This is a genomic window from Janthinobacterium sp., assembly GCF_031995485.1.
Taxonomy (GTDB): Bacteria; Pseudomonadota; Gammaproteobacteria; order Burkholderiales; family Burkholderiaceae_D; genus Janthinobacterium.
On record NZ_DAMAGB010000015.1, the window covers coordinates 26400 to 83827 of the forward strand.

A 57428-nucleotide genomic window follows, 5' to 3' on the forward strand; every position below is an offset into this window, starting at 1 on the left:
CCTGTTCACTGTGGCCGCAAGAGTCCGAGGCGCAGGCGGCAGCATTTGCGGTGCGCAATAACGCGACCCGTTTGACAGCACCTGGCCAGCTGTTGCCGACCGGCAGCGCGGAGCAGGACCATGACGGCTTGTTCTATGCGCTATTTCAAAAAAATGCGGCTTGAACGAGACGCCACACCTTTTCAGACGGATACCACCGGCCACCACGTGACATTCTTCCGACTCCTGACCCTGCTGATGCTGCTGGCATGCCTGACGCCACGCGCGTACGCCGCCGATGTGGTCGAGATCACGCGCGCCTATATCGAATCGAACGAAGAAGGCTACAAGCTGGCCGCCAGCTATTCGTTTGATCTCAATCACGATCTCGATGATGCCGTGCAGCATGGCGTGCCGCTGTATTTCACGACGGAGATCGAACTGACCCGGCCGCGCTGGTACTGGTTCGATGAAAAAGCCATCGTCGCGCGCCAGACCAGCCGTCTGTATTACAACGTGCTCACGCGCCAGTACCATGTGTCGGTGGGCGGCAGCGTGCAGCAAAGTTTTCCCACGCTCGACGACGCGCTGTTCCTGATCCGCCGGCCCAGCCGCTGGCTGGTGGCGGCGCGCGGCGCGCTGAAAGTGGGGCAGACCTATAACGTCACCTTGCGCATGGGGATGGACCGCGATTACCTGCCCAAGCCGATCCAGGTCAACGCCTTCAACAACAGCGACTGGCGCCTGTCCTCGAACAAGAAAACCTTTTTGTATACGGCGGAGTAGTGACCCAGGCATTGCGCTATCTGCTGGTCGTCGGTGGCGGCATCGTCAGCATCCTGCTGTTTCTGCTGGCGTCCGCTTCCGACAATTCCGGCTTCTTTGACCGTTATTACACCTGGCTGCTGGGCCTGAATGCGGCCGTGGCCGTGTCGCTGCTGGCGCTGGTCGGCATCTCGCTGGGCCGCCTGTATGCGCGCTACAAGAGCGGCAAGTTCGGCTCCAGGCTGATGATGCGCCTGGTGATGCTGTTTGCCGCCGTCGGCATCCTGCCCGGCCTGGTGATCTTCCTGGTCTCGGTGCAGTTCGTCTCCCATTCGATCGAGTCGTGGTTCAACGTCAAGATCGAAGCGGCGCTGGAATCGGGCCTGGAACTGGGCCGCGCCGGCCTGGACGCGGCCTTGGTCGAGCTCGATCACCGCGGCAAGAAAGCGGTCGAGGAACTGGGCAGCGACCCGGTGGCCGGTCCGGCCGTGCTGACCAGCCTGTTGCGCGAAGAGGGCATGCAGAATGTGATGATCGTCAGTGGCGACGGCGTGCTGCTGGCCAGTGCCGGCCCGCACAGCGGCGCCGACCTGCCGACGGCGGCCATGCTGGCGCAGGCCGCCTTGCCGGCCGGTTATGCCTCGGCCGAAGGCGGCGCCGAGCTGCATGAGGATGGCACGGAATCGGGCGGCGGCGGCATGCGTGGCCCGCCGGCCCCGGTGGATGCCGCCGCCAGCCTGCGCCTGCGGGTGCTGGTGGCCGTGCCGGGTCCATCCGTGTCGCCCCGCTATCTGCAGCTGCTGCAATCGGTGCCGCCCAAGCTGGCCACCAATGGCGAAGTGCTGCGCGGCGCCTACAGCGAATACAAGGAACGCTTTGTGGCGCGCGTGGGCCTGCGCAAGATGTACATGGAAATCCTCACGCTCACCTTGCTGCTGGCCATTTTCGGCGCCATCGGCAGCGCCTTCCTGATCGCCAGCAACCTGGCGCAGCCGCTGCTGGTGCTGGCCGAAGGCACGCGCGCGGTGGCCGAGGGCGATCTGTCGCCGCGGCCCATCGTTGCCTCGCGCGATGAGCTGGGTACCTTGACGCAGTCGTTCAATATCATGACGCGCCAGCTGCTCGACGCGCGCACGGCCGTGGAAAGCAACCGCGCCGCGCTGCAGAACGCCAAGGCCCACCTGGAATCGGTGCTGGCCAATATGTCGGCCGGCGTGATGGTGCTCGACGGCGACTTCAAGCTGGTGACCTGCAATGACTCGGTCGAGCGCATCCTGCAGCACGCGGGCGTGACGATGGTGGGCCAGCCCTTGATCAATATTTCTGGCATGGAAGAATTTGGCTCCGCCATCGTCAGCGCCTTTTCGGCGCAGAGCGCGCAATCGGCATCGGGACGCAACGCCCAGCGCCTGCACTGGCAGCGCCAGATCGAGATTCCGCGCCGCCTGGGCAGCAGTGCCGACGAACACGACATCACGCTGCTGGCGCGCGGTTCGCGCCTGCCGCTCGAATCGGGCAGCGGCTATATCGTCGTCTTCGACGATATCTCCGACGTGATCTCGGCCCAGCGCTCGATCGCCTGGGGCGAGGTGGCGCGCCGCCTGGCGCATGAAATCAAGAATCCGCTCACGCCGATCCAGCTGTCGGCCGAACGCCTGCAGATGAAGCTGGAAGGCAAGCTGGAGCAGGCCGACGCCGACCTGCTGGGCCGCGCCACCACCACCATCGTCAAGCAGGTCGACGCGATGAAGCGCATGGTCGACGACTTCCGCGATTACGCGCGCACGCCGCCGGCGGTGCTGGTGCCGCTGCGCCTCAATGAGCTGATCGACGAGATCCTGAACCTGTACCTGGGCGGCGACGATGGCGACATCATCCACCCGCAACTGGCGCCGAACCTGCCGATGGTGATGGGCGATCCGACCCAGCTGCGCCAGGTCATCCACAACCTGCTGCAGAATGCGCAGGACGCGATGGCGGACTTGCCGCACGGCATGCCGCATCCCCGCATTGACGTACGCACCGAAGCAATTCATTATCGCAGTGCGGACGGTGGCGTCAACGTCGCCGTGCGCATGGCCATTACGGACAACGGTCCGGGTTTCGCGCCCAAAATCCTGGCGCGCGCATTCGAACCGTACGTTACCTCCAAGGCGCGCGGAACCGGCCTGGGCCTGGCGATGGTGAAGAAAATCATCGATGAGCATGGCGGGCGCATCGATATCGAGAACCGCGAGGACAGCAGTGGCGCTTCGGTTGTCATTTTGCTGTTAAAGTTAGCTCCCGACGCCGTGGCTTAGCATTTGCTGGCGAACGCGTCTGGTTTAGTACGTAAAACACTAATAAAATCATAGTTGTCCGCGGCGTGCCGACCGGCACGCAGGGCGGCGAAATGAGGAAGGCAAGACACGAATGGCAAACATACTCGTAGTGGATGATGAAATGGGTATCCGTGAGTTGCTCTCGGAGATACTGGGCGACGAAGGACATGCTATCCAGCTGGCCGAAAATGCGCAGCAGGCGCGTGAAGCGCGTGCCGCTGGTGCGCCCGACCTGGTATTGCTGGACATCTGGATGCCCGATACCGACGGCGTGACCCTGCTCAAGGAGTGGCAGCGTGACGGCCTGCTGACCATGCCGGTCATTATGATGTCGGGTCATGCCACGATAGATACGGCGGTCGAAGCGACGCGCATCGGTGCGCTGAACTTCCTGGAAAAACCGATTGCCCTGCAAAAATTGTTGAAAGCGGTACAGCAAGGCCTGACCCGTGCCCAGGAAACCGTGCGCGCACCGGCAGCGGCGCCGCGTCCCGTGGTGGCCGCTCCGGTCGAAGAGAGCAGCAGCCATCCGGCGCCGAGCTTTGGCGGCAGCGCGCCGCAACAGATGATGGTGCGTCCCGGCATCGCCGCACCGGCCCAGGCCGAAGGCCATGGCTACAATCTGTCGTTCGACCTGCCGCTGCGCGAGGCGCGCGATGCGTTCGAGCGCATGTATTTCGAACATCATCTGGGCCGTGAAGGCGGCAGCATGACGCGCGTGGCGGAAAAAACCGGCCTGGAACGTACTCACCTGTACCGCAAACTCAAGCAATTGGGCGTGGAGCCGGGCAAGCTGGCCAAGAAGAACCTGTGACCCCAGCGGCGCGGCCCCTGACGCCGCTGACCCTGGTCAGCGGCGGGAGCGCCAGCCTGCGCGAGGCGGCCATCGCGCAGGCGTTGCCGCCGCAACAAGCCAATGCCGTGATCCTCGAAGGATTGGCGAACAGCAACTCCATCCTGGCCGACCTGGCCGAACAGAATTTATCTCCTTCCTCCTTGCAATTGCTGCGCATCGCACCCGGTTGCCTGTGCTGCAGCGGCAATCTCGTATTGCGTGTAACATTGAATCGTCTCCTGCGCCATCCCCCCGCGCAGCTGTTCCTCAGCCTGGCGGACGCCACGCATATCGAACAGTTGCGCAGCTGGCTGTCAGCCAGTCCCTACGATGCCTGGCTGGCGCTGGAGCCGGACCTGATTGTTACCTGACCGTGGTTGCCGTAGCCGTCCCGATCGCAGTTTTCACGCAGCTTGCATTTCGTTACAACTACTTTCCCTGCAGGGCGGGGCAGCGCTTGAAATGGCGCGGCGGGCCCCCACCTCTGTTCTGAAACCGCAGGAGTTCCTCCTGCCTGAGCGAAGGACGCACAATGAACCTGATCTATAACAGCGAGCAATATAGCGTGGTCGAATTCGGCGCCGACCGCAACCTGGAAGCGCTGCGCTTTGGCGGCTATGAAATCGTCGACAAGGGCGGCAAGCGCGAAACCTTTATCGCCGGCGAGCTGGCACAAAACTTCCGCCGCGATGTCAGCGAGCTGATCGCCAGCGAGCCCACCATGGAAGAAATCGATGAATTTCTCGGCAGCTATGATTCCCTGATGAGCCAGCCGGTGCTGCTGCACTAGTTTACGCTCCGGCAGGGCGGTGGGTTGGTGGCGATCGCCACCATACCCAAGCACGTGGCGCCGTGGTATGGTGGCCAGGTTATCTTGCTGCAAACAGACCATGTGCCAACTTCTCGCAATGAATTGCAATGTCCCCACCGACATTGTCTTCAGTTTTACCGGCTTCGCCATGCGCGGCGGCCATACCGATACCCACCATGACGGCTGGGGCATCGCCTTTTTCGAAGGCGCCGGCGTGCGCCATTTCGTCGATCACCAGGCGGCCATCGCTTCGCCGGTGGCCGAGCTGATCAAACGCTATCCGATCAAGTCGCGCAATGTCATCGCGCATATCCGCAAGGCTACTCAAGGGCAGGTGGCGCTGGAAAACTGCCACCCGTTCGTGCGCGAACTGTGGGGCCGCTACTGGGTGTTTGCCCACAATGGCGACCTGAAGGAATTCAATCCTGTCCTGAACGGCAGCTATCGTCCGGTCGGCAGCACCGACAGCGAACGGGCCTTCTGCTATCTGCTGCAGGAACTGCACGCGCGCTTCGGCGATGCGCCGCCCGCCTTGCCGCAACTGCAGGCGGCGCTGGCCGGGCTGGTGCCCGCCATTGCCGCGCACGGCACCTTCAACATGATGCTGTCGAGCGGCGAGGCGCTGTTTGCCCACTGTTCCACCAGTTTGCACTATCTGGTGCGACAGCATCCCTTTCCTACTGCTAAACTGTCCGATGAAGACTTGAGCGTGGACTTTTCGCAGGTCACCACGCCGCAGGACCGGGTGGCCGTGATCGTCACACAACCTTTGACCACCAATGAACAATGGACGGCGTTCGCGCCCGGCGAATTGAAATTGTTTGTAGACGGCGCGGTACAAGAAGCGCCCGCGATTTGAATTTGTTGACGACAATACCGAGCAATGCTGCCAAAATAGCCAGTAGCGCGGGCAAAATTGAACTACTTGAAGTATTGTCAATAGTGAACCTTGATGCAGGCGTGGCGCCGCCGGCATCACTCGACGTGATTGATGAAGATTTAATGATCGATATTTCCAGCAACGACATCACCCCGAAACCCTTGCGCGTGCGCGAGTTCTATCTGGGGCGACAGCCCATTCTCGACCGCAACCAGGCCTTGTTCGGCTACGAGTTGCTATTTCGCAACGCCCCGGTCGGGCCCGCCAATATTACCAGCGACCTGTCGGCTACCGCCAGCGTGATTGCCCATGCTTCGCAGCTGGGCATGGAAAAAGTGGTCGGCGACGCGCTCGGCTTCGTCAATGTCGACGCCGACGTGATCATGAGCGATATTTTCAGCTTCCTGCCACGCGAAAAAGTGGTGCTGGAGATAGTCGAATCGATGACGGTCACGCCGGAACTGCGTGCGCGCATCAGCGAGCTGGCCGGTCACGGCTTCACGTTTGCGCTGGAAAACGTGGTGGCCGATACCCTGCAGGTGCAGGAACTGTTGCCGCTGGTGCAGTACGTCAAGATGGATGTGCGCTCGCTCAAGCCTACCGCCCTGGCCAGCCTGGCGCTGCGTTTCAAGCGCGAACAGAAAAAACTGGTGGCGGAAAAAGTCGAAACGCGCGAAGAATTCAAGTCCACGCTGGACCTGGGCTTTGACTACTTCCAGGGTTACTACTTTGCCAAGCCGGCCATCATGACGGGCAAGAAGCTGTCGCCGTCGCAACTGGCCGTGATGGAACTGATGACCCTGGTCACGTCCGACGCCGACAATATGGACATCGAGCGCGCCATCAAGCGCGACGTCTCGCTGGCCCTGAACCTGCTGCGCCTGGTCAATACGCCGGCCGTCGGTGCCCGCCAGCGCATCGACTCGCTGAGCCAGGCCGTCAGCGTGCTGGGCCGCCGCCAGCTGCAGCGCTGGCTGCAGATCATGCTGTACGCGGAACCAAGCAAGCGTGGCCACAGCATGACGCCGCTGCTGATGCTGGCCACCACGCGCGGCCGCCTGCTCGAACTGCTGGCTCATAAACTGCGCCCGACCCATGCGCACTCGGCCGATATCGCCTTTACGGTCGGCATCATGTCGCTGATGGATACCCTGTTCGGCGTGCCGATGGCCGATATCCTGAAACAGATCGAAGTGATCGACGAAGTGGCCGAAGCCTTGCTGTCGCGCGGCGGTTTCTACGGCGACCTGCTGCGCCTGGCCGAGTGTATCGAACGGATCGAAGACATGGAAGGCGAAATCGTGCCCACCCTGCGCGACCTAGCGATGTCGCCGGACGATCTGGTCGAGCTGGAAATGGCGGCGTTCGAGTGGAGCGACAACGTGGTGCGTTACGCCCTGTAGGGTATCGCAGGTCGGATTAGGCCCGCAGGGCCGTAATCCGACAACATTGTTGGCACGGCTGGTGGTGGTGTCGGATTACGGCCTGCGGCCTAATCCGACCTACCCGACCAACACGGCCCATCCACTCACGCCGCCGCCCCCGGCCAATGCTTGTGCAGCTCGGGATCGGTGCGCAGTTCCCACAAAGCCAGCACGGCCACCGCGATGCCGACGATGACGGAGTTCCACATCAAGGTACTCTGTTCGGCCAGCCGCAGCACCCACGGCGAGACCGCCACCCACACCCCCACCAGCAAATTGACGACCACGGCCCAGAAATAGGTCTTGTACAGGTCGAAGGCGGCCAGCACGGCGATCACCAGCCCGGACACGACGGCGTTGATCATCTGCTGCGAGCCTTGCGGATAGGAATAGACCCAGGGCGAGACGATCAGCCACAGGCCCAACAGCAGGATCAGCTGATCCTGCCAGCGTTTCAGTTTGAATTGCGTTGCCATGATGCCTCCCGTGAAGATACCGGCGCCACCAGGCGCCCGCATACAGCCTTAGTGGCTGTCTGCGGGCCGAAAGTTCCGTGCGGTGCCTGGCTTACGACAGGTTGGGCGCCAGCCAGCGCTCGATGTCTTCCTTCGGCACGCCGCGGCGCTTGACCATGTCGTCCACCTGGTCCTCGCCGATCTTGCCGACCACGAAGTACTTCGATTCCGGGTGGGCAAAGTAGAAGCCGGAGACGGCCGCGCCGGGGAACATGGCGTAAGACTCCGTCAGCTGCATGCCGATTTCTTCGGCCTGCAGCACGTCGAACATCGCGCGCTTGACGGTGTGCTCGGGACAGGCCGGGTAGCCGGGCGCCGGGCGGATGCCGACATACTTTTCGGCGATCATGTCGTCGTTGCTCAGCTGTTCGCCGGCGGCATAGCCCCACAGGTCGGTACGCACGCGTTCATGCAGGTATTCGGCAAACGCTTCGGCCAGGCGGTCGGCCAGCGATTTCAACATGATGGACGAGTAGTCGTCATGCGCGTCTTCGAAGCGCTTCTCGTATTTCTCGATGCCCAGGCCCGACGTCACGGCAAACATGCCGAGGTAATCCTTGACGCCCGATTCCTTCGGCGCGATAAAGTCGGCCAGGCACTGGTTCGGCCGCTGCACGCCGTCGACCAGCGGTTTCACGCCCTGCTGGCGCATGCCATAGTAAGTGAAGGCAACGGTGCTGCGCGAGTCGTCCGTGTAGACCTCGATATCGTCATCGTTGACGCTGTTGGCCGGCAGCAGCGCCACCACGCCATTGGCCGTCAGCCAGCGGCCGTCGATCAGCTTTTTCAGCAGCGCCTGGCCTTCCGCATACACCCTGGTGGCCGCGTCGCCCACCACTTCATCGCTCAGGATGGCGGGGAAGGGGCCGGCCAGGTCCCAGGTCTGGAAGAACGGGCCCCAGTCGACATAGTTGGCCAGCGTGGCCAGGTCGACATTTTTGAACACGCGGCGGCCGATGAATTTCGGTTTCACGGGCGTGCAGGCGCCGTCGAACGGCAACGCCATCTTGTTGGCGCGCGCCTTGGCCAGCGACAGGATCGGCAATGCCTTCTTGTTGGCGTGCTGTTCGCGGATGCGCGCGTAGTCGAGCTCGATATCTTCCACGTATTTGTCGCGCTGCTCGGGCGTCAGCAGCGACTGCGCCACCGACACGGAGCGCGACGCGTCCGGCACATAGATGACGGGGCCTTCGTAGTTGTGGGCGATTTTCACGGCCGTATGGGCGCGGCTGGTGGTGGCGCCGCCGATCAGGAGCGGAATTTTCAGCATGCGGAAGTGTTCATCGCGCTGCATTTCCTTGGCGACATAGGCCATTTCTTCGAGCGACGGCGTAATCAGGCCGGACAGTCCGATAATATCGGCATTTTCCACTTTGGCGCGCGCCAGGATTTCCGAGCACGGCACCATCACGCCCATATTCACCACTTCAAAGTTATTACATTGCAGCACCACGGTGACGATATTCTTGCCGATATCATGCACGTCGCCTTTTACGGTCGCCATGATGATCTTGCCTTTCGGCTTGGCGACAATCCCGGTGCGCTTTTCTTCCAGCAGTTTTTCTTCTTCGATAAACGGAATCAGGTGGGCCACCGCCTGTTTCATCACGCGCGCCGATTTCACCACCTGCGGCAAAAACATCTTGCCTTGGCCGAACAGGTCGCCGACCACGTCCATGCCGGCCATCAGCGGGCCTTCGATCACGTGGATCGGGCGCCCGCCGTTGTGCAGCAGTTCCTGGCGCGCTTCTTCCGTGTCCTCGACGATGAACTGCGTGATGCCGTGCACCAGCGCGTGCGACAGGCGCGCCTGCACCGTGCCTTCGCGCCAGGCCAGGTTCTGCACGTCGGCCTTGCCGCCGCCCGCTTTCAGGGTGCCGGCAAATTCGATCATGCGCTCGGTCGAGTCTTCGCGGCGGTTCAGCACCACGTCTTCCACCCGTTCGCGCAGTTCCGGGTCGAGGTTGTCGTACACGCCGACCATGCCGGCGTTGACGATGCCCATGGTCATGCCGGCCTTGATGGCGTGGTACAGGAACACGGTGTGGATCGCTTCGCGCGCCGGATCGTTGCCGCGGAAGCTGAACGACACGTTCGATACGCCGCCGGAAATTTTCGCGTGCGGCAGGTTGTCCTTGATCCAGCGCGTGGCGTTGATGAAGTCGACCGCGTAGTTGTTGTGCTCTTCGATGCCGGTGGCCACGGCAAAGATGTTCGGGTCGAAAATGATGTCTTCCGGCGGGAAGTCGAGCGCGTCGACCAGCAAATGATAGGCGCGCGCGCAGATCTCGATCTTGCGCTCGAACGTATCGGCCTGGCCCTTTTCATCGAAGGCCATTACGATCACGGCCGCGCCATAGCGGCGGCACAGGGTGGCCTGGCGCAGGAATTCCGCTTCGCCTTCCTTCATCGAAATCGAGTTGACGATGGCCTTGCCCTGCACGCATTTCAGGCCCGCTTCGATCACCGACCATTTCGACGAATCGACCATGATGGGCACGCGTGAAATATCGGGTTCGGAGGCGATCAGGTTCAGGAAACGCGTCATGGCGGCCAGCGAATCGAGCATCGCCTCGTCCATGTTGATGTCGATCACCTGGGCGCCGTTTTCCACCTGCTGGCGCGCCACCGACAAGGCTTCGTCGTATTGCTCGTTGAGAATCATGCGCGCAAATGCCTTCGAACCGGTGACGTTGGTGCGCTCGCCCACGTTGACGAACAGCGACTCGTCATTGATGACAAACGGCTCCAGGCCGGCCAGGCGCAGGTCGTGGCTTTTCGCCGGGATGGTGCGCGGTGTATTGTGCGCCAGCAGCTCGCCGATCGCCTTGATGTGCTCCGGCGTGGTGCCGCAGCAGCCGCCGGCCATGTTCAGGAAACCCGCGTCGGCAAATTCGCGCAGCAGGGCGGAGGTGTCTTCCGGCAGTTCGTCAAAGCCCGTGTCGCTCATCGGGTTGGGCAGGCCGGCATTCGGGTAAATGCAGACAAAGGTGTCGGCGATCTTCGACAGTTCCTCCGCGTACGGGCGCATCAGGGCGGCGCCCAGCGCACAGTTCAGGCCGATCGTCAGCGGTTTCGCGTGGCGGATCGAATTCCAGAAAGCGGGCACGGTCTGGCCTGACAGGATGCGGCCCGACGCATCGGTGACGGTGCCGGAAATCATCAGCGGCAGGCGCACCACGTCCGGATTCTGCTCGTAGAACAGGTCGATCGCGAACAGCGCGGCCTTGCAGTTGAGGGTGTCGAAAATGGTTTCCACCAGCAACACGTCGGCGCCGCCTTCGACCAGGCCTTTTGTCTGCTGCAGGTAGGAAGCGACCAGCTGGTCGAAGGTGATATTGCGCGCGGCCGGATCGTTGACGTCGGGCGAGATCGAGGCGGTCTTTGGCGTCGGTCCCAGGGCGCCGGCCACGAAACGCGGCTTGTCCGGCGTGGAATACTTGTCGCAGGCGGCGCGCGCCAGCCTGGCCGCTTCCACGTTCATCTCGTAGGCCAGGTGCGCCATGTGATAGTCGTCCTGGGCGATCGTGGTGGCGCCAAAGGTATTCGTTTCGATCAGGTCGGCGCCGGCCGCCAGGTAGCGCTCGTGGATTTCCTGGATGATATGCGGCTGCGTCAGTGTCAATAATTCATTATTGCCTTTGACGAACAGTTCGCGCGCGCCGGAATCGGCCGGTGCCGCGAAGTCGATAAAGCGGCCCTGCGGCCCGCCGCGATACGCCACTTCGTCGAGCTTGTACTGCTGGATGATCGTGCCCATCGCGCCGTCGAGGATCATGATCCGGCGCGCCAGGATGGCGCGCAACGAGGCTTCGGTCGGGGACGGGGCAGGGATCACGGTATCGGTCATTTCATGCTTTCAATAGGCAACGGGCGGCGGCGCGGTGGAAAGGCGATGCGGATCAGCAGGGTCAGCCGACGGAGTGCGCCGGCCGGATAGGCTGGCAGAAGGTGGCAATCGCCTGATTACACCGGGTCTAAAATTATACGGCATCAGGCTGTTTTGGTTTTGGGCAAAAGCCACGATCAGCCGCCGATAGCCCATCCACGCAACACATCCCGCCGCCAGAAATCGCGCCAGCGCTGTCTTCGGACTTTCTCTCACATTCTATCCCGCACTACATTTGTGAAAATCTTGCCGGAAATGTTAATTAATCAAAAGATATCAAGATGATAGTCACTTCTTTATGTGGAAAATTCCCCACATTTTTGTAAATCGCTGAAATTATTTTTAATGAATTAGCTGTCAATATTCTTTTTGAAAACAAAGATTGATTTACGGCAATACAGAGCGAGAGTGGTGATGCCTAAAATTAAGGTTGTCAGTGAGGCATGTTAAATATTGGCCCAAGCAATTAAGCCGAAAGCATTAATAGTTGTCTTTAGGAATTAATTTGAATCATAATGACGCTTCCTTAATTGCAAATTCTCTCCAAAAGTCACCGATATGTCACATAACTCTTTCACTTCTCCTGCTGTCGCGCTGCGCGGAAACGGATGCCAGCCATGAAAAACCATTTGCTTATTGCATTGATTGCCATGCTGGGTCTGTCCGCTTGCGGCGGCGGTGGAGGTGGCGGCGGTGAGACTGTGGTGGCTACCACCACTACCAGTCCGGCGATTGTGCCGGCCGTGACGGCCGTGTCGGCCAATACGGTGGCGGCTGGTGGCAGCCTGACCGTGACCGGTACCAATCTGGACCGCGTGACGGCGTTCCAGATCGGCGGCGTGACCTTGGCCAGCAGCAATGTCAGCGCCACCAGCGCCACCCTGGCGATGCCGGCCACGCCGGTTGCCGGCACCTTGAGCCTGGTCAGCGCCAGCGGCGCGGCGGCCAGCAGCCAGGCCGTGACGGTGTACCTGCCGTTGACGGTGGGCGAAGTCACGCCGGGCACGGGCGAAGTGGGCAGCAGCGTGACCGTCACCGGCGCCGGCATGGGCAATGTGACGGCAGTCGTGTTTGCCAACGGCACGGCCGCCGCCGTGCAAAGCCATACCGACAGCAGCGTGACATTCGTGGTACCGGTTGGTGCGGTGTCGGGCCAGCTGACCGTGCGCGGCAGCTACAACGAAGCGCAGACCAGCGCCGCGTTCACGGTACTGCCGAGCGTCAGCGTGACGGCCATCAGCACCGCCGTCAGCGGCGCGAATGTGGTCGTTACGATTACCGGCAGCAACCTGGACCAGGTCAGCAGCGCCACCATCGGCACGACCGGCGCCACCATCGCCAGCGCCAGCGCCGGCGAACTGCGCCTGTCGGCGCCAAGTTCGGCCACCGGCTACGTGATGCTGTCGTCGCCATCGCGCGCCGCCGTCAATGCCGGCGCCGTGTCCGCCTTCACCCTGGGCGCCATCGATTTCTCGCAGGTGCTGAACCTGAGCGCCAGCGATACGGCGCTGCGCCTGACGCGCGGCAAGGCCGCCGCCGTGCGCGTGTCCGTACTGGGTACCCTGGCCGGCCGCAGCAGCCCGGCCGTTACCCTGGCCGCCACCTCGGCCAGCGGCGCCAGCCTGGGCACCCTGACCCTGAGCGGTCCGGCTACCTTGCCAACCGCCAGGAATACCTACAGCTTCGACGGCAACTTCAGCGCCGCCCTGCCAGCGAGCTGGATCCAGCCCGGCCTGCAGGTGCGCGTGACCGCCGTCGGCAACGATGGCACGCAAGTGAGCCAGCAAGCCACGCCGGCCGTCTCGTCGGCCGCCAAGATCCACCTGGTGCTGGTGCCGTTGACCACCAATGACGGCACCTCCGTGTTGCCGGACCCTGAAGTCATCCGCGCCGCCATGGTGCGCGTGTATCCGTACGCCGCCGGCGACATCACCATTACCAAGCGTGCTGCGCTGAACGTCGGCGGCAGCAGCGCGGTCGACAGTTGGTGGGCGGACACCCTGCCGAAGATCGAAGCGGCGCGTTACCAGGAAGACAGCAGCGCCTTCTATTACGGCTTTGCCTCGCAGATGTCGGCCAGCCGCACCGCCGGCCTGGCGTATATCAGTGACCGCACCACGGGCAACTCCAATCCATCGGCGCTGGGCCTGGACGCCACTGCCACGCGCACCGCCTCGACCGATGCATTCGGCAATGCCTGGCCTGAATGGCTGACAACGATGATCCACGAGATCGGCCACAACCATGCATTGCAGCACGTCGCTTGCGGTTCGCCGACCAATACGGCCACCGATTACCCGTACGCCAACGGCGACCTGGGCGCGCAGCCTCTGTATAACAGCAACTACGGCGCCACCATCGGCCAGCTGGGCCAGCCCGCCTACGCCAGCGGCGGCGCCACCAAGCAGATGAAAGACGTGATGAGCTATTGCAGCGGCGCCTGGTTCTCGGACTACAGCTATGCCCGCATCCAGCAATTCCTGGAAAACCGCAATTCCGCGACCCTGCGCGGCGCCTCCGTGGCTGCCAGCGTACTGGCCGCCGAGAATGGCTACCTGACGATTTCGGGCCGCATCACCGCCAATGGCGTGCAGCTGCAGCCGGCCGTCGCTTCTGCCACCGCACGCAGCAACACGGCAAACAGCAGTGCCACATACAGCCTGCGGATCGTAACGGCGTCTGGAACGACTATTAACGTGCCATTTGATACCATGCAGCTGGCCGACAGCCGCACCGATGCCAGCCACTTCCGTGTCAGCTTTGCCAATCCCGGCGACATCAGCGACATCGATGTGCTGGCCAATGGCAAGGTGGTCAGCAAGCTGGATCGCTCGGCCCGCCGCGCCGCTGCCGCTGCCGCCGCGTCGCTGGACGTGAAACAGACGGCCGCTACCCTGGCCCTCACGTGGAATGCCGATGTCGAGCCGTACGCCGCCGTGCTGTTCGTGGCCGCCGATGGCCGCAAGACGGTGGTCGCCAGCGCCCTGACCGGTGGCAGCGCCTCGGTCGCTATCGGCGCCTTGCCGACCGGTGGCCGCTTTGAAGTGAGCCTGTCGTCCTCGATACGCGGCCGCATGGTCAAGGTCGACCGCAAATAAACAAGTAGTGACATATCTGAAGGGCTTGCTGCGGCAAGCCCTTTTTTTGTGCTGAAAATGCACAAATCATGTGCCGGGGCAGGGCTGCCGTTTGATGCGCGGGCGGCCTAGCATGATGGTTCCTCAATTATCCGGAACACCGCCATGCCGATCCTCAACCTGCACTTGTCCACCGCGCCCGATGCGCAACAGTCAGCGGCAATTGCCGCCACCCTCAGCCGATTGACGCACGAGATCCTGCACAAGGCGCCCGAGCTGACTTCGGTTGTCGTCAAGCATGCCGATCCGGCGCTCTGGTTTGTTGGAGGCGCCTCGCTGGAAGAGCAGGGCAAAAGCAGCTATTTTCTCGATGTGCTGATCAGCGACGAAACCAATACGGCGGCGGACAAAGCGCGCTATCTCGCCGCCGTGCATGCGGCCATGCAGGCTGCCCTGGGCGACCTGCACGAGACCAGCTATATCCATGTGCATGAAGCGCGCCAAGCGGCCTGGGGATATGGCGGACTGACGCAGCAGTTCCGCGCCGTGCGCCAGCAGCTGCAATCGGCCTGATCAGTCCCAGTCGCGGTCACGGTACCAGGCCACCGCAAAGTCGACCAGCGCGCGCACCTTGGGCGACAGGTGGCGGCTGTGCGGATACAGCGCGTACAGGGTGCGCGGCGCCAGCGTGTAGCCGGGCAGCACCTGCACCAGTGCGCCGCTGGCCAGTTCGTCGCGCACGATAAAGGCAGCCGTGCTGGCAATACCCATGTGGCCCAGTGCCGCCGTGCGCAGGGCGATGCCGGTGTTCGCCTGCAGGCTGCCGCGCACCGTCACCGCCTGCGTGGCGCCGTCGGCATCGGTGAATGTCCAGGTATCGGGGTGGTCGGCCAGGGTGTACAACAGGCATTGATGGTGCGCCAGCTGCGGCGGCGTGGCAGGCACGCCATGCCGGGCCAGATAGGCTGGCGACGCGACGGCCACCATGCGGCTGCTGGCCAGCCTGCGCGCTACCAGGGTCGAGTCGGGCAGGCCGCGCGCCAGGCGCAGGGCCACGTCGAAGCCTTCCTCGATCAGGTCGACCATGCGGTCATTGCACACCAGGTCGAGCTGCAGCTGCGGATACTGGGCCGCAAACTGCGGCAGCCAGGCCGCCAGTTCCAGCGCGCCGAACGCCATCGGCGCATTGATGCGCAGGCTGCCGGAAGGCAGCGCCTGCTGCTGCATGACGGCGCGGTCGGCCGCATCGAGCGCGTCGAGGATATCGCGGCTGGCCAGGTAATACTGCTGGCCGGCCGCCGTCAAGGCAAAGCGCCGCGTGGTGCGGTTGAGCAATTGCGCGCCCAGCTGGTGTTCCAGCTGGCGGATCTGGCGCGAGACGATGGAGTGGGAAATACCGAGCGCGTTGGCGGCAGCCGTGAAGCTGCCCAGTTCCACCACGCGGCGCAGCGCGCGCAGGGCGGTCAGCTGGTCCATGGCGGCCGGGCTTGCGTGAAAAGGCGCTTACAGGAAACGCTTGCCTTCGAGCGGGAAGCCCTTGATGAACTCCGCCGCCGGCAGTCGCTTGCCGCCCGGCTTTTGCAGTTGCGTCAGGCGCAGCGAGCCGGTGCCGCAGGCCACCACGATGCCGTGCTGGGCGTCGGCCGCCAGTACCTGGCCGGCAGGCTGGGTGCTGTCCGCTTCGAGCACCTCGGCGGCCCAGATCTTGACGGCCACGCCGTCGACCTGGCCGCAGGCGCCCGGGAATGGATTGAAAGCGCGGATTTTCAGGCCCAGCTCCAGCGCACCCTGCGAAAAATCGAGCGCCGCTTCGTCCTTGGCGATCTTTGCCGCATAGGTCACGCCCGCTTCCGGCTGCGGCGTGGCCACCAGCGGTGCTTCCTGCATCTTGCGCAGGGTGGCGACGATCATGCGCCCGCCCAGGGCGGCCAGCTTGTCGTGCAGGGTGGCGGTGGAGTCGCCCGCCTCGATCGCCACGCGCTCGATCGCCAGCATCGGGCCGGTGTCCAGTCCTTCTTCCATCTGCATGATGGTCACGCCGGTTTCATCGTCGCCCGCTTCGATGGCGCGGTGGATCGGCGCGGCGCCGCGCCAGCGCGGCAGCAGCGAGCCGTGGATATTGATGCAGGGCTGGATGTCGAGCGTGCTGCGCGGCAGGATCAGGCCATAGGCGGCCACCACCATCACGTCGTAGTCGGTGGCCAGCAGGCGTTCATGGGCAGCTTGCGCTTCGGCCGCGCGCTGCGGGTCCTTGCTGTCCATGCGCAAGGAAAGCGGCTGCAGCACCTCGATGCCGTGCTGCTGGGCATATTGTTTGACGGCCGAGGCATGCAGCTGCATGCCGCGCCCGGCGGGACGGTCCGGCTGGGTCAGTACCAGCGGAATTTCGAAGCCTGCCTCATGCAGGTCTTTCAAGGCGGTAGCGGCGAATTCAGGCGTGCCTGCGAAGATCACTTTCATCTGGTTCCTGGTCTGAAGTGTGCAGGCAAAGCCTGGCGGGTATGACAATGCCCGCCAGTTTACCAGTAGTGCTTCAGAAACGGCGATTTTGCGCGCGCAGGCTTGCTTCGCGTTCCAGGCCGCGGATTTCCTTGACCATCTTGGTCTTGATGCGGTTGCGCTTCAGCGGCGACAGGTATTCCACGAAAACCTTGCCCAGCAAGTGATCCATTTCATGCTGGATGCACACGCCCAGCAGGCCGTCGGCTTCCAGTTCATATGACTTGCCGTGGCGGTCCAGCGCGCGCACCTTGATGCGGGCCGGGCGCTCGACGCCGTCGTACACGCCCGGTACCGACAGGCAGCCTTCGTCGTAGACCTGCTTTTCTTCGCTGGCCCAGGTGATTTCCGGGTTGATGAATACTTGCAGTTGGTTCTTTTCTTCGGTGATGTCGATCACCATCATCTGGATGTGCTGGTCGACCTGCGACGCCGCCAGGCCCACGCCGGGCGCGTCGTACATGGTTTCGGCCATGTCGTCGATCAGCGTCTGCAGCTTGTCGTCAAAGGTGGTGACCGGCTTGGCCACCGTGTGCAGGCGCGGATCGGGGTAACGCAGGATATTTAATATGGACATACGAATTCGATTGTTTGACTGGTTGAGTGTGGGCGCATGCCGCGCCGGATGGTTGTTGCCGGCCATGTGGGGCCAGCCCTGCTCGAAATCTTTAAACGGTTGGGCACGCTGCAAGCGTGCGCGGCGCTGGATCGCCGGTGATTTGACGCTGATTGAAGGAGAAATTTTATCACAGACGCCCACCCGATGTGGATGGCGGGCGGTTTTCCTGCCGCTGTCATGCACGTTTGTTGCGCAGGTCGATATCGTCCCGCTTTTGCCTCTCTATCATGGAAGACCGGCTGCGTGCTGATGGACTGGCGAGGATGGCATGGATGCAACAACGGTAATCGACGATGGTGGGGGCGAACTGGCTTCCTGGCTGCGCCTGCAGCTGCTGCCCGGCGTGGGGCCGGTGGCCGCGCGCGCCTTGCTCGAACGCTTCGGCTTGCCGCCGCAGATCTTTGCCGCCCCGTTCGACGCGCTGCGCGAGGTGGTGTCCGCCGGCGTGGCGCGCGCCGTGCTGGCGCCTTGCAAGCCGGTCGCCAACAGCCAGCTGGCGCTGACGCTGCAATGGCTGCGCCAGCCGGGCAACCGCGTGCTGACCCTGGCCGATTCGGCCTATCCGCCGCTGCTGCTGGAAATCCCCGATCCGCCGCTGCTCCTGTATGTACGGGGCCGCGCTGAATTATTGTCGCGTCCCTGCGTGGCCGTGATCGGCAGCCGCAACGCCAGCGCGCAGGGCATGCAGAACGCGGCCGCATTTGCCGAAGCGCTCAGCCACGCCGGCTTGACGGTCGTCTCCGGGCTGGCGCTGGGCATCGACACGCAGGCGCATGAGGGCGGCCTGCGCGGCGCGGGCAGCACGGTGGCCGTGATCGGCACGGGCGCCGACCTGGTCTACCCGCGCCGTAACCTTGATCTGGCGCAAAGGATAGCCGCACAGGGCTGCATCGTCAGCGAGTACGCGCTGGGCCTGCCCGCCATGCCCGGCAATTTTCCGCGCCGCAATCGCCTGATCAGCGGCCTGGCGCGCGGCGTGCTGGTGATCGAAGCGGCCGCCCAGTCGGGCTCGCTGATCACGGCACGCCTGGCCGGCGAACACGGGCGCGACGTGTATGCCTTGCCCGGCTCGATCCACTCGGCGCTGGCCAAGGGCTGCCACGCACTGATCAAGCAGGGCGCCAAGCTGGTCGAGTCGGTCGACGATGTGCTGCAGGAATTGCAATGGGCGGCCAGCGTCGCCGGCACGCCGGCTGCGGCCGAAGACGATGGCTGCCACCCGCTGCTGGCCGCGCTGGGGTACGATCCGCAGGATGCCGATACGCTGGGCGCGCGCAGCGGCCTGGCGATGGGCGAGGTGATGGGGCAGTTGCTGGCCCTCGAACTGGCGGGGTGCGTGGAACGCTTGCCGGGAGGACTGTTTCAACGCTGCAAATGACAGCTTGTCACTTGTGTGGCGGCCTTGCCGCACGCCGTGGCATTGACCGATGAGCGCACTTGTGTCGTAGCGAACTTAGCTGATAGAGTAGAGCCATGTTCGATATCCTGGTTTATCTCTACGAGACTTATTATCGCCCCGATGCCTGCCCCGAGCCGGCGGCGCTGGCGCGCAAGCTGTCGGCCGTAGGCTTTGACGATGTGGAGATTTCCGAAGCCCTCGTCTGGCTGACCGACCTGAACGCCATGGCCGGCGCCGAGCAGGTGCTGACCGCCAGTTCCACCGGCATGCGTTTCTATGTGCAGCAGGAATACGACGTGCTGGGCACGGCCGCCATCGGTTTTATCCAGTTCCTCGAAAGCGCCAGGGTGCTCTCGCCGCTGCAGCGCGAAATCGTCATCGAACGGGCGCTGGCCCTCGATGAAGCGCCGGTGACCCTGGGCAAGCTGAAGGTCATCGTGCTGATGCTGCTGTGGAGCCAGGGCAAGGAACCGGACGCGCTGATGTTCGACGACCTGTTCGGCTCCGACGAAGAACTGTCTCCCCGCCTGCTGCACTAATTACCATCCGTGACGGCGCAACGCGTACCTGCCGCCGTCACGCCACCCGCCCGCCGCCCGTGCCAGCCAGCACATTTGCTCCAGCGCATTGTTGCCTTTAGATAACTTGCGGATTTCTTCCATACGCGCTTATCATTGGCCGCTTGACAAGACCACAAGTTACATGGCACCGCGCAGCAAAAGCGTCGGCGCCCGGCAATGCACTGTATGATGCGCATGCTGACACTATCCTAGAGCATTTTTCGAGACTAATAACTATGACAAAAACCCTCATCATCGCCGAGAAGCCTTCTGTCGCGAACGATATCGCGAAGACGCTTGGCGGCTTTACCAAGCACGATGAGTACTTTGAATCGGAGCAATACGTCCTGTCGTCGGCAGTCGGCCACCTGCTGGAAATCGCCGTGCCGGAAGAATTCGACGTCAAGCGCGGCAAATGGAGTTTCGCGCACCTGCCGATGATTCCGCCGTATTTCGCGCTGAACCCGATCGCCAAGACGGAAGCCCGTCTCAAAGTATTGAACAAGCTGATCAAGCGTAAAGACGTGACCACCCTGATCAACGCCTGCGATGCCGGGCGCGAAGGCGAGCTGATTTTCCGCCTGATCGCGCAGAACGCGAAAGCCAAGCAGCCGGTCAAGCGCCTGTGGCTGCAGTCGATGACGCCGGGCGCGATCCGCGACGGCTTCTCGCACCTGCGCAGCGACGAAGAGATGCTGCCGCTGGCCGATGCGGCCCGTTGCCGTTCGGAAGCCGATTGGCTGATCGGCATCAATGGCACGCGCGCCATGACGGCATTCAACTCGAAAGAGGGCGGTTTCTATCTGACCACCGTGGGCCGCGTGCAGACGCCGACCCTGTCGATCGTGGTCGAACGCGAAGATAAAATCAAGAAATTCGTGCCGCGCGACTTCTGGGAAGTGCGCGCCGAATTCGTCTGCGCGGCCGGCATCTATGAAGGCCGCTGGCTCGACACCAAGTTCAAGAAAGACGAGAACGATCCCGAGAAGCGCGCCGAGCGCCTGTGGAGCAAGACGGCAGCCGACTCGATCGCCACCGCCTGCCGCGGCCGCCAGGGCACGGTCACGGAAGAATCGAAACCGACCACCTCGATGGCGCCGGGCCTGTTCGACCTGACCAGCCTGCAGCGCGAAGCGAACTCGCGTTTCGGTTTTTCCGCCAAGAACACGCTGGGCCTGGCCCAGGCGCTGTACGAAAAGCACAAGGTGCTGACGTATCCGCGTACCGATTCGCGCCACCTGCCGGAAGACTATATGCCGACCGTGCTGCAGGCGCTGGAAACGGTCAAGGACAACAGCAACTACCACCAGTTCGCCAAGCAGATCATCGACAAGGGCTGGGTCAAGCCGAACAAGCGCATCTTCGACAACACCAAGATCTCGGATCACTTCGCGATCATCCCGACCACGATCGCGCCGAAGAACCTGTCCGAGCCGGAACAGAAACTGTACGACCTGGTCACGCGCCGCTTCATGGCCGTGTTCTTCCCGCCTGCGGAGTTCCAGGTCACCACGCGCTACACGGAAGTGTCCGGCCATCAGTTCAAGACTGAAGGCAAGGTCATGACCAATCCGGGCTGGCTGGCCATCTACGGCAAGGAAGCGTCGACCGACGCCGACAAGGAAAGCAATGGCAACGGCAACCTGGTGCCGGTGGCCAAGGGCGAAAAAGTGCAGACCGAAAGCGTCAGCGCCAACGGCCTGGTGACGAAACCGCCTGCGCGCTACACGGAAGCGACGCTGCTGTCGGCAATGGAAGGCGCCGGCAAGCTGATCGACGATGACGAGCTGCGCGATGCGATGGCCGGCAAGGGCCTGGGCACGCCGGCGACACGCGCGGCCACCATCGAGGGCCTGCTGACGGAACGCTACCTGATCCGCGAAGGGCGCGAGCTGATGCCGACCGCCAAGGCGTCGCAGCTGATGACCTTGTTGAAAGGCCTGGGCGTCAACGAACTGACGGCGCCGGAGCTGACGGGCGAGTGGGAATACAAGCTGTCGCAGATGGAAAAAGGCAAGATTTCGCGCGACGAATTCATGCGTGAAATCGCGCAGATGACGCAAATTATCGTCAAGCGTGCCAAGGAATACGACAACGACACCATTCCCGGCGACTACGCGACGCTCGAAACGCCGTGCCCGAATTGCCAGAGCGTCGTCAAGGAAAACTACCGCCGCTTTGCCTGCACCAAGTGCGATTTTTCGATGAGCAAGACGCCGGGTTCGCGCCAGTTCGAGATTGCCGAAGTCGAGCAATTGCTGAAGGACCGCACCATCGGCCCGCTGCAAGGTTTCCGCTCGAAAATGGGCCGTCCGTTTGCGGCGATCCTGCGCATCGTGCGCGATGAAGAGATCAAGAATTTCAAGCTGGAATTCGATTTCGGCCAGAACGACGAAAGCGAAGACGGCGAAGGCGTCGACTTCACGGGCCAGACGGCGCTGGGACCGTGTCCGAAGTGCGCCGGCGGCGTCTTCGAGATGGGCCTGGCCTATGTGTGCGAACACAGCGTGGCCAAACCGAAGACGTGCGACTTCCGCAGCGGCCGCATCATCCTGCAGCAGGAAATCTTGCCGGAACAAATGGCGAAACTGCTCAACGAAGGCAAGACCGACCTGCTGCCGGGCTTTATCTCGCAGCGCACGCGCCGTCCGTTCAAGGCCTTCCTGGTGCGCGGCAAGGATGGCAAGGTAAGCTTCGAGTTCGAAGAGCGCAAGGCCAAGCCGGGCGCGAAAGCCCCCGCCAAGGGCAAGGCGGCGGCAGCCGAGGCCGAGGGCGAAGAGGGTGCGGCGCCAGCGAAAAAGGCGGCAGTCAAAAAGGCGCCGGCGAAAAAAGCGGCAGCCGTGAAAAAGCCGGCGGCGAAAAAAGCGCCAGCCAAGAAGGCGGCAGCGGCCGAGTAAGCAGCGTACCGCAGCAAGCAAAAAGCCAGGGATATCCCTGGCTTTTTTCGTCTGGCGGCTGCAGGTAGGCGATGCAGCGCTGTCATTGTAAATATCTATTGATCCAATAAAATCAATTAACTTTGTCTTTGCTGCCCAGCTCGTTACACTGTGTTCATCAGTCAACAACGAAGGAAAGCACCATGAGCACGCCGCCGCCAAATACTCCCCTGTCCACCGCTTCCGGCATTCCGCTGGCCGACAACCAGAACTCCGTCAGCGCCGGTGCGCGCGGTCCCTTGCTGCTGCAGGATTTCCATCTGCTGGAAAAACTCCAGCACTTCAACCGCGAGCGCATTCCGGAGCGCGTGGTGCACGCGAAAGGTTCGGGCGCCTACGGCACGTTTACCGTCACACACGATATTTCCGCCCATACCAAGGCAAAACTGTTCAGCGAAGTCGGCAAGCAGACGGCCACCTTTGCCCGCTTTTCCACGGTAGGCGGCGAGCGCGGCAGTGCCGACACGGAGCGCGATCCGCGCGGCTTCGCCCTGCGCTTCTATACGGAGGAGGGCAACTGGGACCTGGTCGGCAACAACACGCCGATGTTCTTCATCAAGGACCCGATCAAGTTCCCCGACTTTATCCACACGCAAAAGCGCGATCCGCAGAGCAACCTGAAATCGGCCGAGATGATGTTCGATTTCTGGAGCCATGCGCCGGAAAGCCTGCACCAGGTCACCATGCTGTTTTCGGACCGCGGTACGCCGGATGGCTACCGCCACATGGATGGCTTCGGCAGCCACACTTACAGCCTGATCAATGCCGACGGCCAGCGTGTGTATGTGAAATGGCATTTCAAGACGCGCCAGGGCATCAAGAATCTGTCGGCATCCGAAGCGGGCCGCCTGGCCGGTGCCGACCCGGACTACGCCCAGCGCGACCTGTTCGGCGCCATCGAACGGGGCGACTTCCCGCAGTGGGACGTCAAGCTGCAGGTGGCGACCGAAGCGCAGCTCGTCGGGTGGGAACAGCGCACGGGATGGAACCCGTTTGATCTGACGAAAGTCTGGCCGCACGGGGACTTTCCGCTGCTGCCGGTCGGCGTGTTCGAACTGAACCGCAACCCGGACAACTACCATGCGGAAGTGGAACAGGCCGCGTTTTCGCCCGCCAACGCGGTGCCGGGCATCGGCTACTCGCCCGACAAGATGCTGCAAGGCCGCCTGTTTGCCTACCATGACGCCCAGCTGTACCGGGTCGGCACCAACCACCAGCATTTGCCGGTAAACGCGGCGCGCTGCCCGTTCCACAACCAGCAGCGCGACGGCAGCATGGCGGTCAACAATGGCGGCTCGGCGCGCAACTACGCCAACGTGGCCGCTGCCGGCAGTGCGCCGCAGGGCCTGGGCCACGGCGAACCGGTGCTGGCGCTCGATGGCGGCGCGGCCCGCTACGATGGCCGCGGCACGGAAGACGATTACACCCAGGCCGGCAATCTGTTCCGCTTGCTGACGCCACAAGGCAAGCAGAACCTGTTCGACAACCTGGCCGGTCCCCTGAGCCAGGTGCGTGCGGATACCCTGCAGCGCCAGCTGGGCCACTTCGACCAGGCCGACCCGGCCTACGGCAATGGCGTACGTGCCGCCCTCAAGGCAATCGGCAACGCGATGTAACGTGACAGCCCGTCCGGCAACCAGCGGACGGGCGTTGATATGGCGCAAGGTCAAGCTGTTATCAAATATTGCCGTATGGACATAATTGCCATCCATGCGTAGACTAGTCGATCTGATGATCGCGCCGCCGTGTTGGCAGCGTGCAGGCTAGAAAGTTCTGCAATGAATATGGCAAAGTTGACGGTGCACGGGGACGACCTGACCCTGCGGTCCATCCTGGAAGTGCTGCCCAGCGAACCCGAGCGCCAATGGCGCAAGGGGGAGCCGAAAGGCGCCGGCCGGGTCCATCTCGATTCCGGCTTCGAAGTGCTGGTGGCGCAGGCGTCGCAGGCGCAGACCTTGCCATTGCGCATACGCAGCTACCTGGCCGAATGCCGCTCGCGCGGCGTCACCTTTACCATGCCGCGCATCGTGGCCGAACTGCAATTCCAGCTCGGCGGCGAGGCGGCACCGGGGACCGTGCCGCCGGCTCCGCTCGATCTGCCGCTGGGCGACCTCGAGGTGTTCAGCGAGATGGGCATCAGCCTGAGCCTGGCCACCCGCGCCGCTGCCTGATTGCTTACTGATCGCTGGTGCCGATCGCGATCAGGTTGTCGTCCGGCTTGCGGTCGATCAGCTTGTTATCGGGATCGATGCCTGCCTTGCCTGGCCGGCCACTGACCACCACCGTATAGCTCGCCTGTCTGGCTGTCATCAGCTTGCGTTCGCGCAGCAAGGGGCGGCCCTCGCTGTCATCGACGCCGATCTCGATCAGGTCGCGCAGCGGCACGTCCTGCTCTTCGCCCTGCTCGCCCGCACGCAGCTTGCCGGCCTGCACCTTGATCGTCACTTCATACTTGCCGTCCGCCAGCTTGCGCGCCGTGGCCGCCAGCGCGCGGTTATCGAACAGCACGATGTTTTCAAACAGGTCGTCGATCAGATACGCCTGCTCCGGCGGCGTCACCTGGCGCAGGCCGTCCAGCAGCGCCGTTACGCTGGCGTACGGCGGTCCCTGGCGGCCATGACGTTGCAGCAAGTCGCGCAGCACGCCGTTGATCTTGTCTTCGCCGACGATGTCCTGCAGCAGATACATGGCCAGCGCCCCCTTGTGATAATGGAGATAGGCCTGGTTTTCATTGTCGGCCAGCGGCAGTTCCTGCTTGCGCTCTTCGCTGCGGCCCATCAGGTAGCGGTTCAGGTCGTAACGCAGGAAGCGCTGCATCTTGCCGGCTCCATAGGTTTTCTTCATCACCATCAGCGCCGAGTATTCGGCCAGCGTCTCGCTCAGCACGGTGCTGCCGCGCGTGTTGCCGCCGACCAGCTGGTGACCCCACCACTGATGCGCCACTTCGTGCGCCGTGATGTAGAACGGATAGTCGAGATCCTTGGGGTTCTTGTCGTCAACCTTGGCGATAAATCCCGCTCCTTCCGAAAACGGGATGGTGCCGGGAAACGACTGCGCATAGTTGGCGTAGCGGGGGAACTCGACGATGCGCACCACCTTGTGCTGGTACGGCCCGAAGTTTTTCGTGTAGTACTCGAGCGCCTCCCTGGTGCCGCGCACGAAGCGGTCCAGGTTGTATTCGTGGCCGGCTTGGTAATACACATCGATCGCCACGTCCTGCCAGCGCTCGTGGCGTACCGCGTAGCGGGCCGACTGGAAGGCATAGAAGTTGAGGATGGGCTGGTCCATCGTGTAATGGAAATAATGGCGGCCGTTGGCGATCCAGTCATTGTCGAGCGTGCCCGGTGCAATCGCGGTCTGGCCGTCGACGGTGCTGACGGTCGCTTCAAATCCGATGCGGTCGGCGTCGCTGCTGACGGCATTGTCGGCCAGGCCACGCGCATCGTCGCGCGGCAGGGCACGTTCCTGCGCGGGCAGGCCATGCTGCTTGCGGTCGCGCGGGTCGGTCAGTTCCAGCTGGCGCTGGTAGCCCACATGCGGCAGCACCGCGTTGGTAAAGAAGGTGCCATTGGCCACCACCGGCGTATCCTGCCCCAGGCCCAGCACGCCGCGCGGCACGTAGTCGATGTCGAAATCGAGGCCCAGCGTGGCGCCCGGTGCCAGTGGCGTGGCCAGGCGGTAGCTGTAAAAGCCGAGCTTGTCATCATCGATGCCGGGATGGACGCGCGTGTCGAAACGCAGGCGCATGGTGGCCGTCGGGTCCTGCTGGATCAGGATCTGGCTGATCGGCGCCGCGGTGCGGTTTTCCAGCAGGTAGCGGCCCTTGACCTTCAGCGTGCGCCGGGACGGATAGATCGCCACGTCGAGCTTGACGTCGGCGATGCGCGGCTGCGGCGTGGTTGCCCACTTCCTGTACAGCCGCTCGATGCTGGCGCGGTCCGCGTCGCGCGCATAGCCGGACTTGTAATCGTTGGCGATATGGAAGGTGTAGAACAGCACGCCGCCGGCGCCGAGGAAAATCGCCAGACCGGTACCAAACGTGGCCAGCACCGGCTGGCTCAGGGCATGGCGCGCCAGGCGCAGGCGGATGCGCCAGCTGTCGTGCGCGCCGCGCGGCCAGAACAGCAGGGCCAGCACGGTCAGCATTACGGCCGCGCCGCTCCAGTACAGCAGGAACCAGCGCTCGCGCAGCAGGTAATGGCCGGCGCCGTTCATCGCCGAATGGACGAACTCGGGCGTGACCCCATACAGCAGCAGCGGATCGCCGAGGTCGAGCGAGGAAAAAGCGAACTTGACGCCGTAATACAGGATCATGGCGAAGTAGGCCAGGTAGCGCTGGTTCAGCAGTACCTGCAGGAAAATCGCCAGCACGGCCGTCAGGGCGTAGCCGGGCAGGTGCGACAGGAACAGCGATTCGACGTACAGGCCGGGGTCGAGCCGGTAATAGCCCTTGAAGACCTGGATCGACATGCCGCACAGCATGATCACCACGCTCAGCAGCGCTTGCAGGCCGATCAGCGCGAACAGCTTCGACAGCAGCGGCAGCCAGTTCGGCACCGGCAGCGCGTCGAGCATCAGCTGCAGCCCGCTTTCGCGCTCGCGCCACACCAGTTCGCCCGCATAGAAGGTGGTTATGACCAGCATGAACAGCGCGAACGCGCCGCTGACGATTTCCAGCACCTTTTCCGTCACCGGATAGGTATTGGTGCCATACATGGAGCCCATGTCCAGCGCACTGGCATACATGACCAGCACGCCGGCCAGCACGATGACGACAAAATAAATGTTCTTGATGGTTTCGCGCAGATTGAGCCAGCTCATCTTGATCAGCAGGGCGGCCAGGCTGCGCTGCGTGAAGTCCGGCGTTTCATGCGTGTCCTGCGCCGCGTTCGACAGGCGGCTGGCCGGCGTGCTGTCGCCCTGGCGCCGGCTCGCGCCGCTGTCGGGTGCGGCGTGGAACTGGAAGCGCCAGTAGCCGAGCAGCAAGGCCAGCAGGGCCAGGCCGGACCAGATGGCGCGGTTGACCAGGTACACGCCCTCGAGCGTGACCAGGCGCGTGTTGCGCTCGGCATTGGGCCAGTATTCGGTCAGCCGTATCAGCGCCGTGGTGCCGAACGGGTCGATCAGCGCGGCCAGCGTCTTGAAGTCGAGGTCGCGCGCCAGCGACGGCGCCACCAGGTAGCCGATCAGCATGACCACCGAGCTGATGTAGACGGGCAGCATGCGCCGCGTCAGCGCGGCAATGACGAAAAAGATGGCGCCGAAGATGAACAGGTTGGGCAGCAGGGTAAATACATACGGCATCAGGTAGGCCAGCATGCGCTGCGGCCCCAGCCGTTCGGGATCGATGCCGGGCAGCCAGGCGCCCAGCCAGGCGCCCAGCACGATGCTGGAAAACACCACCGCCAGCACCAGCGTGGCGCCGAGAAAGCGGCCGAACACATATTCGTGCTTGCGGATCGGCGCGCTGAAGAAGAAATGCTGCATGCGGTACTCGACATCCTGCTGCACCGAGCGGCCCATCATGGCGGCCACCACCACGGCGCCGAAACAGCCCAGCACGGCGCAGCTCAGGGCCAGCGAACGGGGCGAGTTGACCAGGAACCTGCCGCCCATGCTGATCGAGATTTCCTTGAAGGCGCCGCCGGCGGCGGCCGTCCACAGCATGGCCAGCGCCAGGAACATGGCGAAATATACCCAGGTCGACAGCAGCTTGAGCCGCTGGCGCGCTTCAAAAAAGGCGATCGCGAGCATGCTCTAGTCCTGCTCGCAGCCGGGATCGACACGGTGGCGGCCGGCGATGGTGGCGAAATACAGGTCTTCCAGGTCGCCGATGGCTTCCTCGAAGCCGTCGCCCGGGTCATTGTCGCTGTAGACGTGGATCAGGGTGCGGCCCGACAGCAGTCGCGTGGAAATGACGGCATGGCGCTGCTGGAAGCTGGCCAGTTCCTTCTTGTCGACGAAGCGCGCCCAGATCTTGCAGCTGACGTCATCGATCAGTTCCTGCGTCTTGCCGCACAACAGCACATGGCCCTTGTTGATGATGGCCATGTTGGCGCACAGGTCGGCCACGTCCGACACGATATGGGTCGACAGGATCACCGTCTTGTCTTCGCCGATGTCCGACAGCAGGTTATGGAAGCGCACGCGCTCCTGCGGATCGAGGCCGGCAGTCGGCTCGTCGACGATGATCAGCTTCGGGTCGCCCAGCAGCGCCTGCGCAATGCCGAAGCGCTGGCGCATGCCGCCGGAAAAACCGCCCAGGCGCTGGTGGCGCACGTCGAACAGATTGGTTTGCTGCAGCAGGCCGTCGACCACTTCGCGCCGGCGCGCGCGCTGCGACAGGCCTTTCAGGTTGGCAAAATGGTCGAGCAGTTCGTAGGCCGTCACTTTCGGATACAGGCCGAAGTCCTGCGGCAGGTAGCCCAGCATGCGGCGGATATCGTCCTTGTCGTCGAGCACGTCATAGTCGCCGAAGAACACCGAGCCGGAATCGCATTCCTGCAAGGTGGCCAGGGTGCGCATCAGGGTCGACTTGCCGGCGCCGTTCGGGCCCAGCAAGCCGAACATGCCGGGCGGGATGGACAATGAAATATTGTCCAGCGCCACGACACCGTTGGCGTACGTCTTCGATAAATGGCGAATCTGCAATTCCATACAACTCCTTGCTCACTGTTGCGGCCGCAGCGCCAGGCAGGCGGCCGACGGCTTTCTCATGATGGCATTGTATTGAATTTAAGACGCACTGGGCAGTTGCTTGCGATAGGCGGCGTTTTCGCGTGCCCAGAGTGCATCTGGCAGGGGCAGATGGGGTTCAGTTCCGGAACAGCACCGCTTCGCGGTTGAACCACCAGCGGCACAGCAGCAGCAGGGCGCCGGCGATCACCGTGGTCGAGGCCAGGATCACGCCGAACATGCTGTAGTCCATGGTGCCCTTGACCAGTTCCTTCATCGCCAGCGACACGTTTGTCAGCGGCACCATGGCCCACAGCCAGGTCAGCGTCACGCCCGGCAGCATGGCCACCACGATGGGCAGGATGGTCAGCAGCATCAGCGGCGTGATCATGCCGGCCGCTTCCTTGTAGCTTTTGGCGTAGATCGAGATCGACAGCAGCAGCGAGGCAAAGATGGCCGCCGTCGGCACCAGCATCAGCGTGATCATCGCCAGGTCGGGCAGGGTAATGCTGCGCACCATCACGGCCATATTGCCTTCCAGCGAGCCGCCGAACACGGTCAGGAGGACGGCCATGCTGCCGACCATCAGCACGGCAGACGTCATGCCGACCGTAAACAAGACGAGGAACTTGGCCAGCACGATGGCGCCGCGCGGCACGGGCGCCAGCAGCAAGGTCTCCAGCGTGCCCCGTTCCTTCTCGCCCGCGCCCAGGTCGATGGCCGGATACATGGCGGCCGTCAGGCACACCATCAGCAGCAGATATGGCAGCATGCCGCCGACCACGGCGCCCATCTGCTCGCGCTGGTCGGCGGTGGATTTTTTCTCCAGCACCACTGGCGCCAGCGCAAACGCCAGCTGCGCCGGATTGAGGTTCAGTGCCGACAGCGCCTGCTGGCGCAAGCTGCCGTTATAGCCATCGATCACTTCGCGCACGCGCTGCTGGGTCACATCGACCGTGCTGGCGCTGTTGTAGTGCAGCGCGATGGCAGCCTGTCGATGCTGCTGCAAGGTGGTGTCAAATTGGGGCGGAATTACCACCGCAAACTTGATGCGCTCGTCCGCGATGGCGCTGCGGATCTCGCTTTCATCGGCCAGCGCCACCCGCTGCAGATTGGCCTGCTGCGCGAAGCGCGCGCTGAGTTCGGGCGCATGCTGCTGGCCGAAGATGGCGTAGCGCATCTGTGCCGTCCTGGCGCTCTTGAACATATGGCTCGAGACATAGGCAAAACCGCCAAAGATCAGCGGCATGGCAAAGATCGGAATCAAAATGGTGAAGATCAGGGTCTTGCGGTCGCGCGTGAGTTCCAGCAATTCCTTCAGGTATATCGTCCACATGCCGTCACGCTCCCTGGTTGATGACGCCGACAAACGCGTCGTACAGATCGTTGCTGCCGCCGAACTGGCGCAGCTCGGCCACGGTGCCGTTGAAGGCGGTGATGCCGTGATTGATGATGCAGACGCGGTCGCACAGCTTGTCCACTTCATGCAAATGATGGGTCGAGAAGATCAGCGGGATGCGCAGCGCCTTGTAGCTGGCGATAAAGTCGAGCAGGATCTTGGCCGACATCACATCCAGGCCGGTGGTCGGTTCGTCCAGGATCACCACCTGCGGCCCGTGCACGACGGTGCGGGCGATCGCGCATTTCTGCTTCATGCCGGTCGACAGCTGGTCGGCGCGCTTGCTGCCGTAGTGTTCCATCTGCAGCAGCGCAAACAGTTCATCGCAGCGCTGCTTGAGCCTGTCGGCCGGCATGCCGTGCAGGCGGCCGAAGTATTCCACGTTCTCGCGCGCCGTCAGGCGCCCGTACAGGCCGGTCGAGCCGGACAGGAAGCCGATGCTTTGCCGCGCCACCAAAGGCTGCCGCAACACATCGACGCCATTGACCAACGCGCTGCCGGCGTCGGCCTGCAGCGCGGTCGACAGCAGGCGCAAGGTGGTGGTCTTGCCGGCCCCGTTCGGTCCCAGCAGGCCCAGCACTTCGCCGGGGGCGCAGCTGAAGCTGACATCGCGCACGGCGTGAAACCAGCCATCGTGTTCGCGCGGGTCGCGCACGGCGCTGGCCTTGTCCTTCTGGGGTGGCAGGCGAAAACGCTTTGCCAGGTGCTTGACCTCGATCATGTGGCATCCATTGTGGTGAGATGCCGAGAGTAGCATGCAAAAAAAGTAACTTGCAAGAAGGAAATAGTGAATCGCTATTGAAAAAGGCTGCATCTTCATGCAAGCTGCGCCGATGGGCGCTGCGTGGCGGTGCAGGGGGAAGGGCAATGAGAAACATAGACGAGGCCATGCAGGAAAAAGTGCTGGCCGTGGCGCGCGCCGGCATGACCAGTGCGGAAGCCATCGGCTTCTTTCGCGTCACGCTGGGCTTGTATTACCTGGCCGGCCTGATGACGCAGGAGGAGCTCGACTTCAAGAAGATCGATGCAAAATACAACCGTTTCATCTACCACTCGCTCGGTGGCGGGCACAGCATCGCCAGCGTCTTGCAATTCATGAGTGGCGAAAAAGTGCTGCGCGTGCTCGAGTCGCCGCGCTTCCTGGCCGCCTTTGCCACGCATTGCCCCGACATCCCCGTCGACAGCATGTTCTTCCTGGTGTCGCTGAACCTGGGCGTGGCAAAAAGCCTGTCCGGGCTGGACGCCGTCGGCCCCGTGGTGGACTGGATCGAAAAGGAAAAAGCGCGCACAGGTCAAGCAAGTCAGTAATGCCCGGTACGCCTGCAGGGTGGCCCGCGACGGCTGGCCGTGATCGTCCTATAATCGTGTTTTACCCAACATGAGCCCGTCACGATGACCGCACACCGCTACTTCAATCCCCTTGACCGTTTCATCGTTGGCGCCGACAAGGCCCTGCGCGTGATTTCCGGCGTGGCTTCCGCATCGCGCCCGACGCCGGCCGCGCAGTCGCCCGACGCCACCCTGAGCGCGGCCGAGCAGCGCCATAGCGCCGGACTGATGCGTGTCAACCATGTGGGAGAAGTATGCGCGCAGGCCTTGTACAACTCGCAGGCGCGCCATGCGCACAGTGCCGCCATCCGCGCCCAGTTCGACGAAGCGGGGCGCGAAGAGGAAGACCACCTGGCCTGGACCGCGCAGCGCGTGCATGAGCTGGGTTCGCGCCTGAGCCTGTTGAATCCCCTGTGGTACGCAGGCTCGTTCGCGCTGGGCACGATCGCTGCGCGCATGGGCGACGGCCAGAGCCTGGGTTTTGTGGTGGAAACGGAAAAGCAGGTCGAAGCGCACCTGGAAAGCCATCTGGGCGAATTGCCGCCGCAGGACGCCAAGTCGCGTGCCATCGTGCGCCAGATGCAGCTCGATGAAATCGAACACGGCGCCGCCGCGCAGCGCCTGGGCGCGATCGATACGCCGGCGCCGGTCAAGGCCTTGATGGGCCTGATGGGCAAGGTCATGACCAAGACCGCGTACTACCTGTAGGTCGGGTTAGCGCTGCGCACGTAACCCGGCAGCATTGTTGGCCTTTGCGGTGTTGTCGGATTACGGCGCTGCGCGCCTAATCCGACCTATGGTTTTTATTCTTCAATAATCTCGAACGAGTGGGTGATTTCCGCCGTCTTGGCCAGCATGATCGACGCCGAGCAATATTTATCGTGCGACAGCGCCACGGCGCGTTCCACGGCCGTTGGTTTGAGCGACTTGCCGCGTACGGTAAAGTGGAAGTGAATCTTGGTAAAGACTTTCGGATCGGTCTCGGCGCGGTCGGCCTTGAGCGTCACTTCGCAGCCACTGACGGCTTCGCGTCCCCGTTTCAGGATCAGCACCACGTCATAGGCGGTACAGCCACCGGTGCCCAGCAACACCATTTCCATCGGCCGTGGCGCCAGGTTGTGGCCGCCGCCGTCGGGAGCGCCATCCATGGTCACCAGATGGCCGGAGCCGGTCTCTGCCCGAAAACTCATGCCCGACGGGCCGTTCCAGCTAACTTTGCATTCCATCGTACTTCTCCGAAAAATATAGGCGTTTTGTATTGTAATAGAGGAATGCCGGTCCATGTTCGGCCCGGAAAGGCGCAACAGGCCGCAATCGTGGCTTGACCTGGGCGGTCAAAGCCGCTTATACTTGTCGGCTTTCCGTTCGCTCAGGAAAAGTAAATAAGGCAGAGTCCGCGCAGTTTTACCAGGCGGAACCACCATTTGAGCGTGTAATCTATTAGGAAGTCAACATGAAAACATTTTCCGCTAAAGGACATGAAGTCCAGCGCGATTGGTTCGTGGTTGACGCGACGGACAAAGTCCTCGGACGTGTTGCCAGCGAAGTGGCACTCCGACTGCGCGGCAAACACAAACCGGAATTTACTCCTCACGTCGATACCGGCGACTTCATCGTCGTCATCAACGCAGGCAAACTGCGTGTGACCGGTACCAAAGCAACTGAGAAAATTTACTACCGTCACTCTGGCTATCCAGGCGGCATCTACGAAACCAACTTCCAGAAAATGCAACAGCGTTTTCCAGGTCGCGCGCTTGAGAAAGCGGTCAAAGGCATGCTGCCTAAAGGCCCACTCGGCTACGCAATGATCAAGAAGCTGAAAGTGTACGCGGAAGGTTCCCATCCGCACGCAGCTCAGCAACCTAAAGCACTTGTTCTCTAAGGAACTGACATGATCGGTAATTACAATTATGGAACCGGCCGTCGCAAGAGTGCAGTGGCTCGGGTTTTTATCAAAGTTGGCACAGGCTTGATCGTTGTTAACGGCAAACCGGCAAACGAATACTTTTCGCGCGAAACCGGTCTGATGGTCATCCGTCAACCACTGGAACTGACCGGCAATGTCGAGCGTTTCGACATCAAAGTCAACGTCCATGGCGGCGGTGAGTCGGGCCAGGCTGGTGCAGTTCGTCACGGCATCACCCGCGCTCTCATCGACTACGATGCAGCGCTGAAACCGGAACTGGCAAAAGCCGGCTTCGTGACCCGCGATGCACGTGAAGTCGAACGTAAAAAAGTTGGTCTGCGCAAAGCACGTCGCGCAAAACAATTCTCGAAGCGTTAATTTCTACGCTACAGCGCTTTCGGGCGCTGTCTCAAAAGCCGCTGGCCTTCGGGCCGGCGGCTTTTTGCATTTCTGCGTGGCGCACCATTGCGCTGTAAAATACGCGCAAAACCCATCCGGGTTACTGTGGCAGTAGCTCGCATCTCTCTCATTTGTTTACATTCAAGGAAAAAACATGATCAAAGTTGGCATCGTCGGCGGCACTGGATACACTGGCGTGGAACTGCTGCGCCTGCTGGCAACCCACCCGGACGTCGAGTTGACGGCGATCACCTCGCGCAAGGAAGATGGCTTGCCGGTCGCCGACATGTATCCTTCGCTGCGCGGCCACGTGAAACTGGCGTTTTCCTCGCCGGACAAGGCCAACCTGGAGCAGTGCGACGTGGTGTTCTTCGCTACCCCGCACGGCGTGGCCATGGCGCAAGCGCCGGCCCTGCTCGCTGCCGGCGTGAAAGTGATCGACCTGGCCGCGGACTTCCGCCTGAAAGACCAGGCCAAGTTCGAGCAGTGGTACAAGATTCCGCACACGGCGCCCGAGCTGATAGCCCAGGCCGTGTACGGCTTGCCGGAACTGAACCGCGAAGACATCAAGCAGGCCACGCTGATCGCCAATCCGGGCTGCTATCCGACTACCATGCAGCTGGGCTTTTACCCGCTGCTGAAAGCCGGCCTGGTCAATGCCGGCGCGCTGATCGCCGACTGCAAGTCGGGCGTGTCCGGCGCCGGCCGCAAGGCTGAAATCGGCATTCTGTTCTCGGAAAGCAGCGACAGCTTCAAGGCCTATGGCGTGGCCGGCCACCGCCACCTGCCGGAAACCACTGCCCAGCTGCAGCGTTTCACTGAAGACAAGGTAGCGCTGACGTTTACGCCGCACCTGGTGCCGATGATCCGCGGCATGCATTCGACTCTGTACGCGCAGCTGAACAAGGATGTCAGCAATGAAGAGTTGCAAGCCTTGTTCGAAGAGCAATACAAGGACGAGGCGTTTGTCGACGTGATGCCGTTCGGCTCGCATCCGGAAACGCGTTCCACGCGCGGCTCGAACATGCTGCGCCTGGCGCTGCACCGCCCTGAAGGCGGCAATACCGTGATCGTGCTGGTGGTGCAGGACAACCTGGTCAAGGGCGCCTCGGGCCAGGCCGTGCAGTGCATGAACCTGATGTTTGGCTTGAAAGAAACGGCTGGCCTGCAGCATATCGCGCTGCTGCCGTAAGCCATACGGGCACGCCCCGGGACTGTGAGCAATAACAACGCCGGGGCCGCCGAAAAAGAGGCGGCCGCAGCGCGACTTGCGGCAACAGTCTATAATGAACGCATGTTTTCTGAGGAGTATGAAATGAATGCTGTCGCCGAAATGCAAGATGTGATCCCATCGCCTATCATCTTTACCGATAGCGCCGCTGAAAAAGTCGCGCAGCTGATCGAGGAAGAAGGCAATCCCGACCTGAAATTGCGCGTGTTCGTGCAGGGTGGCGGTTGCTCCGGCTTCCAGTACGGCTTCACCTTCGACGAAATCGTCAACGAAGATGACACCACCATGGTCAAGAACGGCGTCCAGCTGCTGATCGATTCCATGAGCTACCAGTATCTGGTCGGCGCGGAAATCGACTACAAGGACGACCTGGAAGGCGCGCAGTTTGTCATTAAAAATCCTACCGCGACGTCCACCTGCGGTTGCGGCTCGTCCTTTTCGGTTTAAGGGCGCACCTGAGAAAAAGTTCATGGCTGCGTTGCGTTGCCTCGTCGTACTATTCGTACTGTCTTCGGCAACGCGCCTTGCCCTGAACATTTTTCAGGCACGCCTGAGATAATGGCGTGCATAACAAATAGCGGATCGTCGATCCGCTATTTGTGTTTCTGCTGCCGCTCAATGCGGCTTAGTGTGGATACAGGGCGCCCAGCACCCGTAAACCTCTTGCCCCCGTCACCGCCGGCAGATTGCCCGGCTTTCTCTGCGTAAACCGCCAGGCCAGCCAGGCAAAAGCCAGCGCCTCGACCTGGTTCGGCGCCACGCCCAGCGCCTGCGTCGAGGCCACCGCCATGCCCGGCAACGCGCTGGCCAGCGCCGTCATCAGGGTGGCGTTATGGGCGCCGCCGCCGCACACATACACCGTATCGGCCTGCGCGCCATCGCGCAATATTGCCTGCGCCAGGCTGCTGGCGGTCAGCTGCGTCAGCGTGGCCTGCACGTCGGCCGGCTGCGCGTTCGGGAAGGCAGCCAGCTTGCTGGCCAGCCAGTCGGCATGGAACAGGTCGCGGCCCGTGCTCTTCGGTGCCGGCAGGGCAAAATACGCTTCGTTCAACAGCTCGGCCAGCAACGCCGGGATGACCTGGCCGGTGGCGGCCCAAGCGCCGTTCGCATCGTACGGCTGGGCCTGGTGGCGCAGGATCCAGCCATCCATCAGCGCGTTGCCCGGCCCGGTGTCGAACCCTGTCACCATGCCGTCCGCCTGCAGCACGCTGATATTGCTGATGCCACCGATATTGGCCACCACGCGCGCCTGGCCCGGCGCATGGAACAGCGCCTGGTGAAACGCCGGTACCAGCGGCGCGCCCTGGCCACCGGCTGCCACGTCGCGGCTGCGCAGGTCGGCGATCACGTCGATGCCAGTCAGCTCGGCCAGCAGGGCAGGGTTGTTCAGCTGGCGCGTAAAGCCGAGTTCAGGGCGGTGGCGGATGGTCTGGCCATGCGCGCCGATGGCCACCACGGCGCCGGGGCCGATGCCGGCCTGGGCCAGCATTGTGCCCACGCAGTCGGCATAATGGCGCACCAGCGCATTGGCGGCGGCCGCCTCGCGTTCGATTTCATTGTGGCCTGCGCTTTGCAGTGCCATCAGGTCGGCGCGCAAGGGGGCGGGAAACGCCACATAGGCGTCACCGAGGCTGCGCACGCCGTCCTGCGAAAAGTCGACCAGCGCGCCGTCGACGCCATCGAGGCTGGTGCCGGACATCAGACCGATATACAACATGCTGTTTCCTTGTCTTTGCGTGATGATAAAACAAAGGCACCGGCCATCGGGATGGGCGGTGCCTTTGCTTGTTGCCCGGTCGGGCGGGCGATGCTTAGCGCGACGCGAGTGCCGTGTCGCTAGGACGCAGCAGGGTGAAGCGGTGCATCATGTCGGCCGAAACCATGCGGAAACGCGACAGTTCGGCCGCCGTCAGCGGTGCCTGTGCCTGGACGTTCAGCTTGCTTGGATCCTGTGCCACGCCGCCGACGCGGAATTCGTAGTGCAGGTGGGCGCCGGTCGACCAGCCGGTGGTGCCGACGTAGCCGATGACATCGCCCTGGCTGACTTTCTGGCCTTTTTTCATGCCCGCAGCGAAGCGGCTCATGTGGGCATAGGCAGTGCTGTAGTTGGCCCAGTGCTTCAGGACCACCACATTGCCGTAGCCGTTCTGCATGCCGACCGAATCGACCACGCCGTCGCCCGAGGCGCGGATCGGCGTACCGGTGGCGGCCGCGAAATCGATGCCTTTGTGGGCTTTCCAGTTGCCCGAAATCGGATGCACGCGCATCGAGAAACCGGACGAGATGCGGGAGAATTCGAGTGGGGATTTGAGGAAGGCTTTTTTGAGGGACTTGCCGTCGAAGCTGTAGTAACCGCCGCCTTGCTTGCTGGCCGGGTCTTCGAACCACACGGACTGGAACGTCTTGCCGCGATTGGTGAATTCACCGGCCAGGATGCGTCCCGCTCGGACAAATTCGCCGTCTTGCCAGAAGGTTTCATAGACCACGTTGAACGAGTCGCCGCGTTTCACGTCGGAACGGAAATCGATATTGGTCGAAAACATTTCGACGATCTGCTTGGAGATCGCGTCCGGCAGGCGGGTGCCGTCCAGGCTCGAATCGGTGGCCGCAAACAGGGTCGAGGTGATCTTGCGTGCGTGCATTTCGACGCGGCGTTCCAGCTGGGCAGCCACTTCGGATGCGACAAACTTGTCGCCCTTGCGGGTGATCAGGATGTTCTTCGCGGAATTGTCGCTGCCATCGACCAGCGTGGCGCGCATCCAGTTCAGTTCACCGTTCTCGGACGTCTGCGCCTGTACGCGCTTGCCCGTTTTCAGCAACATGACACCGCGCGCGACCTTGTCGGACTTGATGAAGTTGGCGGCCGCCGCATCATCCACGCCGAGACGGGTCAGCAAGGTAGCGAGGGTATCGCCAGCGCGGACTTTTTCTTCGTGGGTGAAATTCTGGTCTACCTGTTCCAGCGCGGTGATTTGCGAGGACAGATCAGGCATTTCCAGGTTCTGGGCGATCGAACGGACCGGCAGGTCCGACGCATCCGGGGCCATAGGGGCCACCGCAACAGCACCAAAAGCGACCACGGTCAGCATCACTGCGGACAGGCCGACTATGCGTGCTTTGCGAGTGGTCGCGAGCTGGGTGTACAAGCGTGAGCCTGTGATTTTATGTATAGGGTTCATGCAATCAGTTAAAATTTGCCCTTGAACGATTCGTGAACTGCTACTCTTTTTTATTGTTATTTTGGTTCGTTTTCATACGGCAAGATTGATGGGATCGGGCATTATACCAAACTCTGCAAACCTACTACCATTTTGAGATCAACTGCAAAAATCTATGGAAATCAACACCACCGCCTCGCCTGCCAAGGCTAACGCAACTCAGACGCCGCTCGTGCTGACGGACAGAGTACAAGAAGCCCTCGCGATTACCAAGCGTGGCGTCGACGAACTCTTGATCGAAAGCGAATTTGCGCAAAAATTAGCGCGCTCCGAGCAAACTGGTGTGCCACTGCGTATCAAACTGGGCCTGGACCCGACCGCACCGGACTTGCACCTTGGCCATACCGTGGTGCTGAACAAAATGCGCCAGCTGCAAAACCTCGGCCACCAGGTGATTTTCCTGATCGGCGACTTCACGTCGATGATCGGCGACCCTTCGGGCCGCAACGTCACGCGCCCGCCGCTGACGAAAGAACAGATTGAGATTAACGCGATGACGTATTTCGCGCAAGCATCTTTGGTGCTCGACGCCAGCAAAACCGAAATTCGCTATAACTCCGAGTGGTGCGATCCGCTCGGCGCGCGCGGCATCATCCAGCTCGCTTCGCACTACACGGTGGCGCGCATGATCGAGCGCGACGACTTCACCAAGCGCTTCCAGGGCGGCGTGCCGATTTCCGTGCATGAATTCCTGTACCCGCTGATGCAGGGCTACGACTCGGTGGCGCTGAAGTCGGACCTGGAGCTGGGCGGCACCGACCAGAAATTCAACCTGCTGGTGGGCCGCGAGCTGCAAAAGCAGTACGGCCAGGAGCAGCAGTGTATTTTGACCATGCCGCTGCTGGAAGGTTTGGACGGCGTCGAAAAAATGTCGAAGTCGAAGAACAACTACATCGGCATCACGGAACCGGCCAACACCATGTTCGCCAAGCTGATGAGCATTTCCGACGTCATGATGTGGCGCTACTACGAGCTGCTGTCGTGGCGCTCGATCGCCGAACTGGCGCAACTGAAGAGCGAAGTCGAGGGCGGGCGCAATCCGCGCGATGCCAAAGTGGCCCTGGCGCAAGAGATCGTCGCCCGTTTCCACTCGCAGCAGGCCGCCGAAGAGGCGCTGGCCGATTTCGTCAACCGCTCGAAAGGCGGCATTCCGGACGATATTGCGGAAGTGACGCTGTCCGGCGCGCCGCTGGCGATCGCGCAATTGCTGAAACAGACGGGTTTGTGCCCGTCCGTGTCGGAAGCGACCCGCATGATCGACCAGGGCGGCGTGCGCATCGATGGCACCGTCATCAGCGACAAGGCCCTGAAAGTGGAAGCAGGCGTGTTTGTGCTGCAAGTGGGCAAGCGCAAATTCTCGCGCGTCAGCTTGACGGCATGATCGCCCTGCTGCAACGCGTGACGCGGGCGAAGGTCGAGGTCGATGGCGCCACCGTCGGCGCCATCGATGCCGGCCTGATGGTGCTGGTCTGCGCCGAGCGCGGCGACACGGAGAGGGAAGCGGACGCGCTGCTGACCAAGCTGCTGGGCTACCGCGTCTTTTCGGACGAGGCCGGCAAGATGAACCGCAGCGTGACGGATGTCAGCGGCGGCATGCTGCTGGTGCCGCAGTTCACGCTGGCGGCCGATACGAAATCGGGCACGCGGCCGTCGTTTACGCCGGCAGCCAGCCCGCAGGACGGCTTGCGCCTGTTCAGCCATTTCGTGGCGCAGGCGCGCAGCCGCCATGCGCTGGTGGAAACAGGGCAGTTCGGCGCCGACATGCAGGTGTCGCTGACCAATGACGGCCCCGTCACCTTCTGGTTGCAAATCGATCCGAAACCTGTCTGAGGAGCAGCGATGAGATTGTGGAGCGAGAACTTTCGTCATGGCGGCCTGCTGCCGGCCAGGCATGCGTTTGCCGAAATCGATCCGGCCAGCCGCGTCCGCCTGGCCGCCAACCACAATCCCCATCTGGCCTGGGACGAGGTGCCGAACGGCACCGAATCGCTGGCCCTGTTCTGCATCGATGGCGATGCGCCGCTCGACGCCAGCCTGGCCAACCGTGCCGACCAGGCGCTGCCGCTGGCCAGCGCGCGCGGCGATTTCTTCCACTGGAGCCTGCTCGATATCCCGCTGGCGATGCGCTCGATTGCCGCCGGCCAGTTTTCCAGCGCCGTCACGCCGGGTGGCAAGCAGGCCGCCAGCGTACCTTGGCTGGACGGCAGCGGCCCGAATCATTTGCGCCAGGGCGTCAACGACTACACCGGCTGGTTTGCAGGCGACCCGCAGATGGCGGGCGACTACCATGGCTATGATGGTCCGTGTCCGCCGTGGAACGACGAGCGCCTGCACCATTACCTGTTCCGCCTGTACGCGCTCGACGTGCCGCGCCTGGCGCTGGCCGACCGTTTCACGGGACCGCAGGCGCTCGCCGCCCTGTATGGGCACATCCTCGACGAAGCCCAGCTCGTCGTCGCCTACACGCTCAATCCGGAGCTGGCACTTACCTTGAGAAACCCCAACGCATGAGCACCACGATTTTACTGATACGCCATGGCGAAACGCCGTGGAATGCCGCGCGCCGCCTGCAGGGACATATCGATATCCCCCTGAACGAGCTGGGCCTGCAGCAGGCCGCCGCACTGGGCCAGGCGCTGGCCGGCGAGCCGCTGGCGGCGATCCTGTCGAGCGACTTGCTGCGCGCGCGGCAGACGGCGCAGGCTGTTGCTGAATTGCAACAACTGCCGATGCAGACCGATATCCTGCTGCGCGAGCGCTGCTACGGCGCCTTCGAAGGCTTGCTGTACGCCGATATTGCCGCCCACTATCCGCATGAATATGCGCAGTGGCAGGCGCGCCAGATCGATGCCGTGATGCCGTCCGGCGAGCGCCAGGCCGAGAGCTTCCGCCAGTTTTATGCGCGCGCCAATGGCGCCATCGCGCGCTGGGCGCAGGAATACGATGGCCAGGTGATTGCCATCGTGGCCCATGGCGGCGTGCTCGAGTGCGCCTACCGCGAAGCGGTCGGCATGTCACTCGACAGTCCGCGCGATTTCCAGGTGAGAAATGCCAGCGTGAATCGCTTTTCCTATGCAGATGGCAAGCTGCATTTGGTGCATTGGGGAAACATCGAGCACCTGGCCGCACCCGCGATGGACGAGCTGGGCTAATTGCCGCCTTCGCCGCGACCGGCATCCTTGCGCACTGGACGTTAAAAAATAGTGCTTATTAATTAGGCAGGGAATCGGTTAAAATAGCAGGTTCCTCCGTCCATTCCAGGTTCTTCAGTGCAAATCGGCCCTCACATTCTGCGCAACAACGTTTTCGTCGCTCCCATGGCCGGCGTGACGGATCGGCCATTTCGCCAGTTGTGCAAGCAGCTGGGCGCCGGCTATGCCGTGTCGGAGATGGCGGCGTCGAATCCGAAATTGTGGGCGACCGAAAAAAGTTCGCGCCGCACCGACCACGACGGCGAAATGGAGCCGAAAGCCGTGCAGATCGCGGGCGCCGACCCGCAGGACCTGGCCGATTGCGCCAAATTCAATGTCGACCGCGGCGCGCAGATCATCGACATCAACATGGGCTGCCCCGTGAAAAAAGTCTGCAACAGCTGGTGCGGTTCGGCCCTGCTGCAGAACGAAAGCCTGGTCGAAAAGATCCTGCACGCGGTCGTCAATGCCGTCGACGTGCCCGTCACCCTGAAATTTCGCACGGGCTGGAACCGCGAGAACAAGAACGCCTTGAAGATCGCCCGCATCGCCGAACAGGCCGGCATCCAGATGCTGACCCTGCATGGCCGCACGCGCGCCGATGGCTACAAGGGCGACGCCGAATATGAAACGATAGCCGCCGTGAAGGCGTCGGTTGGCATTCCGGTGGTGGCCAATGGTGATATCACCAGCCCCCAAAAGGCGCGCTACGTGCTGGACCAGACGGGCGCGGACGCCGTGATGATCGGCCGCGCGGCGCAGGGCCGGCCGTGGATCTGCCGCGAGATCGACCACTATCTGCGCACCGGCACCTTGCTGCCGGCGCCGTATGTGGACGAAGTGCGCAGCCTGATGGACGAGCATCTGCGCGCCCATTATGCGTTTTACGGCGAATTTCTCGGCGTGCGCACGGCGCGCAAGCATATCGGCTGGTACGTCAAGGACCTGGAAGGGGGCGAGGCGTTCCGCCAGCAAATGAACCTGCTGGAGTCGACGGACGCGCAATTGCTGGCCGTCGACCAGTTTTTTGAGTCGCAATGGAAGTTTGGCGAACGGTTACAATACCGCCTCTCCGAATCCAGTGACAGTGGTTTGATCGATACGGCCACGGCAGCATGAAACAAGCAGCAAGCAGAAGAATTTGACACAGTAACAAGGGCGAACGCCATTACAGCGTCATGCAATATTAATTACAACACCCAGGCAGGATGGCAGCAAGCGGCCCGATGAGCGCCGCGCCACCGTGACTGCCAGGTGTTCAGCCGGTTGAAGCATACAAATGAGCAAAGAAAGCATACAGGAAGTCGTTCAGAAGAGTCTGGAAGATTATTTCAACGACCTGGGCGAGCAGCAAGCGTCGAATATCTATGACATGGTCGTGCTGACCGTCGAAAAGCCCATCCTGGAAGTCGTGATGACACGCGCCGATGGCAACCAGTCGCATGCCGCGCAAATGCTGGGCATTAACCGCAATACCTTGCGCAAGAAATTGCAGGAGCATGGTTTGCTGTAATGCCGGCTCGCAAGTGACGCCAAGCTTTGAATCCGCCGCAGCCCGGTACTGACGCCGTGCTGCGCATTCGCCAAGAACACTTAACCACCTAGCCACAGCCATGATCAAACAAGCTCTCATTTCCGTTTCCGACAAGACCGGCGTCCTCGATTTCGCGCGCGCCCTGTCTGCCCTCGGCGTCAACATCCTGTCGACCGGCGGCACCGCCAAATTGCTGGCCGATAACGGTGTGCCCGTCACGGAAGTGGCCGATTACACGGGTTTCCCAGAGATGCTCGATGGCCGCGTGAAAACCCTGCACCCGAAAGTGCATGGCGGCATCCTGGCGCGCCGCGATTTCCCGGAGCACATGGCCAAGCTGGTGGAACACGGCATGCCGACCATCGACATGGTGGTGGTCAACCTGTACCCATTCCAGGGCACGGTCGCCAAGGCTGACTGCACGCTGGAAGACGCGATCGAGAACATCGATATTGGCGGCCCGACCATGCTGCGTTCGGCGGCCAAGAACCACAAGGACGTGACCGTCATTTGCGATCCGAGCGACTACGAAGTGGTGCTGGCCGAAATGCGTGCGGCCGACGGCAAGGCTGGCGACGTCAGCTACGACACCAAGTTCATGCTGGCGAAAAAAGTGTTTGCGCACACGGCGCAGTACGATGGCGCCATCACCAACTACCTGACCAGCCTGGGCCCGACCAAAGTGCACGCCGAGCGCGGCGCCTATCCGCAGATCCTGAACGTGGCGTTTGAAAAAGTGCAGGACATGCGCTATGGCGAAAACCCGCACCAGAGCGCCGCCTTCTACCGCGACCTGGCCGCCACCGATGGCGCGCTGGGCAACTACCGCCAGTTGCAGGGCAAGGAACTGTCGTACAACAATATCGCCGACGCCGATGCGGCCTGGGAATGCGTGAAGAGCATGAGCGGCTTCGAGCAGAGCGCTGCCTGCGTGATCGTCAAGCACGCCAATCCATGCGGCGTGGCGCTGGGCGCCAATGCGGCCGAAGCCTACGCTCGTGCCTTGCAAACAGACCCGACCTCGGCGTTTGGCGGCATCATTGCCTTCAATACGGAACTCGACGGCGCCACCGCCGGCGAAATCGCCAAGCTGTTCGTCGAAGTGCTGATCGCGCCGTCGTTCTCCGCCGAAGCGAAACAGATCCTGTCGAGCAAGCAGAATGTGCGCATGCTGGAAATCCCGCTGGGCAACGGCGTCAACGCGATGGACTTCAAGCGTGTCGGCGGCGGCCTGCTGGTGCAGTCGCCGGATGCGAAAAACGTCGCCATCGGCGACCTGCGCGTGGTCAGCAAATTGAAACCGACGCCGCAACAGCTGACCGATCTGATGTTCGCCTGGAAAGTGGCAAAATTCGTCAAATCGAACGCCATCGTTTTCTGCGGCAATAACATGACGCTGGGCGTGGGCGCCGGCCAGATGAGCCGTATCGACTCGGCCCGCATCGCTTCGATCAAGGCGCAGAACGCCGGCCTGTCGCTGGCCGGTTCGGTGGTGGCGTCGGACGCCTTCTTCCCGTTCCGCGACGGCCTCGACGTAGTGGTTGACGCGGGCGCGACCTGCGTGATCCATCCGGGTGGCTCGATGCGCGACCAGGAAGTGATCGATGCGGCCGATGAGCGTGGCGTGGTCATGCTGTATACCGGCACGCGTCATTTCCGTCATTGATATTTAGCCCAGCGGCAGAGACTGGGTTTGGGTTGCAAAAACGGCAGGCTCCGGTTTCACTGGGCCTGCCGTATTCATTATAGAATCTGGCGATGATTATTCTTGGCATCGACCCTGGCTTGCGCACAACCGGCTTCGGGGTCATCGAAAAACACGGCAACAAGCTGCGCTATATCGCCTCGGGCACCGTCAAGACCGCCTCGGAAGGGGCTTTGCCGCCGCGCCTGAAGATCATTCTGCAGGGCGTGTCGGAAATTGTCGCCACCTACCGGCCCGACTGCGCGGCCATCGAAAAAGTCTTTGTCAACGTCAATCCGCAATCGACCTTGCTGCTGGGCCAGGCGCGCGGCGCGGCCATCTGCGCGCTGGTCAATGCCGACCTCGAGGTGGCCGAATATACGGCGCTGCAGCTGAAGCAGGCCGTCACCGGCCACGGCAAGGCAGCCAAGGAACAGGTGCAGGAAATGGTGGCGCGGCTGCTCTCCTTGCCCGGCTTGCCCGGCAGCGATGCGGCCGATGCGCTGGGGGTGGCGATCTGTCACGCCAACAGCGTCGATGCGCTGGCGATGATCAGTGCGCTGGCGCCGCAATTGCAGGGGCTGCGCATGAAGCGCGGCCGCCTCGTTGGCTGAGGCATACTTTGAATTTAACATGAGGAATACGCGATGATAGGCCGTCTCTCCGGTATTTTGCTTGAAAAAAATCCGCCACAATTGCTGGTCGATTGCCAGGGCGTCGGCTATGAAGTCGATGTACCGATGAGCACGTTTTACAATCTGCCGCACGTGGGCGAAAAAGTGGTGCTGTTTACGCACCAGGCGATCCGCGAAGACGCGCATCTGCTGTTCGGCTTCGGCAATGCGGCCGAGCGCGCCGTGTTCCGCCAGCTGATCAAGATCACCGGTGTCGGCGCGCGCATGGCATTGGCGATTCTGTCCGGCATGACGATCGCCGACCTGGCGCAGGCAATTACCTTGCAGGATTCCGGCCGCCTGGTCAGGGTGCCGGGTATCGGCAAGAAGACGGCCGAGCGGTTGCTGCTGGAACTGAAAGGCAAGATCGGTGCGGATCTCGGCCCGCTCGGTGCGCACGCCGCGCCGGACGCGCAGTCCGATATCCTGAACGCACTGATGGCGCTCGGCTATTCGGACAAGGAAGCGATGGCGGCCGTGAAAAACGTGCCGGCCAGCAGCGGCGTATCGGACGGCATCAAACTGGCGCTCAAAGCGCTGTCGAAAGGCTAACGGGAATACGGCATGAGCATCCAGACCGACATCTTCACGGAACAGCGCATCATCGATGCGGCGCCGATCTCGCACAACGAAGAGGCGATCGAACGGGCCTTGCGGCCCAAGCAGCTCGACGAGTACGTGGGCCAGGAAAAGATCCGCGACCAGCTGGAAATCTTTATCACGGCCGCGCGCCAGCGCAAGGAAGCGCTCGACCATACCTTGCTGTTCGGCCCGCCGGGCCTGGGCAAGACCACGCTGGCGCATATTATCGCGCGCGAAATGGGCGTCAACCTGCGCCAGACTTCCGGCCCGGTGCTGGAGCGCCCGGGCGACCTGGCGGCAATCCTGACGAACCTGGAAGCGAACGACGTGCTGTTCATCGACGAGATCCACCGCCTGTCGCCGGTGGTCGAAGAGATCCTGTACCCGGCGCTGGAAGACTACCAGATCGACATCATGATCGGCGAAGGCCCGGCGGCCCGCTCCGTCAAGCTCGACCTGCAGCCGTTTACATTGGTGGGCGCCACCACGCGCGCCGGCATGCTGACCAATCCGCTGCGCGACCGCTTCGGCATCGTGGCGCGCCTGGAGTTCTACAACACGAGCGAGCTGACCAAGATCGTCACGCGCAGCGCGGCGCTGCTGAAGGCGCCGATCGACCCGGACGGCGCGCATGAAATTGCCCAGCGCGCGCGCGGCACGCCGCGCATCGCCAACCGGCTGCTGCGCCGCGTGCGCGACTTTGCCGAAGTGAAAAGCAATGGCGAGATCACCAAGGTGGTGGCCGACCGCGCGCTGGCCATGCTGGACGTCGATTCCGTCGGCTTTGACGTGATGGACCGCAAGCTGCTCGAAGCGGTGCTGTTCAAGTTCGGCGGCGGCCCGGTCGGCATCGGCAACCTGGCGGCCGCCATCGGCGAAGCGGCCGACACCATCGAAGACGTGCTGGAACCATACCTGATCCAGCAGGGCTTTTTGCAGCGCACGCCGCGCGGCAGGGTGGCCACGCCGGCCGCCTATCTGCACTTCGGCGTCAGCGCGCCGCGCATCAGCCCCAGCGGCGAAGCGTGGACGCTGTGACGGCGACGCCGGCGATGCCGGGTATGCAGATCTGGGTGGACGCCGACGCCTGCCCGGTCGTCATCAAGGAAATTCTGTACCGCGTGGCCGAGCGGCTGGAGTTGCCCGTCACATTAGTCGCGAACCAGGGGCTGCGCGTGCCGCCGTCGCGCTTTGTGCGCACCGTGCAGGTGCCGTCGGGCGCCGACGTGGCGGACCAGGAAATCGTGCGCCTGCTGAACCCCGGTGACCTGGTGGTGACCGGCGATATTCCGCTGGCGGCCGATGTCTTGACCAAGGGCGGCTACGCGCTCAATCCGCGCGGCGAGTTTTATACGAAAGATAATATTGCCCAGCAGCTCAGCATGCGCGCCTTCATGGAAGAGCTGCGCAGCGGCGGCGTCGACACGGGCGGCCCGGCCGCTTTCAGCCAGTCGGACCGGCAAAGCTTTGCCAACAGCCTGGACCGGCATTTGCAAAAACATCACCGCAAGACCGGGCAGGTCGGGTAGGCCGGATTAGCGCAGCGTAATCCGACAACATTGTTGGCGTCCGGTGGTGTCGGGTTAGGCGCTTGCGCGCTAACCCGACCTACGGTCTTACTCCTCGCGCACCCACGTCTGCGAGCGGCCAAACATCGGCACGCCCACATAGCCGCGCACCTGCAGTTTGCTGCCGCCCTCGGCCAGTTCCGCCTTGCTCTTGTAGACCTTGCCGCTGGCCGGGTCGGTGATCTCGCCGCCGGTCCATTCCTTGCCGTCTTTTTTCAGGCCCGTCAGGATGGTCAGGCCGATAATCGGCTGGTCCTTGTTGGCGCCCGTGCATTTGTCGCAGACGGGATTCTGGTTTTCTTCCGGGCTGCGGAACAGTTTTTCGATTTTTCCTTGCAGCACGCCGCCATTGTCCGTGATGCGGACGATGGACTTCGGCTTGCCGGTGGCGTCGTCGATGGTTTTCCAGGCGCCCACGGGGCTGTCATTGGCGGCGCTGGCGCCGCCGGCAATGGCGAGTAAAGCCATCAACATGCTTGTCTTTAATAATGTACGCATCGCTAGTCTCCATTGGTTTTTTTGAACGTTACGCGAACTTTTACCAAGGCAGGACCAGCGATGCCGTGCGGCGCCCGGGGGAGGGCGCCGTACGATACTGCCGGTATGCCTTATGCAGCGGCCAGTTTAGCAAACTGTTCGCGCAGTTTCTCAATTGTGGCCGAAAAACTGAGCAAGCGCTCGTTTTCTTGCGCAACAATTGCGGCTGGCGCGCGGGCAACAAAGCTTTCATTGCCCAGTTTGCTGTTCACCTTGGCGATTTCCGCTTCGATGCGGGCGATTTCCTTGCCCAGGCGCTCGCGTTCGGCGGCCACGTCGATTTCCACTTTCAGCATCAGCTTGGTGGTGCCGACAATCGCGACGGCCGCCGGCGAGTCCGGCAGCGCATCGACGATCTGCACTTCGGCCAGTTTGCCCAGCGACTGGATATACGGCGCATAGCTGCCCAGCGCGGCCTTGTCGGTGGCGTTGCCCGCTTCGACGATCAGCGGCACGCGCACCGATGGCGAGATCTGCATTTCGCCGCGCAGGTTGCGCGTCGCATCCGTCAGGGCCTTCAACTGTTGCATCCACGCCTCGGCCGACTCGTCGATCTTGCTGGTGTCGGCGACCGGGTAGGGCTGCATCATGATCGAATCGCCTTCGGCTTTCAGCGTCTTGCCGGCCAGCGGCGCGACGGTCTGCCACAGCGCTTCCGTGACAAACGGAATGATCGGATGGGCCAGGCGCAGCACCACCTCGAGCACGCGCAGCAGGGTGTGGCGGGTGGCGCGCTGCTGGCCTTCGGTGCCTTGCTGTACTTGCACCTTGGCTACTTCCAAATACCAGTCGCAATACTCGTCCCAGACGAACTTGTAGATGGTGGCGGCGATATTGTCGAAGCGGAAGTCTTCAAAACCCTTGGCCACGTCCAGCTCGGCTTTTTGCAGCAGCGAGATGATCCATTTGTCCGCCTGCGACAGGTCGGCGTCGTTTGGAGTGCAATCTTTCCCTTCCGTATTCATCATCACGAAGCGGGTGGCATTCCACATCTTGTTGCAGAAGTTGCGGTAGCCTTCGCAGCGGCCCAGGTCGAAGTTGATGTTGCGGCCCAGCGACGCATAGCTGGCCATGGTAAAGCGCACGGCGTCGGTGCCGTAGGCGGAAATACCGTCCGGGAATTCCTTGCGCGTGGCCTTGGTGATTTTTTCGGCATCGCGCGGATTCATCAGGCCGGTGGTGCGCTTGGCGATCAGGCCGTCGAGGTCGATGCCGTCGATCAGGTCGATCGGGTCCAGCGTGTTGCCTTTCGACTTGGACATTTTCTGCCCGGTCGAATCGCGCACCAGGCCGTGCACGTACACGGTTTCAAACGGCACCTTGCCCGTGAAGTGCGCCGTCATCATGACCATGCGCGCGACCCAGAAGAAGATGATGTCGAAGCCGGTCACCAGCACGGACGACGGCAGGAATGCCTTCATGTCCGGCGTGTCTTCCGGCCAGCCCATGGTCGAGAACGGCACCAGCGCGGACGAAAACCAGGTGTCGAGCACGTCGTCGTCGCGTTTCAAGGGCCCCGTGCTGCCGGCGGCCTGCGCCTTGGCCTGTGCTTCGGCTTCGGTTTTTGCGACAAAGATATTGCCGGCCTCGTCGTACCAGGCCGGGATCTGGTGGCCCCACCACAGCTGGCGCGAGATGCACCAGTCCTGGATGTTGTTGAGCCACTGGTTGTAGGTGGTGCTCCAGTTTTCCGGCACGAACTTGATTTCGCCATTGGCGACTTTTTCCAGCGCCGTCTCGGCAATCGACTTGCCCGGGAAGAAGGTGCCTTCCGGCGCCGGTTTGCTCATGGCAACAAACCACTGGTCGGTCAGCATCGGCTCGATCACCACGCCGGTGCGGTCGCCGCGCGGCACCATCAGCTTGTGCGGCTTGACCTGTTCCAGCAGGCCCAGGGCGTCCAGGTCGGCGACGATCTGCTTGCGCGCGGCAAAGCGGTCCAGGCCGCGATACGCTTGCGGCGCGTCGTCGGTGATCTTCGCGTCCAGCGTCAGGATGACGATCTGCGGCAGCTTGTGGCGCTGGCCGACGGCGTAATCGTTCATGTCGTGCGCCGGCGTGATCTTCACGCAGCCGGTGCCGAATTCCTTGTCGACGTATTCGTCGGCGATGATCGGGATTTCGCGGTCGGTCAGGGGGAGCTTGAGCATCTTGCCGACCAGCGCGGTATAGCGCTCATCGGTCGGGTCGACCGCCACCGCCACGTCGCCCAGCATGGTTTCAGGACGGGTGGTAGCTACCGTCAGGAAGCCGCTGCCGTCGGCCAGCGGATACTTGATGTACCACATCGAGCCGTCTTCTTCTTCCGAGATCACTTCCAGGTCCGACACGGCCGTGCCCAGCACCGGGTCCCAGTTGACCAGGCGCTTGCCGCGGTAGATCAGGCCCTGCTCGAACAGGCGCACGAACACGTCGGTCACGACTTTCGAGCGCGGCTCGTCCATCGTGAAGTATTCGCGCTGCCAGTCGGCCGAAGCGCCCAGGCGGCGCATCTGGCCGGTAATGATGGAACCCGATTTTTCTTTCCACTCCCACACTTTTTCCACGAATTTTTCGCGGCCCAGGTCATGGCGCGAAATCTTTTGCGCGTCGAGCTGGCGCTGCACCACGATCTGCGTGGCGATGCCGGCGTGGTCGGTGCCGGGGATCCAGGCCGTGTTGTGGCCCAGCATGCGGTGATAGCGTGTCAGGCCATCCATGATGGTCTGGTTGAACGCATGGCCCATGTGCAGGGTGCCGGTCACGTTCGGCGGCGGCAACTGGATGCTGAAGGAAGGTTTTCCGGCATCGAGGGTGGCGGCAAAGTAACCGCGCTGTTCCCACTCGGTGCGCCAGAATTGTTCAATGTCGGCGGGCTCGAAAGACTTGGCTAATTCCATGATTTGGCGTGTGTTTGGCAAAAGGAACCATTATAGATGACACGGCAACGGCTGCGCCGTGGCAACAGCGGTTTTTCAGGGTTCTGGCGGCTTTGCGGGCGGCCTGGTGGCAAGCGGACGGCGGTAAAAGTTGCACCGATGCTATAATGTCGGCCCTGGCGCCTCCTGCAACCGATCTGTTAATGGCGCCAGCGGTCGCCGTTTTATCCAGCGCTCGACCATGCCAGGCATCTGCGATGCCGGCAACTTTTCAGTGCGTCCCCTGCGGGCCGGGCGCCTGAGCCACGCGCACCGCCAGCGGTGCACCATTCACGGCGGACTTGCCGCGGCCCTCATCTTTGCGGGCCGCTGCCGCCACGGCTTTGCCAGGATATTCCTGTCCCCCGTGCTTCGGGGTGGCTTCAGCACGCATGGCGCCTTGCCGCCCGTGGACTGTCCTGGCCTGGCTTTTACAAGGAAACCATCATGAAAACCCTTTCCCTCTGCCTGGGCCTTGCTGCCACCATCATCGTGCCGGCCGCCCGCGCCCAGTCTTCCGTCGACGTCTACGGCCTGATGGATGCGGCGCTGGTGCAGGAGCGCGGTATCAGCAAGGTATCGAGCGGCGTCTCGGCCGGTTCGCGCCTCGGCTTTCGCGGCGCGGAATCGCTGGGCAATGGCTTGCAGGCCGTGTTCACGCTGGAGGCCGGCTTGCTGAGCGACACGGGCCGCTCGGACCAGGCCGGCCAGCTGTTCGGCCGCCAGGCCTTCGTGGGCCTGAGCAGTCCGCTCGGCATGCTGACCGTCGGCCGCCAGTACAATCTGCAAAGCCAGGCGCTGACCGACGTGGCCGATCCGTTCGAAGGCGGCATGGCCGGCGCCTCGACCAACGTGGCCGGCTATTCGGCCACGCGCATCGACAATACCGTGCGCTACACCTCGCCCACCGTGCGCGGCGTGACGGCTACCTTGATGTTCGGCGCGGGGGAGCACAGCGGCATTGCCAGCGACCAGCGTTCGCTGGGCCTGGCGCTCGGCTATGTCAACGGCCCCTTGACCCTGCGCCTGGCGCGCCAGAGCCGGGGCGGCGACGCCGGCAGGGCGGATGTCAACAACACTATTCTGGCCGGCAACTACAATTTTGGCCCGGCCACCGCGTTTGCCGGCTATGGCCGCAATACGGGCGACGGCAGTTCGCTGTTCTTTGCCGACAATCCGTATGGCGCGCCGCAGGCACCCGCGCAGTCCGCCGACAGCCGCGACGCGATTGTCGGCGTGTCGGTGCCGCTGGGCGCGGCGACCGTGCTCGCCTCCATCGTGCACAAGGACGACCGCGACGCCGCCAACCGCGACGCGCAGCAGCTGGCGCTGGGCGCGACCTATGCGCTGTCGAAACGCAGCAAGCTCTATGTGGCCTATGCGCAGATCCGCAATCACAATGGCGCCGCCTATATGGTCGGCAACGCCACCGAAGTGGGCACCGGCGACCGTGCGTTCAATATCGGCTTGCGCCACGCCTTTTAAGCGTACGCTTCGACCGGCAAGGTGCTGGCCTGGCGCAGCAGCGCCTCGAACGCCGGTGCCTGCAGCGGACGGCTGAACAGATAGCCCTGCATCTGGTCGCAGCCGTGCTGGCGCAGGAACTCCAGCTGCTGCGCCGTTTCCACGCCTTCGGCGATCACCTTCAGGCGCAGGCTGTGCGCCAGTGAAATGATGGCGCGCACGATGGCCGCGTCGTCGGCGCTGTGGTTGATGTCGTTGACGAATGACTTGTCGATTTTCAGCACGTCGATCGGGAAGTGGCGCAGATAAGCCAGGCTGGAATAGCCGGTGCCGAAATCGTCGATCGACAGCTTCACGCCCAGCGCCTTCAGGTTGCCCATGATGGCCGTGGCCTGCTCGACGTTGTCCATCACCATGCTCTCCGTCAGTTCCAGTTCCAGGTAGGTGGCCGCCAGGCCCGTGTCCGACAGCGCCGCCGCCACCGCATGCAGCAGGTTGCGCTGCTTGAACTGGCGCGCCGACAGGTTGACCGCCACGCGCAGCGGGCCATGGCCTGCCAGCTGCCAGTCGCGCGCCTGCTGGCAGGCCGTGCGCAGCACCCAGTCGCCGATCGGAATGATCAGGCCCATTTCCTCGGCCAGGCCGATAAAGCTGGCCGGCGCGATGCGTCCCAGCTGCGGATGCTCCCAGCGCAGCAGCGCTTCCATGCCGACCACCTGGCCGCTGGCCAGGTCCACCTGCGGCTGGTATTCGAGGTGGAACTGCCGGCGTTCGAGCGCATGGCGCAATTCGCCCTCCAGGCTCAGGCGCACCAGGGTTTCCTCGTTCATGGTCGGCGCATAGAACTGCCAGTTGCCGCGCCCCTGCTCCTTGGCGCGGTACATGGCGATGTCGGCATGCTTGATCAGCATGTCGGCGCTGATGCCGTCGTCCGGATACACCGACACGCCCATGCTGCAGCCGAGGAAGAACTCGTATTCGCCCACTTGCATCGGCTGCGCCACGGCGTCGAGCACGCGCTGCAAAATGGCCATGCCGGGCGCGCCGTTTTCATGCTGGGGCAGCAGCAGCACGAATTCATCGCCCCCGAGGCGCGCCACCGTATCGACTTCGCGCGTGGCGGCCAGCAGGCGTTCGGCCACCACCTTGAGCAAGGCGTCGCCCGCGTCGTGGCCGAGCGTATCGTTGACGAACTTGAAGCGGTCCAGGTCGATGAACACCACCCACAGCGGCAGCTGGCTGCGCTTCGCCACGGCCATCGCCTGCTCCAGCCGTTCGCGCAGCAGGCGGCGGTTGGCCAGGCCGGTCAGGATATCGTGGCGCGCCTGGAACGCCAGTTCGGCCTCGAAGTGCATCACGGCGCTGATGTCGTATTGAGCCACCACGAAGTGGCTGATCGGCGCGGTGCCATCGTCGCCCGCCTCGCCATTGCCGCGCACCGGGGCGATAAAGGTTTCGCTCCAGTAGCTGTCGCCATTCTTGCGCGCATAGCGCAGGATGGCCTTGCCTTCGCGCTGTTCGCGGATTGCCGCGTGCAGCTGTTCCATTGCGGGCTGTTCCAGCACATTGCCCTGCAGGCTGGCCAGCGGCTTGCCGATCACGTCCTGCGCCGTGTAGCCGGTAATGCGTTCGAACGCCGGATTGACATATTCGACCAGGTAGCCGGGCGGCTCGGCGCTGCAGATGACGATGGCGTTGGCCGACACTTCGATGATGCGCTCGCGCAGGCGCAGCGCTTTTTCGCTCTTCAGGCGCGCGGCGATGTCTTCCGCCAGGCGCAGGTTGGCGAACTGCAGTTCGGCCGTGCGCTCGCCCGTGATGCGCTGGATGATGCTGTTGCGCGATACCAGCTGATACACATAGGCGGTGGCGAGCAGGGTCGACAGCAAGCCGCCCAGCAGCACATACAGCGAACCCTGATGATCGTTCCACGGCGCCTGCGCCGGCGCCACGCGAACGCGCCAGGGCTGGCCAGCCAGGCTGAAGCTGGTTTGCACGGGTTTGCCCGCGGCAGCCTGCATCCAGCCGGGCAGGGCGCGCGTTGTCACAGCCGCGTCGCGGCGGTAGACCAGGGTCTCGCCACGCGCGCCGGCAAACACTTCGATGCCCATGCGGCTGCTGTCGAGCAGGTTGGCGCTGCCCAGGATGGTGGCGATCAGGTGGGTGATGCGGAAGGTGGCCGCCGTCTCGCCGGTCACGGCGCGCTGGCGCTGTTCGGGCGTATCGAGCGGCATGCCGGCGCGGTACACGGGCGCCAGCACCAGGAAGCCCGTTTGCCGGCCTGGATACTGGGTCAGCGTCAGCAGTTCGGTGGCGGTCGGCTGGCCGCTGTCGCGCGAGGCGATGCGCGCCATCTGCTGGCCGGGCGAGGCGGAGGTATCCAGTCCCAGCAGCTGCGCATTGCCCTGCAGCGGTTCGATATAGTCGATCACGTTGTAGCTGGCGCGCTGCGGCGCCGGCTGGCTGTTGTTGCCGTCATCGTCACCCTGGGCGATCATGAATGCCGGATGCGCCTGGCGCATGGCCATTTCATAGCCGGCGCGCTGCGCATGATCGAGCGCGCGGCGATAGCTGAAGGCCTGGATTTCCGGGTAGCGCTGCAATAATGGCGCGCTGAAGCTGCGGAACTGTTCGCGGCTGATCGGATCGATGCTGCGAAACAGCTGGTTCAGCACTTTCAGCTGTTCCACCGCATTGTTCAGGCCCGATACCAGCGCTGCCGTGCGCACGCTGGCGTCATGCTGGAACAGCAGCCGCGCGCTTTCCGCTTCAATCTGGCGCGCCGACACGTAACACAGGGCCGTGATCGCCAGGCCGGCGAGCAGGGTGATCAATACCGACACCGAAACCGACACCCGCACACGCCGGAGAATTTTTTGCATCAGATGCCCCATTCTGTGGTTTGCGTCGGACCGGATCGGCGACCAGGCTGTCTCATGCAATGGACCAACTGTAGGTGGCGACGCCTGTGCCAGTCGGTTCGCTACCGAACGGAGACTATTTTCAGAAGGAAATATATTTGCGGCTCAGAGACACCACTGTGTTACTCTGCGCGTCGGCGCCTCTCGTTCAGGCGCTTTTCTCATACCGCCTAGCTGACGACTGGAAACCAGGAATCCTGACCATGTCCAGCCAGCCTGTACAACTGCCCAACCCCAACCAGAACCATTTGCTTGCCGCCATGCTGGACGCCGACTTTGCGCGCCTGGCGCCGCACCTGGAGCAGGTGCCGATGCGCCTGGGCGACGTGATCTACGACTCGGGCGACAAGATTCACCATGTGTATTTCCCCACCACCGCCATCGTTTCCTTGCACTATCTGCTGGAGAACGGCGGCTCGTCCGAAATTGCCGGTGTCGGCAACGAAGGCGTGGTGGGCGTGTCGCTGTTCATGGGCGGCGACTCCACGCCCAGCCGCGCGGTGGTGCAGACGGGCGGCATCGGCTTTCGCCTGAAGGCGCACCTGCTGATGGAAGAATTCAACCGCGCCGGCCCCGTCATGCGCCTGCTGCTGCGCTACACGCAGGCGCTGCTCACCCAAATGTCGCAGACGGCCGTCTGCAACCGCCACCATACGGTGGAGCAGCAGCTGTGCCGCTGGCTGCTGCTGACCATGGACCGCCTGCCCGGGCGCGAGCTGACCATGACCCAGGAACTGATCGCCAATATGCTGGGCGTACGGCGCGAGGGCGTGACGGAATCGGCCGGCCGCCTGCAGGCGCGCGGTTACATCAGCTACCGGCGCGGCCATATTTCGGTGCTGGACCGCGCCGGCCTCGAAAACACCACCTGCGAATGCTATGGCGTGGTGAAGAAGGAATTCGCGCGCTTGCTGTCGGACGTGCGCCAGCGCCAGGCCTGATCCCGCCACGCTCCTGTTTTTCCCTATTGTTGTCACAACCCGGGCCACACCATGAACACAGTTGAAAAGATTCCACCCGGCGTGCCGTCACGCTGGCCGGTGGCGCTGGCATTTTCCTTCAGCGCCATCGTGCTGCTGGCGATCGGCGTGCTGGCCTGGCGCGGGCCGTCCGACACGGCCATCCTGATTGCCGTGCTGATCGTGCTGCTGCTGGTGCTGCTGGCCGCCCTGTACCGGCGCACGCTGGCGGCCGGCCTGCCGCGCCAGCTGCTCAAGGCGGGCGCCTTGCAGGACGCGATTTTCAACAGCGCCAATTTTTCGTGCATCGCCACCGATGCCCAGGGCGTGATCCAGATTTTCAATGTGGGTGCCGAGCGCATGCTGGGCTACGCCACCAACGAAGTGGTCGACAAGCTGACGCCGGCCAGCATTTCGGACGCGCAGGAAATCGTCGCGCGCGCCGCGGCCCTCTCCGCCGAACTCGATACGCCCATCACGCCCGGCGTCGAGGCGCTGGTGTTCAAGGCCAAGCGCGGCATCGAAGACATTTACGAGCTGACCCATATCCGCAAGGACGGCAGCCGTTTTCCCGCCATCGTCTCGGTCACCGCGCTGCGCGACGCGCAGAACAAGGTGATCGGCTACCTGCTGATCGGCACCGACAATACGGCGCGCAAGCAGGTCGAGGCCGAACAGGCCATCCTCGACAAGCGCCTGCAGGAGCAGGAAGCGTATACGCGCTCGCTGATCGAGACCAACAACACGGAGC

General features: G+C 62.7%; 49 protein-coding genes and 1 pseudogene (1 of these 50 only partly in view). 35 read left to right on the forward strand and 15 right to left on the reverse strand.

Annotation, left to right across the window (positions count from 1 at the left end):
* The 8 genes and pseudogenes from RTQ46_RS11240 to RTQ46_RS11275 all read left to right on the forward strand — a co-directional run.
* Positions 1–164: pseudogene (locus tag RTQ46_RS11240) on the forward strand (16S rRNA (cytosine(967)-C(5))-methyltransferase RsmB); the annotation flags it as partial.
* Positions 136–765, forward strand: coding sequence for a DUF4390 domain-containing protein (locus RTQ46_RS11245; RefSeq protein ID WP_409518317.1), 630 nt, complete (start codon positions 136–138; stop codon positions 763–765). The pseudogene RTQ46_RS11240 and the gene RTQ46_RS11245, both read left to right, overlap by 29 nt.
* On the forward strand, positions 765–3044 hold the full coding sequence (locus RTQ46_RS11250) for a sensor histidine kinase (RefSeq protein ID WP_312436592.1): 2280 nt from the start codon (positions 765–767) through the stop codon (positions 3042–3044). Before RTQ46_RS11245 ends, RTQ46_RS11250 begins: the two co-directional genes overlap by 1 nt.
* A gap of 112 nt (positions 3045–3156) precedes the next feature.
* Positions 3157–3879 (forward strand): response regulator, encoded by a 723-nt coding sequence (locus RTQ46_RS11255; protein ID WP_312436594.1) that lies wholly within the window; start codon positions 3157–3159, stop codon positions 3877–3879.
* On the forward strand, positions 3876–4271 hold the full coding sequence (locus tag RTQ46_RS11260) for a GTPase (RefSeq protein WP_312436595.1): 396 nt from the start codon (positions 3876–3878) through the stop codon (positions 4269–4271). The genes RTQ46_RS11255 and RTQ46_RS11260 overlap by 4 nt, the downstream gene beginning before the upstream one ends.
* A gap of 161 nt (positions 4272–4432) precedes the next feature.
* Positions 4433–4690, forward strand: a complete 258-nt coding sequence (locus RTQ46_RS11265) for a DUF3567 domain-containing protein (RefSeq protein WP_312436596.1) — start codon at positions 4433–4435, stop codon at positions 4688–4690.
* 100 nt (positions 4691–4790) lie between these two features.
* Complete coding sequence (locus RTQ46_RS11270; RefSeq protein ID WP_312436597.1) at positions 4791–5570, forward strand: class II glutamine amidotransferase; 780 nt, start codon at positions 4791–4793, stop codon at positions 5568–5570.
* A 143-nt stretch (positions 5571–5713) separates the two neighbouring features.
* Positions 5714–6994 (forward strand): EAL domain-containing protein, encoded by a 1281-nt coding sequence (locus tag RTQ46_RS11275; RefSeq protein ID WP_312436599.1) that lies wholly within the window; start codon positions 5714–5716, stop codon positions 6992–6994.
* Positions 6995–7119: 125 nt separating this feature from the next.
* Here the strand turns inward: RTQ46_RS11275 and RTQ46_RS11280 are convergent, their stop codons facing one another.
* Together RTQ46_RS11280 and metH are read right to left on the reverse strand one after the other, a co-directional pair.
* The gene (locus RTQ46_RS11280) at positions 7120–7491 is read right to left on the reverse strand and encodes an SPW repeat protein (RefSeq protein WP_312436600.1); all 372 of its coding nucleotides are present in this window, start codon (positions 7489–7491) and stop codon (positions 7120–7122) included.
* 91 nt (positions 7492–7582) lie between these two features.
* Positions 7583–11380 (reverse strand): methionine synthase, encoded by a 3798-nt coding sequence (metH, locus tag RTQ46_RS11285; protein ID WP_312436601.1) that lies wholly within the window; start codon positions 11378–11380, stop codon positions 7583–7585.
* A gap of 656 nt (positions 11381–12036) precedes the next feature.
* Here metH and RTQ46_RS11290 point away from each other — a divergent pair.
* Positions 12037–14517 carry an IPT/TIG domain-containing protein gene (locus tag RTQ46_RS11290; protein ID WP_312436602.1) on the forward strand — a complete coding sequence of 827 codons (2481 nt, stop codon included), beginning with the start codon at positions 12037–12039 and terminating at the stop codon, positions 14515–14517.
* 144 nt (positions 14518–14661) lie between these two features.
* Complete coding sequence (locus RTQ46_RS11295; protein WP_312436603.1) at positions 14662–15069, forward strand: 4-oxalocrotonate tautomerase family protein; 408 nt, start codon at positions 14662–14664, stop codon at positions 15067–15069.
* Here the strand turns inward: RTQ46_RS11295 and RTQ46_RS11300 are convergent, their stop codons facing one another.
* The 3 genes from RTQ46_RS11300 to def all read right to left on the reverse strand — a co-directional run bounded on the left by RTQ46_RS11300 (position 15070) and on the right by def (position 17572).
* Complete coding sequence (locus RTQ46_RS11300) at positions 15070–15972, reverse strand: LysR family transcriptional regulator (RefSeq protein WP_312436604.1); 903 nt, start codon at positions 15970–15972, stop codon at positions 15070–15072.
* Between the two features lie 27 nt (positions 15973–15999).
* On the reverse strand, positions 16000–16956 hold the full coding sequence (gene fmt, locus RTQ46_RS11305) for a methionyl-tRNA formyltransferase (RefSeq protein WP_312436605.1): 957 nt from the start codon (positions 16954–16956) through the stop codon (positions 16000–16002).
* 73 nt (positions 16957–17029) lie between these two features.
* Positions 17030–17572 (reverse strand): peptide deformylase, encoded by a 543-nt coding sequence (def, locus tag RTQ46_RS11310; RefSeq protein ID WP_312436607.1) that lies wholly within the window; start codon positions 17570–17572, stop codon positions 17030–17032.
* A 310-nt stretch (positions 17573–17882) separates the two neighbouring features.
* Between def and dprA the strand changes: the two genes are divergently transcribed.
* The 5 genes from dprA to RTQ46_RS11335 all read left to right on the forward strand — a co-directional run bounded on the left by dprA (position 17883) and on the right by RTQ46_RS11335 (position 24680).
* Positions 17883–18992 carry a DNA-processing protein DprA gene (gene dprA / locus RTQ46_RS11315; protein WP_312436609.1) on the forward strand — a complete coding sequence of 370 codons (1110 nt, stop codon included), beginning with the start codon at positions 17883–17885 and terminating at the stop codon, positions 18990–18992.
* 95 nt (positions 18993–19087) lie between these two features.
* Positions 19088–19552 (forward strand): DUF494 domain-containing protein, encoded by a 465-nt coding sequence (locus RTQ46_RS11320; protein ID WP_312436611.1) that lies wholly within the window; start codon positions 19088–19090, stop codon positions 19550–19552.
* 257 nt (positions 19553–19809) lie between these two features.
* Positions 19810–22470 carry a DNA topoisomerase III gene (locus RTQ46_RS11325; RefSeq protein ID WP_312436613.1) on the forward strand — a complete coding sequence of 887 codons (2661 nt, stop codon included), beginning with the start codon at positions 19810–19812 and terminating at the stop codon, positions 22468–22470.
* Between the two features lie 182 nt (positions 22471–22652).
* Positions 22653–24125 (forward strand): catalase, encoded by a 1473-nt coding sequence (locus RTQ46_RS11330; protein ID WP_312436614.1) that lies wholly within the window; start codon positions 22653–22655, stop codon positions 24123–24125.
* A gap of 168 nt (positions 24126–24293) precedes the next feature.
* Positions 24294–24680 (forward strand): hypothetical protein, encoded by a 387-nt coding sequence (locus RTQ46_RS11335; RefSeq protein ID WP_312436615.1) that lies wholly within the window; start codon positions 24294–24296, stop codon positions 24678–24680.
* Positions 24681–24684: 4 nt separating this feature from the next.
* Here RTQ46_RS11335 and RTQ46_RS11340 read toward each other — a convergent pair whose 3' ends face one another.
* The 4 genes from RTQ46_RS11340 to RTQ46_RS11355 form a co-directional block, all read right to left on the reverse strand.
* Complete coding sequence (locus RTQ46_RS11340) at positions 24685–28263, reverse strand: M1 family aminopeptidase (RefSeq protein ID WP_312436617.1); 3579 nt, start codon at positions 28261–28263, stop codon at positions 24685–24687.
* A 3-nt stretch (positions 28264–28266) separates the two neighbouring features.
* On the reverse strand, positions 28267–29166 hold the full coding sequence (locus RTQ46_RS11345; RefSeq protein ID WP_312436618.1) for an ABC transporter ATP-binding protein: 900 nt from the start codon (positions 29164–29166) through the stop codon (positions 28267–28269).
* A 157-nt stretch (positions 29167–29323) separates the two neighbouring features.
* Positions 29324–30520, reverse strand: a complete 1197-nt coding sequence (locus RTQ46_RS11350; RefSeq protein WP_312436620.1) for an ABC transporter permease — start codon at positions 30518–30520, stop codon at positions 29324–29326.
* 4 nt (positions 30521–30524) lie between these two features.
* Positions 30525–31304, reverse strand: coding sequence for an ATP-binding cassette domain-containing protein (locus tag RTQ46_RS11355; protein WP_312436621.1), 780 nt, complete (start codon positions 31302–31304; stop codon positions 30525–30527).
* Positions 31305–31450: 146 nt separating this feature from the next.
* On the opposite strand from RTQ46_RS11355, the gene RTQ46_RS11360 reads away from it, so the two are divergent.
* The gene (locus RTQ46_RS11360) at positions 31451–31891 is read left to right on the forward strand and encodes a hypothetical protein (RefSeq protein WP_312436622.1); all 441 of its coding nucleotides are present in this window, start codon (positions 31451–31453) and stop codon (positions 31889–31891) included.
* 84 nt (positions 31892–31975) lie between these two features.
* Positions 31976–32620 (forward strand): 2-polyprenyl-3-methyl-6-methoxy-1,4-benzoquinone monooxygenase, encoded by a 645-nt coding sequence (coq7, locus tag RTQ46_RS11365; RefSeq protein ID WP_312436624.1) that lies wholly within the window; start codon positions 31976–31978, stop codon positions 32618–32620.
* Positions 32621–32715: 95 nt separating this feature from the next.
* Here coq7 and RTQ46_RS11370 read toward each other — a convergent pair whose 3' ends face one another.
* On the reverse strand, positions 32716–33138 hold the full coding sequence (locus RTQ46_RS11370) for an OsmC family protein (RefSeq protein ID WP_131376562.1): 423 nt from the start codon (positions 33136–33138) through the stop codon (positions 32716–32718).
* Between the two features lie 227 nt (positions 33139–33365).
* On the opposite strand from RTQ46_RS11370, the gene rplM reads away from it, so the two are divergent.
* From rplM to erpA, 4 genes are all read left to right on the forward strand, one after another.
* Entirely contained in the window at positions 33366–33794 is a 429-nt protein-coding gene (gene rplM / locus RTQ46_RS11375) for a 50S ribosomal protein L13 (protein ID WP_010393282.1), read from the forward strand.
* A 9-nt stretch (positions 33795–33803) separates the two neighbouring features.
* On the forward strand, positions 33804–34196 hold the full coding sequence (rpsI, locus tag RTQ46_RS11380) for a 30S ribosomal protein S9 (RefSeq protein WP_010393285.1): 393 nt from the start codon (positions 33804–33806) through the stop codon (positions 34194–34196).
* 175 nt (positions 34197–34371) lie between these two features.
* Complete coding sequence (argC, locus tag RTQ46_RS11385; RefSeq protein ID WP_312436628.1) at positions 34372–35409, forward strand: N-acetyl-gamma-glutamyl-phosphate reductase; 1038 nt, start codon at positions 34372–34374, stop codon at positions 35407–35409.
* 123 nt (positions 35410–35532) lie between these two features.
* A complete protein-coding gene (erpA, locus tag RTQ46_RS11390) occupies positions 35533–35895 on the forward strand; it encodes an iron-sulfur cluster insertion protein ErpA (protein WP_029496047.1) in 363 nt (120 codons plus the stop codon).
* A 178-nt stretch (positions 35896–36073) separates the two neighbouring features.
* Here erpA and RTQ46_RS11395 read toward each other — a convergent pair whose 3' ends face one another.
* Together RTQ46_RS11395 and RTQ46_RS11400 are read right to left on the reverse strand one after the other, a co-directional pair.
* Positions 36074–37165, reverse strand: coding sequence for an anhydro-N-acetylmuramic acid kinase (locus RTQ46_RS11395; protein WP_312436629.1), 1092 nt, complete (start codon positions 37163–37165; stop codon positions 36074–36076).
* Between the two features lie 94 nt (positions 37166–37259).
* The gene (locus tag RTQ46_RS11400; protein WP_312436631.1) at positions 37260–38627 is read right to left on the reverse strand and encodes a M23 family metallopeptidase; all 1368 of its coding nucleotides are present in this window, start codon (positions 38625–38627) and stop codon (positions 37260–37262) included.
* A 154-nt stretch (positions 38628–38781) separates the two neighbouring features.
* Between RTQ46_RS11400 and tyrS the strand changes: the two genes are divergently transcribed.
* The 11 genes from tyrS (at position 38782) to RTQ46_RS11455 (ending at position 47860) form a co-directional block, all read left to right on the forward strand.
* Positions 38782–40047, forward strand: a complete 1266-nt coding sequence (tyrS, locus tag RTQ46_RS11405) for a tyrosine--tRNA ligase (RefSeq protein WP_312436633.1) — start codon at positions 38782–38784, stop codon at positions 40045–40047.
* Positions 40044–40496, forward strand: a complete 453-nt coding sequence (gene dtd / locus RTQ46_RS11410) for a D-aminoacyl-tRNA deacylase (protein ID WP_312436634.1) — start codon at positions 40044–40046, stop codon at positions 40494–40496. Before tyrS ends, dtd begins: the two co-directional genes overlap by 4 nt.
* Positions 40497–40505: 9 nt before the next feature.
* Positions 40506–41177 carry a YbhB/YbcL family Raf kinase inhibitor-like protein gene (locus tag RTQ46_RS11415; protein WP_312436636.1) on the forward strand — a complete coding sequence of 224 codons (672 nt, stop codon included), beginning with the start codon at positions 40506–40508 and terminating at the stop codon, positions 41175–41177.
* Positions 41174–41818 carry a histidine phosphatase family protein gene (locus RTQ46_RS11420; RefSeq protein WP_312436637.1) on the forward strand — a complete coding sequence of 215 codons (645 nt, stop codon included), beginning with the start codon at positions 41174–41176 and terminating at the stop codon, positions 41816–41818. Before RTQ46_RS11415 ends, RTQ46_RS11420 begins: the two co-directional genes overlap by 4 nt.
* A gap of 117 nt (positions 41819–41935) precedes the next feature.
* Positions 41936–42976 (forward strand): tRNA dihydrouridine synthase DusB, encoded by a 1041-nt coding sequence (gene dusB, locus RTQ46_RS11425; protein ID WP_312436638.1) that lies wholly within the window; start codon positions 41936–41938, stop codon positions 42974–42976.
* Between the two features lie 160 nt (positions 42977–43136).
* Positions 43137–43370 carry a helix-turn-helix domain-containing protein gene (locus RTQ46_RS11430; protein ID WP_008445162.1) on the forward strand — a complete coding sequence of 78 codons (234 nt, stop codon included), beginning with the start codon at positions 43137–43139 and terminating at the stop codon, positions 43368–43370.
* Between the two features lie 100 nt (positions 43371–43470).
* Positions 43471–45057, forward strand: a complete 1587-nt coding sequence (gene purH / locus RTQ46_RS11435; RefSeq protein ID WP_312436640.1) for a bifunctional phosphoribosylaminoimidazolecarboxamide formyltransferase/IMP cyclohydrolase — start codon at positions 43471–43473, stop codon at positions 45055–45057.
* Positions 45058–45149: 92 nt separating this feature from the next.
* Positions 45150–45689 (forward strand): crossover junction endodeoxyribonuclease RuvC, encoded by a 540-nt coding sequence (gene ruvC, locus RTQ46_RS11440; RefSeq protein WP_312436641.1) that lies wholly within the window; start codon positions 45150–45152, stop codon positions 45687–45689.
* A 33-nt stretch (positions 45690–45722) separates the two neighbouring features.
* Complete coding sequence (gene ruvA / locus RTQ46_RS11445) at positions 45723–46301, forward strand: Holliday junction branch migration protein RuvA (protein ID WP_308923840.1); 579 nt, start codon at positions 45723–45725, stop codon at positions 46299–46301.
* A 12-nt stretch (positions 46302–46313) separates the two neighbouring features.
* Positions 46314–47369: a Holliday junction branch migration DNA helicase RuvB gene (gene ruvB / locus RTQ46_RS11450; protein ID WP_312436644.1), complete on the forward strand. Its 1056-nt coding sequence runs from the start codon at positions 46314–46316 to the stop codon at positions 47367–47369.
* 23 nt (positions 47370–47392) lie between these two features.
* Positions 47393–47860, forward strand: coding sequence for a YaiI/YqxD family protein (locus RTQ46_RS11455; RefSeq protein ID WP_312436645.1), 468 nt, complete (start codon positions 47393–47395; stop codon positions 47858–47860).
* A gap of 87 nt (positions 47861–47947) precedes the next feature.
* Here the strand turns inward: RTQ46_RS11455 and RTQ46_RS11460 are convergent, their stop codons facing one another.
* Both RTQ46_RS11460 and RTQ46_RS11465 read right to left on the reverse strand, forming a co-directional pair.
* Positions 47948–48373, reverse strand: a complete 426-nt coding sequence (locus RTQ46_RS11460; RefSeq protein ID WP_312436647.1) for a DUF2147 domain-containing protein — start codon at positions 48371–48373, stop codon at positions 47948–47950.
* A 134-nt stretch (positions 48374–48507) separates the two neighbouring features.
* A complete protein-coding gene (locus RTQ46_RS11465) occupies positions 48508–51315 on the reverse strand; it encodes a valine--tRNA ligase (RefSeq protein ID WP_312436648.1) in 2808 nt (935 codons plus the stop codon).
* Between the two features lie 465 nt (positions 51316–51780).
* On the opposite strand from RTQ46_RS11465, the gene RTQ46_RS11470 reads away from it, so the two are divergent.
* On the forward strand, positions 51781–52818 hold the full coding sequence (locus tag RTQ46_RS11470) for a porin (protein ID WP_312436650.1): 1038 nt from the start codon (positions 51781–51783) through the stop codon (positions 52816–52818).
* On the opposite strand, the gene RTQ46_RS11475 is transcribed toward RTQ46_RS11470, so the two are convergent.
* Positions 52815–55679: an EAL domain-containing protein gene (locus tag RTQ46_RS11475; RefSeq protein WP_312436652.1), complete on the reverse strand. Its 2865-nt coding sequence runs from the start codon at positions 55677–55679 to the stop codon at positions 52815–52817. The two genes, RTQ46_RS11470 and RTQ46_RS11475, sit on opposite strands and share 4 nt — an antisense overlap.
* A 242-nt stretch (positions 55680–55921) precedes the next feature.
* On the opposite strand from RTQ46_RS11475, the gene RTQ46_RS11480 reads away from it, so the two are divergent.
* A complete protein-coding gene (locus tag RTQ46_RS11480; protein ID WP_312436653.1) occupies positions 55922–56659 on the forward strand; it encodes a Crp/Fnr family transcriptional regulator in 738 nt (245 codons plus the stop codon).
* A gap of 51 nt (positions 56660–56710) precedes the next feature.
* On the forward strand, positions 56711–57428 hold the start of the coding sequence (locus RTQ46_RS11485) for an ATP-binding protein (protein ID WP_312436654.1). Its footprint extends 1187 nt past the window's final position; 718 of the gene's 1905 nt are visible here — the first part of the coding sequence; the start codon lies at positions 56711–56713; its stop codon lies beyond the right edge, outside the window.

Bases quoted from the DNA above. Each gene is read 5' to 3' on its own strand.
- RTQ46_RS11245 (WP_409518317.1), top strand. From the start codon at position 136: ATGCGCTATTTCAAAAAAATGCGGCTTGAACGAGACGCCACACCTTTT.
- RTQ46_RS11255 (WP_312436594.1), top strand. From the start codon at position 3,157: ATGGCAAACATACTCGTAGTGGATGATGAAATGGGTATCCGTGAGTTG.
- RTQ46_RS11265 (WP_312436596.1), top strand. From the start codon at position 4,433: ATGAACCTGATCTATAACAGCGAGCAATATAGCGTGGTCGAATTCGGC.
- RTQ46_RS11270 (WP_312436597.1), top strand. From the start codon at position 4,791: ATGTGCCAACTTCTCGCAATGAATTGCAATGTCCCCACCGACATTGTC.
- RTQ46_RS11275 (WP_312436599.1), top strand. From the start codon at position 5,714: ATGATCGATATTTCCAGCAACGACATCACCCCGAAACCCTTGCGCGTG.
- RTQ46_RS11280 (WP_312436600.1), bottom strand. From the start codon at position 7,491: ATGGCAACGCAATTCAAACTGAAACGCTGGCAGGATCAGCTGATCCTG.
- metH (WP_312436601.1), bottom strand. From the start codon at position 11,380: ATGACCGATACCGTGATCCCTGCCCCGTCCCCGACCGAAGCCTCGTTG.
- RTQ46_RS11290 (WP_312436602.1), top strand. From the start codon at position 12,037: ATGAAAAACCATTTGCTTATTGCATTGATTGCCATGCTGGGTCTGTCC.
- RTQ46_RS11295 (WP_312436603.1), top strand. From the start codon at position 14,662: ATGCCGATCCTCAACCTGCACTTGTCCACCGCGCCCGATGCGCAACAG.
- RTQ46_RS11300 (WP_312436604.1), bottom strand. From the start codon at position 15,972: ATGGACCAGCTGACCGCCCTGCGCGCGCTGCGCCGCGTGGTGGAACTG.
- fmt (WP_312436605.1), bottom strand. From the start codon at position 16,956: ATGAAAGTGATCTTCGCAGGCACGCCTGAATTCGCCGCTACCGCCTTG.
- def (WP_312436607.1), bottom strand. From the start codon at position 17,572: ATGTCCATATTAAATATCCTGCGTTACCCCGATCCGCGCCTGCACACG.
- dprA (WP_312436609.1), top strand. From the start codon at position 17,883: ATGGATGCAACAACGGTAATCGACGATGGTGGGGGCGAACTGGCTTCC.
- RTQ46_RS11320 (WP_312436611.1), top strand. From the start codon at position 19,088: ATGTTCGATATCCTGGTTTATCTCTACGAGACTTATTATCGCCCCGAT.
- RTQ46_RS11325 (WP_312436613.1), top strand. From the start codon at position 19,810: ATGACAAAAACCCTCATCATCGCCGAGAAGCCTTCTGTCGCGAACGAT.
- RTQ46_RS11330 (WP_312436614.1), top strand. From the start codon at position 22,653: ATGAGCACGCCGCCGCCAAATACTCCCCTGTCCACCGCTTCCGGCATT.
- RTQ46_RS11335 (WP_312436615.1), top strand. From the start codon at position 24,294: ATGGCAAAGTTGACGGTGCACGGGGACGACCTGACCCTGCGGTCCATC.
- RTQ46_RS11340 (WP_312436617.1), bottom strand. From the start codon at position 28,263: ATGCTCGCGATCGCCTTTTTTGAAGCGCGCCAGCGGCTCAAGCTGCTG.
- RTQ46_RS11345 (WP_312436618.1), bottom strand. From the start codon at position 29,166: ATGGAATTGCAGATTCGCCATTTATCGAAGACGTACGCCAACGGTGTC.
- RTQ46_RS11350 (WP_312436620.1), bottom strand. From the start codon at position 30,520: ATGTGGACGATATACCTGAAGGAATTGCTGGAACTCACGCGCGACCGC.
- RTQ46_RS11355 (WP_312436621.1), bottom strand. From the start codon at position 31,304: ATGATCGAGGTCAAGCACCTGGCAAAGCGTTTTCGCCTGCCACCCCAG.
- RTQ46_RS11360 (WP_312436622.1), top strand. From the start codon at position 31,451: ATGAGAAACATAGACGAGGCCATGCAGGAAAAAGTGCTGGCCGTGGCG.
- coq7 (WP_312436624.1), top strand. From the start codon at position 31,976: ATGACCGCACACCGCTACTTCAATCCCCTTGACCGTTTCATCGTTGGC.
- RTQ46_RS11370 (WP_131376562.1), bottom strand. From the start codon at position 33,138: ATGGAATGCAAAGTTAGCTGGAACGGCCCGTCGGGCATGAGTTTTCGG.
- rplM (WP_010393282.1), top strand. From the start codon at position 33,366: ATGAAAACATTTTCCGCTAAAGGACATGAAGTCCAGCGCGATTGGTTC.
- rpsI (WP_010393285.1), top strand. From the start codon at position 33,804: ATGATCGGTAATTACAATTATGGAACCGGCCGTCGCAAGAGTGCAGTG.
- argC (WP_312436628.1), top strand. From the start codon at position 34,372: ATGATCAAAGTTGGCATCGTCGGCGGCACTGGATACACTGGCGTGGAA.
- erpA (WP_029496047.1), top strand. From the start codon at position 35,533: ATGAATGCTGTCGCCGAAATGCAAGATGTGATCCCATCGCCTATCATC.
- RTQ46_RS11395 (WP_312436629.1), bottom strand. From the start codon at position 37,165: ATGTTGTATATCGGTCTGATGTCCGGCACCAGCCTCGATGGCGTCGAC.
- RTQ46_RS11400 (WP_312436631.1), bottom strand. From the start codon at position 38,627: ATGAACCCTATACATAAAATCACAGGCTCACGCTTGTACACCCAGCTC.
- tyrS (WP_312436633.1), top strand. From the start codon at position 38,782: ATGGAAATCAACACCACCGCCTCGCCTGCCAAGGCTAACGCAACTCAG.
- dtd (WP_312436634.1), top strand. From the start codon at position 40,044: ATGATCGCCCTGCTGCAACGCGTGACGCGGGCGAAGGTCGAGGTCGAT.
- RTQ46_RS11415 (WP_312436636.1), top strand. From the start codon at position 40,506: ATGAGATTGTGGAGCGAGAACTTTCGTCATGGCGGCCTGCTGCCGGCC.
- RTQ46_RS11420 (WP_312436637.1), top strand. From the start codon at position 41,174: ATGAGCACCACGATTTTACTGATACGCCATGGCGAAACGCCGTGGAAT.
- RTQ46_RS11430 (WP_008445162.1), top strand. From the start codon at position 43,137: ATGAGCAAAGAAAGCATACAGGAAGTCGTTCAGAAGAGTCTGGAAGAT.
- purH (WP_312436640.1), top strand. From the start codon at position 43,471: ATGATCAAACAAGCTCTCATTTCCGTTTCCGACAAGACCGGCGTCCTC.
- ruvC (WP_312436641.1), top strand. From the start codon at position 45,150: ATGATTATTCTTGGCATCGACCCTGGCTTGCGCACAACCGGCTTCGGG.
- ruvA (WP_308923840.1), top strand. From the start codon at position 45,723: ATGATAGGCCGTCTCTCCGGTATTTTGCTTGAAAAAAATCCGCCACAA.
- ruvB (WP_312436644.1), top strand. From the start codon at position 46,314: ATGAGCATCCAGACCGACATCTTCACGGAACAGCGCATCATCGATGCG.
- RTQ46_RS11455 (WP_312436645.1), top strand. From the start codon at position 47,393: ATGCAGATCTGGGTGGACGCCGACGCCTGCCCGGTCGTCATCAAGGAA.
- RTQ46_RS11460 (WP_312436647.1), bottom strand. From the start codon at position 48,373: ATGTTGATGGCTTTACTCGCCATTGCCGGCGGCGCCAGCGCCGCCAAT.
- RTQ46_RS11465 (WP_312436648.1), bottom strand. From the start codon at position 51,315: ATGGAATTAGCCAAGTCTTTCGAGCCCGCCGACATTGAACAATTCTGG.
- RTQ46_RS11470 (WP_312436650.1), top strand. From the start codon at position 51,781: ATGAAAACCCTTTCCCTCTGCCTGGGCCTTGCTGCCACCATCATCGTG.
- RTQ46_RS11475 (WP_312436652.1), bottom strand. From the start codon at position 55,679: ATGCAAAAAATTCTCCGGCGTGTGCGGGTGTCGGTTTCGGTGTCGGTA.
- RTQ46_RS11480 (WP_312436653.1), top strand. From the start codon at position 55,922: ATGTCCAGCCAGCCTGTACAACTGCCCAACCCCAACCAGAACCATTTG.